Source organism: Shewanella inventionis, assembly GCF_014641855.1.
Classification (GTDB): Bacteria; Pseudomonadota; Gammaproteobacteria; order Enterobacterales; family Shewanellaceae; genus Shewanella; species Shewanella inventionis.
The window spans coordinates 57,672-108,677 of sequence record NZ_BMII01000019.1 but is presented as its reverse complement, the minus strand read 5'-3'; the positions used below and the strand labels follow the sequence as shown (position 1 = coordinate 108,677).

Here is a 51,006-nt window from a genome sequence, read left to right as displayed (position 1 = left end):
TGGGAAACAACCAGGAATAACGAGAAGGCTAGTATTAATTGGATGTTTGATGTAGATAACGCCCGGTCGAAACTCAACCGAGCTTATAAGTTTTTAAACAGTCAGAATTAAATGGAATTAGTACTAGTACCTATCCCCTAGGATCATTAAGCTTTTAAGCGTAGTGACAAGTCGAGCGCTTTAACGTGTTTAGTGAGTGCGCCTACTGATATATAGTCGACCCCGGTTTGGGCGAATGTGGCTAGGGTGTCTAGGGTTACATTGCCAGACACTTCCAGTTTTGCGCCTTGGCCTTTGTCTTTATAACGATGATTAATGCTGACAGCATCGACCATCATGGTGACGTCGAAATTATCGAGCATAATAATGTCGGCACCGCCGTCGAGCGCTTGGGTTAGCTCGTCGAGTGATTCAACTTCGACTTCTACTGGTTTGGTATTGTCTAGCACGCGGGCTGCGTTAATGGCTTGGGAAATACCGCCGCAGGCCATGATGTGGTTTTCTTTGATTAAAAACGCATCGAACAAGCCAATGCGATGGTTTTTGCCGCCGCCACAAGTTACCGCATATTTTTGCGCGGTACGTAAACCCGGAATGGTTTTGCGGGTGTCGAGTAAACGGGTGTGAGTGCCAGAGAGTTTGTCGACATAATGTTTGGTGAGTGTTGCCGTGCCAGACAAGGTTTGAATAAAGTTCATTGCGGTGCGCTCGCCGGTTAAAATGGCGCGAGCCGGGCCTGACAACTCACACAATACCTGGTTAGGTACAATTAGATCGCCGTCGTCTACGTGCCAGTGCAGCACCACTTCACCGCCGAGTTGGTTAAACACTTGTTCAGCCCAGGCTTTGCCACAAAATACGCCGTCTTCGCGGGTGATTAAGCTGCCTGATACGTGTTTGTCAGCAGGAATGAGTTGTGCGGTAATGTCTGCCGTTAGCATGTCGTTGATGGTGTTGTGAGCGCTGTGGCCTAAGTCTTCATCGAGTGCTGTTTTTACTGCGTGGCGGATGTCATTTTCTAACATAAGCAAAGTCCTTGCTAAAGAGCGTGATAGGGTAAAATGATGCCTCATTACTGGCGCGGTCAATTACCAAAAAACATTGATATAAGATTACCATATTTAGGTGTTAGACAGACACTCACTAATGGCATTTTTTAGCATTGGTATTGATGGGTATAAAATTGGTATAAGTGTTAAATTGAGTTTGTAGATTTTGAATTAAGGTTGCTATGGCTACTGAAGTATTAGTTAACGGTTGGCTTGACCGCGCGCGTAAGTGTGTGTCGCCCCATTTTAATCAACGGCCAGAGGGCGAAGTGAGCTTACTGGTGATCCATAACATAAGTTTGCCTGCAGGCTGCTTTGGTTTGCCGCACATTGATGGTTTGTTTCAGGGCTGTTTAGACATTGATGCTGATGAGAGCTTTGCTGAACTGGCTGGTTTGCAGGTGTCTGCTCATTTTTTGATACGCCGAGATGGTGAGGTGGTGCAATATGTCAGTTGTGATGACAGAGCCTGGCATGCTGGCGTGTCGACTTTTAATGGGCGCAGCGGTTGCAATGATTTTGCGATTGGGATTGAAATGGAAGGCACAGATACAAGCGGCTATACCGATGAGCAATATCAACAATTAACACTGTTAACATTGGCCTTAATGGCGCAGTATCCTATGATTACGTTAGCAAACATTGTGGGCCATTGTGACATCGCTCCCGGACGTAAAACCGACCCTGGTGTTAGCTTTGATTGGTTACGTTATCAAGCGGCCGTGTCTGCGGCGAGGGGTTAACTAACCTCAACTGGCGTGAATACGGTAGATATGGCTTTATTGAGTATGGGCAATTTACGGTCGACCATAGGTAAAAAAGGATATTCATGGCGTTATTTTCATTGTTAGTGGCGATTTTAGCAGAGCGACTTAAATTGTTGCCGCGTTCATTGCAGTTTGATTGTTTGATGGATCGCTACCATAAACAATTTTGGGATGCAGATTCTCTGGCGTCTGAGTTTGGCGTGGTGATGGCATTGCTGTTACCTGCGTTGGTTGTGTTTGTGGTGAGCCAACTGCTGCAAGGTATGTTGTTTGATTTACTTAGCTTGGCATTTTGGGTGTTAGTGTCGATGATTTGTTTTAGCCATCAACATTTGCGCGAGGTATTTAAACAGTACGTGCAGGCTGCTTGTCGTGGCGATGTGCAAGCGTGTTATCGCTATGCTGGGCAACTTGATTGCAGCGAATGTATCGATGTGGTTGATGAGCAGGACTTAGGCCAAAAAGTGGGTCAAACCGTGGCGTGGATTAATTACCGTTATTATGGTGCGGTTGCATTGTTTTTGATTTTTTTTGGTCCTGCAGGCGCCGTGTTGTATTGCACTGTGCGTTTTTTTAGCGACTTTAAGGCTAAACAGTGCATTGATATGCCATTAGTGAATGATTTACTTGCCTTGCTTGATTGGCTGCCAAGCCGGGTGTTTAGTTTTGGTTATGTATTAAGTGGCCAATTTAATTCGGGGTTGCGGATGTGGACCGCCTATGGATTGAGGCTTAAATGTGACGCCAAAACGATAGTGACTCAAACAGCGGTGGCGGCAGAGTCTTTACCGGAGGCGGGCAATGCACCGATAAGTGTGCAGTCTACTTTAGCCTTATTGGCATTAAGCAAGCGTAACTTTATTTTACTATTAACGTTAGTGTCGGTATTAACCATTTTTGGTTTTGTGAGTTAGTTGGGAGCGAGGTTCTAGGTGCGAGTGCGGACTGCGTCCTGCTAGGTTGCTGCGCTTCTAGGACAGCTTCGCTGCTGAGATTTTATCGTTCTAGCAGCGTAGCGCTCTAGTTTCTAGTTCCTAGATTCTAGCACTTTCGGGTAAATGGTCTGACCCCTTTTACGCAAATATCAGTTATGCTCGTTGATTAAGCGTTTTAAACAAAGTTGAGCTGTTTTGTCTATAAGCTGATAACTAGACACAGCCTGTATGATTTGATAAAGTGCGCTATCTCAAATTAATTGGTAAGACCAATTGACAATTGCTTGTTTAGGGAGCAGAGCGCCAGATGGCTTATAGTAAGATTACCCAGCCAAAAATTTCTGATGTGATCATGGAGCAGTTAGAGCGCATGATCCTTGAAGGCAGTTTGCAGCCAGGCCAGAAACTCCCTCCCGAACGTGAACTTGCGGTGCAATTTGAAGTGTCTCGTCCTTCATTGCGTGAGGCCATTCAAAAGTTAGAAGCCAAAGGCTTGCTTATGCGCCGTCAAGGCGGCGGCACCTATGTAAAAGAACAACTCTGGCAAAGTCTTGCCGATCCTATCGTTGAATTAATGCATAACGACTCTGAAAGCCAGTACGACTTGCTCGAGTTTCGTCACGCCACTGAAGGCATGATGGCGTATTTTGCTGCATTACGTGGTACCGATGCGGATATGCAAAACATTAATAACCGAATTATTGAAGTTGAGTCGGCAACTAATATAGAAGCCAAAGCGGATGCGATAGTGCGTTTTTATCGTGCGGTTGCTGAGGCATCACACAATGTTGCCATGCTTCATTTAGTATTAAGTTTAACCCCAGTGCTGCATAAAAATGTTGCACAAAATCTGGAGCTTTTAAGCAGACGCGAAGAGGCTTCAACCATGGCAAGTGATCACAGACGGGCATTATTGGCAGCGATTGTACGCCGAGACCCAGATGCTGCACGTGAAGCTTCGAACGAGCATTTAAGCTATATCGAAGAGGTCATGCTATCAGTAAGAGAAGAAGACAGTCGGTTGCAGCGTAGTTTGCGCCGCTTAAAGAGTGGTGGATAGGCCAAGCTCTTTTCGCGCCTAGCCTGACACTTTTCATTCAATTATAAAACCTACTCTACATACCCTTAACAGGCGAAGTAGATAAAACGTATAGGAAAGACTACCAATGTCTGAACATTTGCTAAAAGATATTGATCCACAAGAAACAAACGAGTGGTTGTCTGCTTTAGAATCAGTGGTACGTGAAGAAGGCGTTGAGCGCGCTCAGTACCTTCTTGAGCAAGTATTGGATAAAGCCCGTTTAGATGGCGTAGATATGCCAACGGGTGTAACCACTAACTATATCAATACCATTGCGACTAAAGACGAGCCTGCCTACCCAGGTGATACCACGCTTGAGCGTCGTATCCGCTCTATTATTCGTTGGAACGCAATTATGATTGTATTGCGTGCATCGAAAAAAGATTTAGAGCTTGGCGGCCATATGGCGTCTTACCAGTCTTCTGCGGCGTTTTACGAAACCTGTTTTAACCATTTCTTCCGCGCACCGAATGAAAAAGACGGCGGCGATTTAGTGTATTATCAAGGCCACATCTCTCCTGGTATTTATGCCCGTGCTTTTGTTGAAGGTCGTTTAACGGCTGAGCAACTTGATAACTTCCGTCAAGAAGTGGATGGTAACGGTATTCCATCGTACCCACACCCTAAATTAATGCCTGAGTTTTGGCAGTTCCCAACGGTATCTATGGGCTTAGGCCCAATGTCGGCTATCTATCAAGCGCGTTTTTTAAAGTACCTTGATGGTCGTGGCTTAAAAGACACCTCTGCTCAGCGTGTTTATGCCTTTTTAGGTGACGGTGAGATGGATGAGCCTGAATCACGCGGGGCAATTTCGTTTGCATCTCGTGAAAAGCTAGACAACTTATGTTTCCTTATTAACTGTAACCTACAGCGTCTAGACGGCCCAGTAATGGGTAACGGTAAAATCATTCAAGAGCTTGAAGGTTTATTCCGTGGTGCAGGTTGGAACGTAGTAAAAGTGATTTGGGGTAACAACTGGGATGCATTAATTGCTAAAGATACCTCAGGTAAGTTACTGCAACTGATGAACGAAACCGTTGACGGCGATTACCAGACCTTTAAGTCAAAAGATGGCGCTTATGTACGTGAGCACTTCTTTGGTAAGTACCCAGAAACTGCGGCATTAGTGTCTGACATGACCGATGCACAAATTTTCGCGCTTAAGCGTGGTGGTCATGAACCATCTAAGCTCTTTGCAGCTTATAAAAACGCCCAAGAAACCAAAGGTCGTCCAACGGTTATTTTAGCTAAAACCGTTAAAGGTTACGGCATGGGTGAAGCGGCAGAAGGCAAAAACATTGCTCACCAAGTGAAGAAAATGGACATGACTCACGTACTACAATTACGTGATCGTTTGGGCCTACAAGATTTATTAACTGATGATGCAGTTGAGTCGCTCACTTATTTAACCCTTGAAGAAGGCTCAAAAGAGCACGAGTATTTACATGCTCGTCGTAAAGCGCTTCATGGTTACACACCACAGCGTTTACCTAACTTTACTGAAGCGTTGACCCTGCCAGCACTTGAAGAGTTCACACCGCTGCTTGAAGAGCAAAAGCGTGAAATTTCGTCAACCATGGCGTTTGTACGTACTTTAAATATTTTGCTTAAAGACAAAGGCATTGGCAAAAACATTGTGCCAATTATTGCCGACGAAGCGCGTACTTTTGGTATGGAAGGCTTGTTCCGCCAAATTGGTATTTATAACCCATCAGGTCAAACTTATACCCCTGAAGATCGTGGCGTAGTGTCTTACTATAAAGAGGCGACTTCAGGCCAAGTATTGCAAGAGGGTATTAACGAGTTAGGTGCTATGTCTTCTTGGGTGGCTGCGGCAACCTCATACAGCACCAACAACTTACCGATGATCCCATTCTATATTTACTACTCTATGTTTGGTTTCCAACGTGTAGGTGATATGGCGTGGATGGCAGGCGATCAGCAAGCTCGTGGCTTCTTATTAGGTGCGACCGCTGGCCGTACTACTCTTAACGGTGAAGGTTTACAGCATGAAGATGGCCACAGCCATGTTCAAGCCAGCACGATTCCTAACTGTATCTCTTATGATCCAACGTTTGCTTATGAAGTTGCGGTGATCATTCAAGACGGTATTCGTCGCATGTATGGCGATCAGGAAAACGTGTTCTACTACTTAACCCTAATGAACGAAAACTACGCTATGCCAGCTATGCCAGCGGGTAGCGAAGAAGGTATTCGTAAAGGTATTTATAAGCTTGAGTCGCACAAAGGCAGCAAAAAAGTGCAGCTAATGAGCTCGGGCACCATTATGAATGAAGTACGTAAAGCGGCGCAGATTTTGAGTGAAGAATATGATGTGGCATCAGACGTATTCTCTGTAACGTCATTTAACGAGTTAGCTCGTGATGGCCAGGATGCTGAGCGTTACAACATGCTGCACCCTGAAGCGGCTGAAAAGCAAGCTTATATTTCTACCGTTATGGGCAGCGAGCCTGCGATTGCAGCAACCGACTACATGAAGAACTATGCTGAGCAAGTACGTGCTTACATGCCATCTGTTTCTTACAAAGTATTAGGTACTGATGGTTTTGGTCGTTCAGATAGTCGTGAAAACTTACGTCGTCACTTTGAAGTCAACGCAGGTTATGTGGTTGTGGCCGCATTAGCCGAGCTTGCTAAGCGTGGCGAAATCGAGAAGTCGGTTGTGACTCAAGCGATTGCTAAGTTTGGTATCGACACTGAAAAGACAAACCCGTTATACGCATAAGAGGCTAGATAAAATGGCAATTGAAATTAATGTTCCTGATATCGGTGCGGATGAGGTTGAAGTGACTGAGATCCTTGTTAGCGTAGGCGACAAGGTGGAAGTAGAGCAGTCTCTTATCAGCGTTGAAGGCGATAAAGCGGCAATGGAAGTTCCCGCTTCTGCTGCCGGTATCGTGAAAGAAATTAAAGTGAAAGTGGGCGATAAAGTGGCCACTGATTCGTTAATTATGATTTTTGAATCAGACGCTGCGCCTGCTGCAGCGCCACAAGTCGCAGCGGCAGCACCACAAGCGGCTGCGCCAGTTGCAGCCGCAGCTCCAACGCTTAAAGACGTTAACGTGCCAGATATTGGCGGCGATGAAGTGTCTGTGACTGAAATTTTAGTTAACGTGGGCGACAGTATTACTGAAGAGCAATCGCTATTAAGCGTTGAAGGCGATAAAGCAGCGATGGAAGTCCCTGCTCCGTTTGCTGGGGTGCTTAAAGAAATTAAAGTGGCCGTTGGCGATAAAGTTTCGACTGGCTCACTTGTAATGGTATTTGAAGTCGCGGGTAGTGCACCTGCTGCGGCTCCTGCAACACAAGCCGCTCCAGCGGTAGTACCTGCTGCAACCGCAGCCGCGGTTCAGGATATCAATGTACCTGATATCGGTGGCGACGAAGTAGTTGTGACCGAAGTAATGGTAAAAGTGGGTGACACAGTTGCCGAAGAGCAGTCTTTAATTAGCGTTGAAGGCGATAAAGCGGCGATGGAAGTACCAGCACCGTTTGCAGGTACCGTTAAGTCAATTATTGTTAGCCAAGGCGATAAAGTATCAACTGGCTCATTAATTATGACCTTTGAAGTTGCGGGTAGCGCGCCAGCTGCGGCTCCTGCTCCTGTGGCTAGCGCACCGGTTGCAGCAACCTCAGCGCCTGCGCAAACGGCGTCTGCAGCAAAAGAAGATTTTGTTGAAAACAGTGCTTATGCCCATGCATCACCTGTTATTCGCCGCATGGCTCGTGAGCTTGGTGTTAACCTCGCTAACGTTAAAGGCTCTGGCCGCAAAGGTCGTGTGGTTAAAGAAGACGTGCAAAACTACGTGAAAGCGGCAGTTAAGCAAGTTGAATCTGGTGCGGTTAAATCTGCCAGCAATGGCGGCGGTGAGCTAAATTTACTTGCATGGCCAAAAGTAGACTTTAACAAGTTTGGCGAAACTGAAGTTAAGCCATTATCACGTATCCAGAAGATTTCTGGTGCTAATCTACACCGTAACTGGGTGAAAATCCCGCATGTTACTCAGTGGGATGATGCTGATATTACTGAGCTTGAAGCGTTCCGTCAGGCGCAAAATGCTGCAGAAGCGAAGAAAGATTCTGGCATGAAGATCACGCCATTAGTGTTCATCATGAAAGCGGCTGCTAAAGCATTAGAAGCCTATCCAACGTTTAACTCTTCATTGTCAGAAGATGGCGAAAGCTTAATTTTGAAGAAGTACGTTAACATTGGTATTGCGGTTGATACGCCAAATGGTCTTGTGGTGCCTGTATTTAAAGACGTTAACAAAAAAGGCATTCATGAGCTGTCGAACGAGCTTAAAGTCGTTTCGAAAAAAGCCCGCGACGGTAAGCTAACTGCATCTGACATGCAAGGGGGCTGCTTCACCATTTCAAGCTTAGGTGGTATTGGTGGTACAGCATTTACACCAATCGTCAATGCGCCAGAAGTGGCCATTCTTGGTGTGTCTAAGTCTGACTTTAAGCCTGTGTGGAATGGTAAAGAATTTACCCCACGCTTAATGCTACCATTGTCGCTATCATACGATCACCGTGTGATAGATGGTGCAGATGGTGCAAGGTTCATTACTTATTTGAACCAGTGCTTATCAGATATTCGTACCTTAGTGCTTTAATACCAATAGGCTGCTTGATTATTCAAGCAGCCTTTTTTGTTTACAGCGTGATACCAATCAATCCGTCTTTCTAGGATTGTGATTCGTGTCAAACAAAGTGTAAAATGCGGTCAGCTTACACGATCTGGCCACGAGGCGGTATCACCGTCAATAGCAAAGGATAGAGGAAAACATGAGTAACGAAATTAAAACTCAGGTAGTTGTATTAGGCGCGGGCCCTGCAGGTTATTCAGCGGCTTTTCGTGCTGCGGACCTAGGCTTAGAAACCGTCATTATTGAACGTTACAGCACCTTAGGTGGCGTATGTTTAAATGTGGGGTGTATCCCATCTAAAGCATTATTACACGTATCTAAAGTCATCGAAGAAGCAAAAACTGTGGCAGCTCACGGTGTAAGCTTTGGCGAGCCACAAATTGATTTAGATAAATTACGCAGCTATAAAGAAAAAGTTATCGGCCAACTAACCGGTGGCTTAGGTGGCATGGCTAAAATGCGTAAAGTGACAGTGGTTAACGGCTTAGGTAAATTTACCGGCCCAAATACCATTGAAGTACAAGGTGAAGATGGCGTTAAAGTCGTTAACTTTGACAACGCGATTATTGCCGCAGGTTCTCGTCCTATTAAATTGCCATTTATTCCACACGAAGACCCACGCATTTGGGATTCTACCGATGCGCTAGAGTTGAAAGAAGTGCCTTGTAAGTTATTGGTAATGGGTGGTGGTATTATTGGTCTAGAAATGGGCACAGTTTACTCATCACTAGGTAGTGAAATTGACGTGGTTGAAATGTTCGACCAAGTTATTCCTGCTGCCGACAAAGACATTGTTCAAGTTTTCACTAAGAAGATTAAAAACAAGTTTAACCTAATGCTAGAAACCAAAGTGACTGCGGTTGAAGCTAAAGACGATGGCATTTATGTATCGATGGAAGGCAAAAAAGCACCTGCTGAGCCAGTTCGTTACGATGCAGTATTAGTGGCTATTGGCCGTGCGCCAAATGGTAAGTCTTTAGATGCTGAAAAAGCGGGCGTTAATGTAGATGAGCGCGGCTTTATCAATGTTGATAAGCAATTACGTACTAACGTACCGCACATTTATGCTATTGGTGACATCGTTGGTCAACCTATGCTTGCACACAAAGGCGTGCATGAAGGCCACGTAGCTGCTGAAGTGATTGCTGGTATGAAGCACTACTTTGACCCGAAAGTGATCCCATCGATTGCCTATACTGACCCAGAAGTTGCATGGGTTGGTGTAACAGAGAAAGAAGCGAAAGAGCAAGGTTTGTCTTACGAAGTTGCTAAGTTCCCATGGGCAGCCTCTGGCCGTGCAATCGCATCTGATGCAAGCGACGGTATGACTAAGTTAATTTTCGACAAAGACACTCACCGTGTGATTGGTGGTGCTATTGTTGGTGTTAACGGTGGTGAATTATTAGGTGAAATTGGCCTAGCGATTGAAATGGGTTGCGATGCTGAAGATTTAGCATTAACTATTCATGCTCACCCAACGTTACATGAGTCAGTAGGTTTAGCCGCAGAGTTATATGAAGGTTCAATTACTGATTTACCTAACCCAAAAGCGGTTAAGAAGAAGTAATACCGGTTAGTCGCTACACATTAAAGCACTCCTTATTTGGGGTGCTTTTTTTTGATATTTTTTTTAAGCTTCAGCCTAGGCAGCTCAATAATGACCTTTGCTTTGATAGGGTATTGTTGATGCGTTAATCCTCGTGAGTAATAGTATATTGTGTACTCAAAATCATTAAGTAAGCCTGCTACTTTTTAATAAACAAACGCTACTTTTTATTTTTGCGGACAATCAAGAAAATGGAGCCATGATTACGATGTGAAATAATACCAATTCCACTAATTATCTGGTCATTCAGCGGGAATTCTGTGCCTTCTAGGCAAGTAATAGGATTGTAGGCATAGTTGCTCTCGGCAACTGCTCCTGCGTTGCTCTACCTCCTGCATCCATGCAGTCGTACGTCAAAATACTATTAAGCAGCATAGAAGGCACAGAAACCCGCCTTGCAGGAGACGCTCAGACAGTCCATTTCTTTGTTGCATTGCCTTAGAAGGGAATAACCATTATTTCAACAATGCGCCTCAAACTGAACAGTCTGAGCGACTCTGATTGGTCACATAATTAATGGAAATGGTATAAGTTATTTTCTTCGAGCTAAATTGATGATGTAGTGAGGAGGATAAATCACCATCTATCATATACTTGCTTACAATATGGTATGCCAATTATAGATTCGTTTTGTTTATTACCGATAAAATATTACGCAGATATGCATCTGACTCATTAAACGGGTGACTTTGTTAAGCTATTAATGTTAAAACATTAAATGATTGTCTTGGTTTTGCTGCATTATCCTGGCTTCAATGAGTGATGCCTGTTTTGGATGTATTTTTTAGGCAAGTTGCCTGTGGTTATCATGTTAAGGTTAAGCGAATTTTATGATTAGAGCGGTTAGCTATTGTATAAGTTGTGTGATGCTATTTATTTTGGCCGCAATGCCTGTGCGCGGGGCCGATATCATTCAACGTGTCTTTAACGCAAAAGATGGTTTGGCAAACGCAAGAATTCAAGATATCAGCTTTGATCGTTATGGTTATGTATGGCTTGCGACTCAAGAGGGATTATATCGAGTCAGTAATAGCAAGGTTAGGCGTATCGATAAAGTGGGTTTTGATTCGGTACTCGACGATGAGCTAACCACCTCTGTCATCAACTCAGGCCCAGATCACTTACTTATTGGTACTCAATCGTCATTGTATTTGTACAGTATCATTGATAATCAATTTCGCTTATTGCTTAACCCTGAAGCCAATGAAGTAAGCAACTTGAATAAGAGTATTCGAGTTGTTGCTTACCAAAGACAATTAGATAACCAATTATTGTTACTCAGTTATTCTGGTCAAGTATACTATTTTGATGATGAAACTCAGTCATTAAGTGTATCGACCAAACACCATTTAAACCGCGATTTAGCCTGGATAAATGCCTTACAACTGCATAATGGCCAGTATGTGTTTACGACTAAAAGTGAGCTGCAAATTCATCATGCTGATGGCAGCTTTTTAGGGCGTTTTCCGTGGAGTGATAAAAACGGATTAATCAAAAAAATATTTCAAGACAAGCAACATCGAGTTTGGTTGCTCACCTCAAATGGTTTGTATCAAGTTTTTCCTGATTCTTTAACATTAAAAGCCATAAATGAAATCCCTTATTTTGTTGAGCAAATGACTGAGGATCTCAATGGCGATTTGTGGATTTCAAGTCGCAGCGGTTTAATCTTTTGGCAACAGCAAAATAATCAGATTTTGGTTTATAAAGATGAGTTAAAACAAAAAGCTAATATCGACTATATTCATGATATTGCTGTGGATGCAGATGGCTTAATATGGGTCGGTGGTTCTGGCGATGGCTTGGCAGTTGTGGCCGGAAAACCGGCTTTTCTCCTGGATAAGTACTCTAGTAAATCGTCTTACAAATTGGCAAATGAAATGGTTTGGTCAATTTACATCGAAGGCGACAAAATATGGTTTGGAGCTGATGGTCGTTTATCTGTTGTAGAGGGTAAAGGAGTGTCGACAACCGTAATCCCGGCAGGGCTCAAGATAAGCGACAGCATATACACGCTTGCCTCTTTGGATGAAAACCATATTGCATTAGGGACGACAAACGGCCTGTATGTGGTTAATAAAAATACCAACATAGGGACTGATTTTGCAACCTGGAGTGGGGGTAAAGAGTCGTTAAGCGGTAAAGTTATCGTTAAGCTGTACCGTGACAAGCTCATGCCGCAGCGGTTATGGATTGGCACTAATAAAGGGCTTTATTATTGGCAAGATGGCAATAAAGATCTTGTGCTTGAGCCGTTGGTTGGCGACGACACTCAATTTACTAATACCTGGTACAGTGACTTTTTACGGGATAGCCGTGGCCGATTATGGCTCTCTGGAGGAAAAGTTTTTGGTTATGTGGACGTTGATGGGGTTTTTCATTCGCAGTTAGGCTTATTTAGTGAATTAGAAAATAAGCCAATGATTAATTCTTTATTGCAAGTTGAACCCAACGTACTGTGGCTTGGCACAACGCAACAAGGGATTATTGAGCTCAACACCCAAACTAATGCAACTAAATCACTGGATCAGCAATGGAAAATCGATTGTAAGGTCGTGTACTTTTTACAAGACACTGCCACCGAGCATATTGTTGGGTGTGCAAGTGCACTGGTTAAAATTAACAAGACAACAGGAAAGGTTAGCTCATTTAGCCATAAAGATGGGTTTATTTCGGACGAATTTAATGAGTCGGCCAAGTTTTATGCCCCTGAAAAAGGCTTTTTTATTGGTACGCCAGACGGTGCCATGTTAATTGATTTAGATAAACTAGCGCCACGTACCGTTAACGATAAAGTGATTCTTGAATCTGTCTCGGTTTTTTATGAAGACAGCACTGCAGTGTATCTTATTCCTAGCCAATTAACTCAAGTTGAACCTGGTGCGAGCCTGATTAGCTTTCAGATTGCCATGTTAGATTATTTAGACGACACCCCAATGACATTGCAATATCGATTGGCAAAAGAGGGGGCTGATGCGGGCAATTATTTATTGCTCGAGGGGCAATCTCAAATAAACATTACCGGCTTAAGTGCGGGCGAATATAGCTTAGATCTCTTATACAAGCGTAATGGTGTTTGGACCAGTGAGCCATTTCAATATTCTTTTAAGGTAAAACAATTTTGGTGGAAGTCTCAACAGTTTAAAGGCGCGTTACTGTTTGCCTTATTATTATTAGCCGTGATGCTTTTGTTATATAGACAACGCCAAGTGAGTCGTTTTAAGCAAATAAATACCGCATTAATGCAAAGTGACGAGCGTTTACAGCAGGCATTAAAGGGCAGTGATTCTGATTTATGGGAGTGGCATAACGATTCTCAGATATTGTCACTCGATAATCGCGGTGGGGTGCTTGGTTCTACCCCATTTATACGGATTGCTCTGCAAGATATTCCTGTTCATCCAGATGATAAGTTTCGCCTTGATGCGGCCTGGGCTGATTTTGCCAAAGGTAAAACAGACTCGATCAATATTGAATATCGCTACCAAAATTCACATGACAACAAATGGCACTGGTTACGCATAAAGGGAAGGGCGATTGAGGTTGCTTCTAATGGCAAACAATTGCTCCATGCGGCGGGTATGTACACAGACATCACCCAGCAAAGAATGCTTGAAAGTGAGGCAAATTTACTTGCTCAAGCATTTGAAAACACCTCAGAAGGTATGCTGATTTTAGATGCCAATAAAGACATCAAAATTAGCAATGCCGCTGCAAGTTTAATTTTAGCCGCACATCAGCGTGATTTAGTGGGTAAACCATTTATTGACTTAGTGGCAACAACGGTAGAACCCTTTGATTTAGAAGACGTGTTTGATAAAGAGCGTTTTTGGACGGGTGAAAGTGAGTTTTACTGTATTGACGGCAGCCTCTGCCCGGTATGGATGAACGTATCGACCATGGCTAATAGTAGTGCCGAATCATTGCATTATGTTGTGGTGTTTTCTGATATTACTGAGCGTAAGCATAATGAGCAGCACTTACGTAGATTGGCAAATAATGACATGCTTACTGGTTTGGCTAATCGGTCAATGTTTTCTAGGCGATTAGGGCAAATTATTGAAACGGCAAAACAAAATAACGAAACATTGGCGTTATTATTTTTAGATCTTGACCGCTTTAAACATGTAAATGATTCCTATGGGCACAGCATGGGCGATGCATTACTGGTTGAGGCCGCCAATCGGCTGCAAGCTTGCTTATCTGAAGAGCATTTGCTGTGTCGTTTTGGCGGAGATGAATTTGTTATTTTATTACGCGACGCCAAAGATATCGATACGATTAACCACACCGCCCAACAGTTATTACAGCAAATAGAGATGCCTTTTAAACTTTATGGTAGAGAGTTTTTTATCTCAACCAGTATAGGCATTAGTATTTGGTCTGGTGATGAACAAACACCAGAAACGCTGATCAAAAATGCTGACTTGGCAATGTACCATGCAAAAGAAGAAGGTCGGGGGAATTTTCAATATTATTCAGCCGAGCGTAACGCCGAGGCTCTTTATCATTTACGTTTAGAAGCCGATCTGCACAAAGCCATTGCGTGTAATGAATTTGAACTGCACTACCAACCTCAGGTAAATGTTAGTACAAATCGACTCTCGGGCGTTGAGGCGCTTATTCGTTGGCGCCACCCTGTTGATGGCCTAGTGCGCCCTGACGTGTTTATTGGTATTGCAGAGTCATGCGGATTAATTGTCGAAATAGATCGTTGGGTACTCACCCAAGCCTGCATTGATGGGGCTAAGTGGTGTCGCGAAGTTCAACATGATCTCCTTGTGTCGGTTAACGTTTCAGCTATGCACTTTAGGCAACCAGACTTTATCGATTTTTTAACTGCAACGCTTCAAAAAACCGGTATGCCAGCCAAATGCCTGTCAGTTGAGATCACTGAAGGGGTGTTAATGAAAGAGATAGAAATTGCCACTCAACATTTATTAGCGCTTAAGCAACTTGGGGTAGATGTTGCCATTGATGACTTTGGTACGGGATATTCGTCGTTGGCATATTTGCGCTCGTTTAAAGTGAATACGCTTAAAATTGACAGGTCGTTTTTGATCCACATTGACCAAAATCAGGCCGATCAGGCAATTGTGAGTAGTATTATTGAATTAGCCCGAAATTTATCATTAGAGGTGATTGCGGAAGGGGTTGAAACGCCTGAGCAACTTGCGCAGCTGGTTCAGCGTGGCTGTCATATTATTCAAGGGTATTATTTCGCTAAACCTATGCCCAAAGTTGAACTTGAACAACATATGAAACAATACCAATAAATAAGCGCGGCGAATGGATTGTCGCCGAGCAATTTAAACAGCTTAAGCTTAGCCAAAGACTCGCCCAACAAAGCTAAATTGGTTTTTTAGCCGGACCCTTTATTTATCGATGATGTGTGCTCGGTGAACGGCCTTTTATGTAAAATCACTTAACCGGTAGGAATGATCACATTTTTGTGCTGCTTGGCATCATAGGCAAAACTGAGCTGACGATGATAGTAATAGGTTATACTTTGTTAGAATGCGTTGTTTTTACTTTATTGCGGGATATTTTATGCAAGCCATTTTGCGTCTTAATCAGCTAGGTTGTTTCTTGCTGAGCTTTATCTGTTTTAGTGTGGTGATCCAGCCCGCAATTGCAGCACCCAAAACAGTGAAAGAAAGACCGACTATTGGTCTTGTTCTCAGTGGTGGTGGCGCCAAAGGCACTGCGCACATTGGTGTGCTAAAAGTGCTTGAAAAACACAATATCCCTGTCGATTATATTGCCGGAACCAGTATTGGAGCCTACGTAGCAGGCATGTCTGCGCTGGGTTACAGTGCTGATCAAATTGAAAAAATCATGCTCAATGGTCAATGGGCTAAAGGGTATTCTGACACCATCCCCCGCGAGAGCTTAAGTTACCGTGATAAACAACAACGTGATCAATTCAATATTCCGCTAACTGTTGGCTATAACAACAATAGTTTAACCTCACCCAGTGGTTTGTTACGTGGGCAAACCATGTCGTTACTGCTTAGGCACTCAACCGATTTGGTTGAGCAGTTTGGCGACTTTGACGATTTAGCGATTCCATATCGAGCAGTTGCAACCGACCTTGCAACAAGTGAGGCTGTGGTGTTGTCTAGTGGTAGTGTTGTACAAGCTATGCAGGCCTCTGCAACCGTACCTGGTGCATTACAACCAGCCATCATTGACGGCCGTTTATTGGTAGATGGTGGCATAGCAAATAATATGCCTGTAGACGTGGTAAAAGCCATGGGCGCAGACATTGTTATTGCCGTGGATATAGGCTCACCGCTCGTTGGCCAAGACAGGCTAGACAGCACAGTGGCTGTGCTTGAGCAGCTTTCAACTATGTTGACTCAAGCTAGTACAGCAAGACAAAAAACCTTACTGACAGAAAGAGATATTTTAATTCGCCCTGCCATTGACGTATTAAGCACCACTGACTTTTCGATAATGCCGTTGGCGTTAAAGTTAGGGGAAGATGCAGCTAATATTCAATTAGAAAAACTTAAAAAATTGAGCATAAAAGAGCCTGCCTATTTAGCTTATCAAGCCGATAAAAAGCAGCAAAGTTTGCGCTGGATCGACCCACTTAAAAAGCCGATTTATAAAATTGCCTTTAATAACCAATCTAAAGTCAGTGAAAAGTTACTGCGTGAACGATTAGGCATTAACAAAGGTGATGTGCTAACTAAAGAAGAGTTAGCCGCTGCGTTAAAGCGGGTTTATGCATTAAACAAATTTGAGCGAGTCGATGCTGAGTTTGAAGATGTAGAGCAAGGCCGCATTATTACTGTTACTACTCGGGCTAAATCGTGGGGACCTAATTATTTTCAAGCGGGTTTTAACTGGGAAGATGACTTTAGTTTAGATTCTGCCATCACACTAAGTTTGGCATACACCATGACAGATTTAACCCAAATGGGGGGAGAGTGGCGTAATGAAGTTGAATTAGGGTACCGTAAATTAGTCGCGTCGGAGTTTTATCAACCGCTTGATCGCGACCAAACTTTTTACAGTTTAGCCCGAGTGCAATATCAAATGCGCAGTTGGGATTTACTCGACCAAGACAGTAGTTATTTATTGCTGGAAAATAACGCCGCCCAACTAGAGCTTGGTATTGGTTACAATTATGATTCTGACGGTTTAATAGAATTAGGCTTTATTGGTGAAGATGGCCAAGTGAAAAGTGAGGTCGACTCACAAGACTCAATTAATTACCATTCTACCGGCGCCTATTTAAAGCTGACCTATGACACCCTAAACAGCATTAGTTTTCCTACAGAAGGTAATCGCTTTACGTTTACCAGCTACTTAAGGGATGAATCTTATAGCGGCGTGACCAGTTCAGACAACCCATTTGGTGACGATTTAGCCTGGCAGTTTGAAGCCGACTGGAAAGGTGCGCTGCAGTTAGGAAATCACGCAATTGTGGGTAAAGTGGAACTGGCAACCACTCAAAATGACGGTAGCTTTACCTTACACGTAGCTGAATTAGGCGGTTTTTTGAATCTATCTGGCTACCGTAAAGATACGCTTGTAGGTGCGCATAAAATATTCAGTGCAGTGATTTACCAATACGATTTAGGCCGTGATGTACTCATTACCGATTTACCTTTGTATTTGGGGGTGAGTTTAGAGGGCGGCAATGTGTGGTTTGAGCGCAGTGAGATGGAGCTCGATGACTTAATTTACGCCAGTAGTTTATATTTGGGTACCGATACAGATTGGGGGCCAGCAGCATTGGGGCTAGGGGTAACAGACCGTGGCGATAAGGCATTTTATCTGTTTTTAGGTAAAAACTTTTAAAAATGTATGCAGTGCAACAAAATGGCAGCCTCGGCTGCCATTTTTGTTTAATTAAGCTTCACACTCAGCGCGAGAGGCTAAGTCAGCATAAAAATGATCACTGATTTATCCTGATTGGTACAAATTGTCGACTTTACGCGCTGACCGTTTGCAGTAAAGCGGGCAGTTGGCTTGCATCGGCAAGTTGGTGATGGGCTATTACCCACTTGGCTTGGTTGGCGGTATGCGGTGCAGGAATTGCAACGGTTTGCATCGTGGCAGCTCGGGCAGCAATTAAACCATTAAATGAGTCTTCAATTGCAATACATTGGCTTGGTGCAACGCCCAATGCTTTGGCGCAGTTTAAATACACCTCTGGATGCGGCTTGCCGTAAGCCAAATTCTCTGCCGACTCTAGCGCCTCAAAATAATGGCCAATATTGAGTTTGGAAAGCACAGCGTTAATTATCTTTGATGATGACGATGTCGCCAGACCAATTTTAAGGCCAAGTTGTTTGCAAGCTTCGAGTGAGTCAATCACCCCTAGCATTGGCTCACCCGTCGCGTTAATTTGTGCAATGACTTCATTAACGATTTTATTTGCGGTTGCACTGTTGTCATAATCCGGCCAAGGAAAACGCTGATACCAATAACTGACGACATGATCTATGCGCAGTCCAGTGGTTTGTTCTACTTCTTCAAGTGTCAGGTTGAGGCCAAAACTGTTTAATACGGTTTGTTCGGCTAACTGCCATGCGGGCTCAGAATCAATTAAAATTCCGTCCATATCGAAAATAACCGCTTCTATTTGGGTTGACACTGCTTTGACTCCTGAAAGGTATTTTATTTGCCGTAAATTATCACGTTGTTAGTGGTTAGGTGCAATTAAAATGGATTTTTTAAAAAAAAATTCATCATCAAAGCGGATATTTTTCGGTGCAGACTTTAATTGATGGGTGCCTGGTAAGTAAATGTATTTAAAAGGTTTTTAGGCTGTTTCAAACTATTGTCTAATTTTAATTAATAACGTAAGCCATTAAATTGATTATTAGCTTGATAAATCGAGTTGATTTCATGCCTCTAACAGTGTGAGCTGATTCATACTTTTATAAAGCTGTAGTATACTGAATGTCGGATTTCAAGCCCGAACCTGTGGAATTATCAGCACCTTGAAAAGCGTGCTGAGTTTCGCCGTTAGGCGTCAAACAAAGAGGAATGTTGCCGTGCTAGAAGCATATCGTAAACACGTCGAAGAGCGTGCTGCAGTGGGTATTGTCCCAAAGCCATTAGATGCACAACAAGTGGCTGAATTAGTAAAATTAGTTGAGACTCCACCGGCTGGTGAAGAAGCTGTGATCCTCGACTTATTAGAAAACCGTATTCCACCTGGTGTTGATGAAGCTGCCTACGTAAAAGCAGCATTCTTAGATGCAGTCGCCAAAGGCACTGTAAAATCACCGATATTATCAGCTGATCGTGCCGTTGAGCTGTTAGGCACTATGCAAGGTGGTTATAACATTGAGCCGTTAATCGCTCAGTTAGATAACCAAGCCTTAGCACCATTGGCTGTTAAAGCATTATCAAACACATTATTGATGTTTGATTCGTACCACGACGTGGTTGAAAAAATGCAAGCAGGTAACACTGCTGCAAAACAAGTCGTTGAGTCTTGGGCAAACGCAGATTGGTTCTTAAACCGTCCTAAACTTGCCGACAAAGTGACCTTGACTGTATTTAAAGTGTCGGGTGAAACCAACACTGATGACCTGTCTCCTGCACCTGATGCATGGTCACGTCCTGATATCCCGTTGCACGCACTTGCGATGCTGAAAAACGCCCGTGACGGTATTGTGCCTGACGTGTCTGGCGAAGTGGGCCCGATTAAAGAAATCGAAGCATTAAAAACCAAAGGCCACCCGCTTGTTTATGTTGGTGACGTAGTTGGTACGGGTTCATCACGTAAATCAGCAACTAACTCAGTATTGTGGTTCATGGGTGATGATATCCCATTTGTGCCAAACAAACGTGCTGGTGGTTTCTGTTTAGGCGGTAAAATTGCCCCGATTTTCTTCAATACTATGGAAGATGCTGGTGCATTACCGATTGAGCTTGACGTAAGCAATATGGAAATGGGCGATGTAATCGACATTTACCCATACGAAGGCGTTGTTAAGCGTGGCGGTACTGACGAAGTTATCTCTACATTTGAACTAAAAACTGACGTACTACTTGATGAAGTTCGTGCTGGTGGTCGTATTCCATTGATCATCGGTCGTGGTTTAACTGATCGCGCACGTGAAACATTAGGTTTACCAGCATCTGACGTTTTTGTACGTCCACAAGCTGTTGCTGCGTCAAACAAGGGCTTTACCCTTGCTCAAAAAATGGTTGGTAAAGCGTGTGGCGTAACGGGTATTCGTCCTGGCCAATACTGTGAACCTAAAATGACTTCAGTGGGTTCGCAAGACACGACCGGCCCAATGACTCGTGATGAGTTAAAAGACTTAGCCTGTTTAGGGTTTAGTGCTGATTTAACTATGCAGTCATTCTGTCACACTGCCGCATATCCAAAACCAGTTGACGTGAATACTCACCATACATTACCAGACTTCATCATGAACCGTGGTGGTGTATCATTACGCCCAGGTGATGGTGTTATTCACTCTTGGTTAAACCGTATGCTATTGCCTGATACCGTTGGTACTGGTGGTGACTCTCATACGCGTTTCCCAATTGGTATTTCTTTCCCAGCAGGTTCTGGTTTAGTGGCATTTGCTGCTGCAACAGGTGTAATGCCTCTTGATATGCCAGAGTCAATTTTAGTTCGTTTTAAAGGTGAAATGCAGCCAGGTATCACATTACGTGATCTTGTACATGCTATTCCATTAAAAGCGATTGAAATGGGTCTGCTAACGGTTGAGAAAAAAGGCAAAATCAATGCTTTCTCTGGCCGTGTATTAGAAATTGAAGGTCTTGAAAAACTAAAAGTTGAACAAGCATTCGAACTTTCTGACGCATCTGCAGAGCGTAGCGCGGCAGGCTGTACTATTAAGTTAGACAAAGAGCCAATCATTGAATACTTAAACTCTAACATCGTAATGTTAAAGTGGATGATCAGTGAAGGCTACGGCGATCGTCGTACTATTGAGCGTCGTATTAAAGCAATGGAAGAGTGGATTGCAAACCCAGAGTTGATGGAAGCTGATAAAGATGCAGAATATGCAGAAATTATCGAAATCGACTTAAACGACATTAAAGAGCCAATCCTTTGTGCACCAAACGATCCTGATGATGCTGTACTGTTATCAAGCGTTGCGCAAACTAAGATTGACGAAGTGTTTGTGGGTTCTTGTATGACAAACATCGGTCACTTCCGTGCTACCGGTAAGATGTTAGACAAGTTTGCTAAAACACTGCCAACACGTTTATGGATTGCACCACCAACTAAGATGGACCGCGATCAGTTAACCGAAGAAGGTTACTACTCAATCTTTGGCCGTGTCGGTGCTCGCATCGAGATCCCAGGTTGTTCGCTATGTATGGGTAACCAGGCTCGTGTTGCTGAAAACTCGACTGTTGTTTCAACATCAACGCGTAACTTCCCTAACCGTTTAGGTACTGGTGCAAACGTATACTTAGCGTCTGCTGAGTTAGCGGCTGTAGCGGCATTATTAGGCCGTTTACCGTCTCCAGAAGAGTATCAAGAATACGCTAAAGAGTTAGATGCTACAGCAGCTGACACTTACCGTTACTTGAACTTCGATCAAATCGACTCTTACACTAAGAAAGCCGACAGCGTGATTTTCCAATCAGCGGTTTAAGTTTGTATTAGTTAATTGTTGAACCCAAAATGCCAGCAGAAATGCTGGCATTTTTGTTTGGTTAAATTTTATATTGGTAACGCATTTTTTGACAAAGGCTTGTTAGCTACTGTCTCATCGTTCTAACTCTAACTCTAACTCTAACTCTAACTCTAACTCTAACTCTAACTCTAACGTCCTAGCGTCGTCCCGGTAATGCTTTTGAGCCGGGATCGAGGTGTTTGTGCTTTGAACTTTTGTGCAGAATTTGCTGTGGGTGGCTCTGTTTTACCATTTCTGGATAGGAAGGTTTTATACCATTTAACTCAAAAAAACTAAGCTGCTAAGTAGCGATACTTAATGAAATCACTTCTATGACACGCGGTGAACCCATCCATGGGCGCTCTGCGAAAACATCCATGTTTTCGAAGGTCATAGCCGCGATTACATCCGCCGTATGGGTATCTTCGATTTAACCTTATTTGTTATTTAAAGATTTAACGTATTTCTGGATAAAGCCTGATAACTACAGTCTCATCGTCCTAACTCTGACGTCCTAGCGTCGTCCCGGTAATGCTTTTGAGCCGGGACCCAGGTGTTATTTGTGCTTTGAACTTTTGTGCAGGATTTGCTGTGAGTGACTCTGTTTTACTGCTTTATTGTCACACTAGGCAACGATACTCAATGAAATCACTTCTATGACACGCGGTGAATCCATCCATGGACGCTCTGCGAAAACATCCATGTTTTCGAAGGTCATAGCCGCGATTACATCCGCCGTTTGGGTATCTTCGACTTAACCTTGTTTGTAGTTGAACGATTTAACGCAACGCTTGATAACTACATTCTCGTCGTCCCGGCAATGCTTTTGAGCCGGGATCCAGGTGTTTGCTTGTACTTTTATACTTATGGCCGCAGGCCATACCCAAACAAACTTTGCCGCAAAAATGTGTTGGTATATTGACGTTAAAATGGAGAAATCAACTCTGGACTTAAAGTTGATTTAGCAATATTGGCCATGGCTAAAAAGCAAAGGCTCAGTAAAACCTTTGCAGATAAGAATAATTTCGCTGCTTCTCGATAGAGTAGGTTGTGGCATGTTATCGTTGAACATGAACTAAACAGTAAGTCACTTATTAAAGTGATGTCCGAGCAGTATTTTACTGACATTCCCTTTTGCTTTGTATGACGCAATCAGTATGTATATAAAGCCGAACATGCCGCCCATGATAATGCTCAAAAATCCATATATTGCGCCTTTCAGTTTTGATTCTTCACGCCAAAACACCCATGAACATAAAATCAACAAATGAATTAAAAAGTCGGTATTAAACTGCTGACGCCAAGGGTGACCAACAAATAAATCACCAAAATAGATGGCGGGCCAATTCATTCCAGCTTTTACGACGGCATAAGCCGTTATGCTCATAATAAGTACCCATGATAATAATAATGCAGCCCTAAAATACGTCATCGCTTTTACTCTTTAGTGTGTGTTGTCACTATAATGATACCGTGAGGTAATAAAATCCATTACCTCTGTGGTAATGGTTCTCGCGACAAATCGAGTTAATATGATTGGATACAAGATGAATAAGGATCAGTATGAATACGTTTGGTGAGCAGTTACGTTTTTGGCGTAAGGGTCGTCATTTGAGTCAACTGGATTTAGCTCTTGAGGCGAATGTGAGCAGCAAACATATTAGCTTTATTGAAACGGGCCGTGCTAAACCAAGCAAAGAAATGGTGCTTAACTTGTGTGAAGTGTTGAATTTGCCCTTTAGAAACCGTAATGAATTAATGACATTAGCAGGCTTTGCTGAACACTATGTACGCACTCCATTAAGCGATACTGAAAGGGTGGAGGTTGCGCGCATTCTTGAGTTTATTGTTGCTAGGCATGAACCATTTCCTGCGATAGTGGTGGATTGGAACTGGAATGTGGTTATTCGCAATAAAGGCTTTGAAAAATTAATCGGCTTAATCACGGCAGAGCACAAGCAATTTATTTTGCACGACAATATTGCTCATTGGTTAATGCACCCTAATGGTCTGCGTCTTGTGATGAGTAATTGGCAGGAAGTGGCTAGCACGACGCTACAACGCCTGAGTATCGAGGATCAGCACGCCCCAAAACGCCATGACGAATTGATTCAGTCCTTATCTCAATATCCTGACGTGGCTAACTTATTGGAAGATAAAACGCATATTGTGTCTACTGAGCCTTTTATTTATGTCGATTTTGTTATTAATGGCACAGCGCTGCGCTTTTTAACCACATTAACCTCATTCGGCACACCGTTAGACATCACAGCATCTGAATTGTTAATGGAGCATTACTATCCCGCTAATGCCCAAACCGAACTATTTTTAGACAATTTATAAGTAGTGATTTTAGTAAATCAACTGAATAAATGTGTCTACAGTATTCATGACTACCTTAATCTGTAGTGGGTGAGGCGTCACGATTTTATTCGCCGTAATCATTAGCGCAAAGCGTTAACGCGACTACTGCTACGAATACTTTATATTCATATTAATCAGTGGCTCGCGCGAACCTTTTTCTGCCCGCAATCTGGCTAAATATTGCTGCCATAGCTCGGCTTGATTACTGCATAAATTGTATAGCACTTGCCAAGAATACAAACCGGTATCGTGGCCATCATCAAACACAATTTTAACCGCATAATGGCCTACAGGCTCAATCGCGGTGATGTTTACGGCTTTTTTGTGAGTCACTAATATAGGGTCGCCATGACGCTGTACCTCAGCCGATGGGGAGAATACTCGCAGCATTTCACAGCTAATGCTGTGGGTTTGTCCGTTATCGAATGTGACTTCAAGTAACTTGGATTGACGCTTAAGCTTAATGCCTGTAACGGTTGGCGTTGATTGAGTCATGAGAATACCTGTGAAAAAAAGGATTAACGCTAAATCGCAGATTATCATCATACGCGACTTTGCAGTTAATCCTATTGTTGTCATTTGCATTCGTGATGTCGGTTTAAATCGATTTTCACACTCGCCTTTAGGCCGTATACCAGTAAAGGCGATTTAGCTTAAATCACTTATAAAATAAAGCGGCTTAAATCTTCATCTTGTACCAAGGTATCAAGATGATCGTCTACGTATTTCGCGTCAATCACATACGTGGAACCTGACTTTTCAGAGGCGTCATACGAGATCTCTTCCATCAGCTTTTCCATTACGGTGTGCAAACGGCGTGCGCCGATATTTTCAGTGCGCTCGTTTACTTGCCATGCGGCTTCTGCGATGCGCTCAATACCCGACTCGGTAAACTCAATTGTCACACCTTCTGTGGCCATTAACGCAATAATTTGCTCTGTTAATGAGGCGTTAGGTTCGGTGAGAATACGTTTAAAATCACTGGCGGTTAGGGCGTCTAATTCAACCCGAATAGGTAAACGTCCTTGCAACTCTGGGATTAAATCCGATGGTTTTGACATCTGGAATGCGCCCGAGGCAATAAACAGAATATGATCTGTTTTCACCATGCCGTGTTTTGTGGTTACCGTGCAGCCTTCTACTAACGGCAATAGATCGCGCTGTACGCCTTCGCGTGACACATCTGGGCCTGAGCTTTCACCACGCTTACAAATTTTGTCGATTTCGTCTAAAAATACAATGCCATTTTGTTCAACAAGTTCAATAGCCTGCTCTTTAAGATCTTCTTGATTAACCAGCTTTGCTGCTTCGTCTTCGACTAATTGTTTGTAGGCATCTTTAATTTTAAGCTTTTTGCGTTTTGAGGTGCTTTGGCCAAGATTTTGGAATAACCCTTGTAACTGATTGGTCATTTCTTCCATGCCTGGTGGTGCCATGATTTCAACACCAATTTGCGGCGCGGCTATATCGATTTCGATTTCTTTGTCGTCTAATTGGCCTTCGCGCAGCTTTTTGCGAAATATTTGACGAGTATTCGAGTCATCTTTCTTTTCTGTGTCCCAGTCATCTTTAGGTGCTGGCAATAACGCATCCAAAATACGCTCTTCTGCCATTTCTTCAGCGCGATGACGGCACTTTTTCATTTGTTGCTCGCGGGTCATTTTCACCGCTGAGTCGGTTAAATCACGGATGATTTGCTCAACTTCTTTACCAACATAACCTACCTCGGTAAATTTTGTCGCTTCGACTTTAATAAAGGGCGCATTAGCTAATTTGGCAAGACGACGGGCGATTTCGGTTTTACCCACACCTGTAGGGCCAATCATTAAGATGTTTTTGGGGGTGACTTCATGGCGCAACGTTGGCTCAAGTTGCATTCTGCGCCAGCGATTACGAAGGGCTACCGCTACCGAGCGTTTGGCATTTTTTTGGCCGATGATATGTGAATCTAGTTCGTGAACAATTTCACGAGGAGTCATTTCAGACATAACTGTTCCTTTATTAACGCTCGAATTAGTAATCTAACTTTTCGATAGTTTTAAATTGGTTAGTAAATACACAAATGTCGCCAGCAATTGTTAAAGACTTTTCTGCAATGTCTTGGGCGCTGAGTTCGGTATTTTGTAAAAGTGCAAGTGCGGCTGCTTGGGCATAGTTGCCACCTGAGCCAATGGCAATAAGGTCGTGCTCTGGCTGCACCACATCGCCGTTTCCGGTAATAATTAATGAGGCTTCTGCGTCGGCCACCACGAGCATGGCTTCGAGTTTGCGCAGCATTCTGTCGGTGCGCCAATCTTTGGCGAGCTCAACAGCTGACTTTAATAAATGGCCTTGATGCATTTCTAGCTTGGCTTCAAAGCGCTCAAAAAGAGTAAAAGCATCGGCAGTACCGCCTGCAAAACCAGCTAACACCTTATTATGATACAAGCGACGCACTTTTCGAGCGTTGCCTTTCATGACGGTATTGCCTAAAGATACTTGGCCATCACCAGCGATGACAACTTGGTTATTGCGACGAACAGATACGATAGTAGTCACGGAAAATCCTCTTTTAATGCATCAACGAATGCAATTGTTGATTCATGATTAAAATGGATATGGGGCCAAAAGAAGAGATATCAAGGACACAATAAAAAAAGCCCCGTTCAAGTGAACAGGGCTGATGAAAGTTTACCGCGTTAGTCGATTGAAAAGCGTTATTGCCATAACCAAATTTGACAGGTGTTGATACCTGCTTTTTGCATTTTATGGCGATTGGTTTCCGCTTCGCGTTTGCTCGGGAAGGGGCCAAGCACGACACGATACCAAATACCGTTGGCGCCTTCGCTGCGACGTACCTGTGCTTCCATACCTTGAAATGCAATGCGGGCTTTCATTTCATTGGCTTGTGACTCTTGCCTAAACGAGCCACACTGCATTTGATAAATGCCGCTAGAAACTACGCCCGTTGCGGGTAAATCAATTTCAACTTCTTTGTTTTCTAGCTCTTCAAGGTAGGTCCATTCTTCTTGAGGCATTGGTGGCAACTCATTTGGATCGGGTTTAGCTACTTTTTTCACTTCGGCTTTTGGCTCTGCTTCAGCTTTTACCGTTTTCTTTTTGGGTTGCTGCACGGGCTCTGTTACTTGGGTTTCAGAGCTACCGTTGATCGACCATAAAAAGTAACCAAAGCCTGCAACAAGCGCTAACACAACAAATACAGGCAGATACGGAAAACCGCCCGTGGGCGCTTTTTTACGCTGTGGCGCACGGCTTTTACGTGGTTTGCTTGTATTAGGTTTGCGGTTTGCGTAGTCACGACTCATGATTACATCCGCTCTAACGTGTCAATGCCAAGCAATGACAAGCCTGTTTTTAGTGTTTTAGCGGTTAATTGCGATAGCAGTAAACGGCTTTGCTTTTGTTCTTCGGTGTCAGCGGCTAATACTGGACATGCCTCGTAAAAGCTTGAAAACTCACTGGCCAACTCGTATAGGTAGCCACACAGTACATGAGGCAAACCTTTGTCGGTCATGCGGGTTAACACTTCACCAAATTGGGCTAGTTTAGTGCCTAAATCTTTTTCTTTTTCGTGCTCAAGTGTAATTTTTGCCTGGCTTAAGTCGATGTCTTCAACACGTTTAAAAATACCGGCTACACGGGTGTAGGCATATAGCAAGTATGGTGCGGTGTTGCCTTCAAAACTTAACATTTGCTCAAAGCTGAAAATATAATCGCTAGTGCGGTTTTTCGATAAGTCAGCGTATTTTACTGCGCTAATACCCACGACACGTGCGATTTCAGTGATTGTTGCCTCGTCCATGTCTGGATTTTTGCTGCGAACCAGTTCAAGCGCGCGCACGTTGGCTTCGTCTAGTAGGTCGACGAGTTTAACCACACCGCCTGAGCGGGTTTTAAAGGGGCGGCCATCTTCGCCGTTCATGGTGCCAAAGCCTGTGTGCTCTAAAGACATGTCTTCACGAACAAATTTTGCCAGTTTAGCTAGGCTAAATACCTGTTGAAAGTGCAGTGCTTGGCGTAAGTCAACAAAGTACATGGCACGGTCGGCTTTGAGTACGTTTGAGCGGTAACGCATGGCGGCTAAATCGGATGTGGCATATAGGTAACCGCCATCAGCTTTTTGAATAATAACCGGTAATGGCTCGCCTTCTTTAGTGCGAAACTCTTCTTGGAACACCACTTTAGCGCCATTACTTTCGCTTAGTAAACCTTGGGCGTCTAAATCGTTAACCACTTGGGCAAGGTCTGCGTTGTATGCGCTTTCGCCGTGAACATCAGCACGGGTTAAGCTCACACCAAGACGCTGATAAACTTCATGGCAGTGACTGAGTGAGATGTCGTTAAACTCACGCCACAGTTTATTGCAGTATTCGTCGCCCGATTGTAAGGCAACCACTAGCTGGCGTGCACGAGTGGCAAACTCACTTGACTCATCAAAACGGACTTTGGCTGCACGGTAAAACGTTTCTAAGTCTGACAATTCCATTTGCGCTTGTTCGCCATTGGCGGCACGTAATTCTTCCATGTATGCCAATAACATACCAAATTGCGTGCCCCAGTCTCCCACGTGGTTTTGGCGAATCACGTTATGACCTAAAAACTCAAGCGCACGGACAACGCTGTCACCAATGATGGTTGAGCGTAAATGGCCAACGTGCATTTCTTTGGCGAGGTTTGGCGATGAATAGTCGACAACGATAGTTTGTTTAGCCGGTAAGGCTACGCCTAAGTGTTCATCGTTTAAGGCGTGTTGTAGTTGATTGGCTAATGCATTGTCGTCGATAAAAAAGTTAATAAAACCTGGGCCTGCAATTTCAACTTTAGCAACGTGCGATGACGTCGGTAAATTGTCGATAATCAATTGGGCAAGTTCGCGCGGGTTCTTTTGGGCTACTTTGGTCAGCATCATTGCCAGGTTAGTCGCTAAGTCTCCATGACTTTTATCTTTAGTGCGATCGACCTGAATGCGTGCTTGAAAATCAGCTGGCACAATACCTTGCTGTTTAAAAGATTCGAGGGTTTGTTCTAGTAAAGATTCAATATGTGATTTCATGGGCGTTTGCTTGCACTAACTCGTTAAATGAATGACATGACGGAACCGCGTATTTTAGCCGTTTATGGGGTACGATTGCTATCTGCTTTGGCGGAAATATTGGTTTTTTTATCATAAACCTGAATAACAATCTAAATGAACGGTATTACAGAGGTTATAAGTAATGATGACACTGTGGTATTACATTAAATCTTGTGGGTCGCGATCAATCGTCCAGCGGCATCGTTTCGCTTCTGGGAGTTGTTCCATTTGGCTAAGGACCTGTTCAAAGACGCTCTGAAGTTGTTGGCGACTTTTGGCTTGCAGCATTAACTGGCGGCGGTATTTTCCGGCTTTGCGGTCTAATGGCGCTGGAATGGGCCCAATAACCTCAAGCTCGTTATCCTGAGGAATGAGTTGGCTTATTTGGGCTAAAAAGGCATCGGCATCTTGAGCTAAATGCGCCTCTGCACGAATTAACACCATGTGCCAAGCGGGGGGCAATAATGCTTGTTGGCGTTCAGACAGCTGGCTGCGGGCAAATTCGCCATAACCTCGTTGCAGCAAGTCGCGCAAAATAGGGTTATCACTTTGGTGGGTTTGCAGTAGCACTTTACCGGGTTTGTCGGCCCGCCCTGCACGGCCAGATACTTGAGTATAGAGCTGGCCAAATCGCTCAGGCGCACGAAAATCGGCACTAAATAATGCACCGTCAACATCAAGTAAACCCACTAATGTTACATCGGGAAAATGATGCCCTTTGGCCAGCATTTGAGTACCCACCAAAATTTTATATTTACCCATGTAAATCCCTTGTAACTGTTGCTCAAGGGAGCCTTTTCGGCGCGTTGTGTCGCGGTCAATACGCACAACCGGATGCTGCGGAAACAGCTTAACCAGCTCTTGCTCGAGCTGTTCTGTGCCTAAACCGTGCCCCATTAACATGGTGCTTCCGCATTGGTGGCATTGCTTAGGAATAGCATATTGATTGCCGCAGTGATGACAGCAAATTTCGTTTAAGCCTTGATGCACAGTAAAAAAAGCATCGCAGCGATCGCACTCGTGTAAATGGCCACATTCGTGGCACAACAAGGCTGGGGCAAATCCTCTACGGTTTAAAAACAACAACACTTGGTTGCCAGCATCAAGGTGCATGCGCATTTCGTTAATTAATGATGCTGACATGCCGGCTTTTAAGGGCTGTGAGGTAATATCGATGGTGCCTTGTTTTACTTTTTGTGCCACCCCCGCACGTTCACTTAACTCAAGGTGATGATAACGGCCCGATATCGCATTTTGTAGAGTTTCAAGCGAGGGTGTTGCTGATCCAAGTACCACTTGAACGTCTTCTAAATGGCCACGCATAACGGCTAAGTCGCGCGCATGGTAGCGCACCCCTTCTTGTTGTTTAAAGCTACTGTCGTGTTCTTCATCTAAAATGATAAGACCAGGAAACGCCATTGGGGTGAACAGCGCTGAACGGGTGCCAATAATAATGGCCGCTTCGCCCACGCGAGCTTGTCGCCAGGCCTCCAGGCGTTGATTGTCGGTGAGCCCTGAATGAATCACCGCGACGTTTACCTCAAAGCGGCGTTTAAAGCGATTTATGGTTTGTGGGGTTAAGCCTATTTCTGGCACCAAAATCAGTGCCTGTTTGCCTTGTTTTAAAATGGTTTCGAGCAAGGTTAAATAGACTTCGGTTTTCCCCGAGCCAGTAACGCCTTCTAGTAAGGTGCAATGAAACCCTTTTTGTTGTGTTAGCACAGAAACCGCTACAGCTTGCTGTTTATTTAACTTGTGTGGCGACTCGTTCATTTGCAGCTTGTGACGCCAGCTTAAATCGTGAGTGATGTGCGCACTTTTTTGTTCTATCCAGCCTTTGTCTTGTAATGCTTTAAGGGCTGATTTACTTAAGGCTTGAGTGGTCAGCTCATCTTGGGTTAGCGGATTTGCTAGCAATAACTCAAAGAGTTTTTTTTGGGCTGGCGCTCGGTTAAGTACGCTTGGCTCTGCCTGGCGACCTTGTTCGGTTAAGTGATATTCCACTATGGCTTGTGGTGTTGCATCTAATCCTTTACGCAGTGCCACAGGAAGTGCTTGGCTGAGCATTTGTCCTTGGGAGGTAAAATAATATCGTGCCGCCCAAAGCGTTAATTTATATAGCGACTCTGGCAGTATTGGGGCATCATCTAGCAAAGCGGTGACAGATTTAACTTGCTGCGGTGCTAAATCACAAGTATCGGTAATGGCGGTGATTAAACCAATCAGTTGTTGACGGCCAAAAGGTACTTTTACTCGCAGTCCTACTTGCACTATTGTTTGTTGCTCGTCTTTTACGCGGTAACTAAAATTTTGGCGTAAGGGCACAGGTAAGGCGACTTCAACAAACATTGGCATAGGGCTTCACATTATCTGATTTATTAGGGATTGTTATCAGTTTACCTCTAAGTGTCATCAAAGAGATAGGGCAGTGTTATGTGTAAAAGACTCATTATGGTCTTGTGTGTTAGCTTTGGTTTATGGGCAAATGCTCAACCAGTATTGGCACAGGTTAATCACGTTAGCATTAATAGTCGGCAATCTGAGCTGGACCAGCCCCCTTTGTTAAAAGTTAATCTAGTGGCCCAAAATGATGATTGGTCACAGTTGAGTTTTTATCTTCGCCAAAAAGTCGATGGCGCGATGCAACAACAAGAGTTAACGGTTGAGCCTATTAATCGTTTTTTGTTACAAATCACAGGTGCTAAAACGGTTACCGACCCAAATGCCCAGGTAATTATTATGGAGCGCCATGCGAGTAACACAGTGGTATTAGCCGTTATTGCCCTGTTTGACGCCCCGTTGTCTTTTGCTAGTGCCGTGCGGGTTGAGAGTAAAGCGTTTGGTAGTACTCAGTTAGTCACGGCAGCTGACGACGCGCCGCAAAACACGCAGCAGACTGCAATAGCAGCTAAAACGACAACCGATGATAATGCAGTTGCACGCCAGAATACATCGGGTCATTGCCAGATAATTAAAGATAATTCGGATACGTTGTGGCGAATTGCTGAACGCTATAAAAATGAGTGGAATACCAGTGTATACGGTGCGATGTTAGCAATATTTGAGGCAAATTTACTCTCTTTTTCAAAGCAAAAAATTCATTTATTATTGAAAAACGCCCCTTTGGTGTGTCCGTCTTCAGCAATATTGGCTCAATATGACAATAAAGCAGTAGATAGAGAAGTGTTTGAAGTGATAGAGGCTAAACATGCTGCGAAATAACGTTTAAAGCACAATGTGCCTAAATTAACGAGTTAACTGTGATTAGTTGAACAAAGTATTGAGTAATTACTCTGTAGTGTCAGTAATTGGTTGCAGCAGTGAATGTTAATTTATATAGTTGCTAGCATTAATACAGGTTATTTAAACAAAATAAGACGATGTGTAAATAATTTAACAATATTATCGTGATGATGATAAAACAATAATAAAGTCTGTATTCACTGAAATTACAGCGTCAGTTGCGCTGTCTTGAGGCCGGTTTTAAGTAAAGGATTGATTTGATGAAAGGCGCAAAGGTGTTAGCCATAATGGCATTATTCGCTGTGGGGTATGTTCCAGCGGTAATTGCAGAAGTCAGTCATATTAGTATTGAGACAGCCGCTTTTAAACAAGGTCAATTACCCACATTAACCGTTAATGTTGTTACTGAACACCATGATTTATCTCGATTGACCTTTTATTTACGTCAGATTTACCAAGATAGTATTGTGCTAGAAAAGCTTGATGTTGAAAGGCAAGGTAGTGATGTGTTCACTTTGTCTGGCAAAGAGCAGTTGCGCGATCCGGATGCGGCATTAATTGTCTCAGAATACCGTAACGCGAAATGGCAGCAATATTCTCCAGTCCCATTGTTTAATCCAGTTTCTCCAATTAGCGATCATCAGCCTGTTGCGATAAAAAAAATGAAGTCTCCGGCGTCATCGCCAATAGTCGCACAAGCCGCACCAGCCAAGGTTGCTGTGCAAACTACGCCAATAAATGCCTCAGTACCAACCACAACCACCAAAGTCGTTGCTCAAACCCCAATGCTCGCGGCAACGCAGGAGTTATTAGAAGGGTGTAATATTCTTAAGCAGCCTAATGACTCATTGTGGAAAATTGCGGTGAGATACCGTAAACAATGGGGTTCAAATATCTATGGCGCAATGTTGGCGTTATATGAAGCTAACCCACAAGCTTTTTATCAAAATAAAATCAGCATGTTACAAATGGAAAGCTCGTTGCGTTGTCCGCCTGCCAGCATCCTTGTAAAGTACCAAAATGTTGCAGTCGATAGAGCCACATTCGATAATCTTGTGGCGAGTCAGCAAGGCCGAGGTCCAATAGTGGTCAAAGCCGCTACTCAAGTCATTGCTGAAGAGCCACTTATCGTTGAAAAACCAGTAGAAAATTTAGTAGACCACAGCAGAATTAGCACTGACATTCCAGTAAGCGATGGCGTCAATGTTGTTAAATCGCAAATTGTTGAACCGCAAAATGTGCAGCTGTGTTCAATAGATAAATTGCCAAAAGATAACCTGTGGCGTGTTGCTGTGCGTAACCACCAACAACTCAACACGAATGTTTATGGGGCAATGTTGGCGATATTCGATGCTAACCCTGATGCATTTTATAAACAGAAAATTTATCTATTAATGGCAGATAGCCACTTAGATTGCCCATCAAATACGGTGTTATTAAAGTACCAAGATGCGGCTAAAGATAAACTGACTTATGAAGCGCTTGAACGCAAACAAAGGCAATCATAATGTTCTGAGTGGCGAGTGTTTATAAATTCTACTTGTTTGTGCTTGTTAGACACTGTATTATCTCGCGCCTAAAACATATTGTTATTAACTTCATGTGGTGTCCAACTTCGGGTTGTGATAGCGACATGGCCTTCAATTTAAGGTACTCCAATGAAAACTGGTATTCACCCAAATTACGCTGAAATCACTGCAACTTGTACTTGTGGTAACGTCATTAAAGTAAACTCTACTGTTGGTAAAGATTTACACTTAGACGTTTGTGGTGCATGTCACCCATTCTACACTGGTACTCAGAAAGTTGTTGACACTGGTGGTCGTATCGACAAGTTCAACAAGCGTTTTGGTGTGCTTGGTAAAAAGTAATTGCCTAGCAATTAACGTTAAAAGGCGCCTTGGGCGCCTTTTTTGTTTTTACATGCCGATGCAGACATTGTGCTGTCGTGGAAACTTATTTTTTGGTGATAAACAATACAAAAAAGCTTAAAAGTCCTTTTATTGTTATTTAAGCAAAATAAATAACAAATAATGCCGCTTAAAAGCGTTTATTCTCTTAAATCTTGTTATTTTCCTACATTTTTAACTCTTTGATTTATATATATTCATGTTCGTTTAGTTTGATTAACAAAACCTAAGCTAAATTTTGCTCGGCAACACATCCTATCACTTACTTTTTGATTTATATCAACACTGCAATAGCGTATCGTTACAAAATGTTTCGACGGTTAGCATTATCAGTACTATTTGAGATGCTAGTCACAATTTTACTCAATCGCGCATTTCAGGATGTATACAATGTCAGATATTCGTCAACAAGCACTCGATTATCATGAATTCCCCGTACCAGGCAAAACGGCAGTATGTTTAACTAAACCGGCTCAATCTAGTCATGATCTTGCATTAGCATACAGCCCAGGAGTTGCAGAGCCTGTTAGAGAGATAGCCTCTAATCCTGAAAATGCTTACCGCTACACCAATAAAGGCAATACGGTTGCTGTTATTTCTAATGGCACAGCTATTTTAGGCCTTGGTAATTTAGGCCCATTAGCTTCAAAACCTGTAATGGAAGGTAAATCGCTTTTATTTAAGCGTTTTGCCAACATTGACTCAATCGATATTGAAGTGAAACATCGCACCACTGAAGACTTTATCAATACTGTCGAGTCAATCGCCGACACTTTTGGTGGCATTAATTTAGAAGACATTAAAGCGCCAGAATGTTTTGAAATTGAACAAGAGTTAATTAAGCGCTGTAATATTCCTGTGTTTCATGATGATCAGCACGGTACGGCTATTGTTACCGCTGCGGGGATGTTGAATGCGTTAGAAATTCAAGGAAAAAAAATTGATGATGCAATATTTGTCTGTTTAGGGGCTGGTGCTGCCGCTATCGCATGTATGAGCATGATAGTAAAGTGTGGAGCGCTGCGCGAAAATGTTTACATGCTCGACAGACAAGGGGTTATTCATACTCGTCGTGAAGATTTAAACGAATATAAAGCACTGTTTGCTAATAATACTGACAAGCGCACCTTACAAGATGTGATTAAAGACGCAGATGTATTTTTAGGGTTGTCGGGCGCTGATTTGTTAACCGCTGAAGATATCGCCCTTATGGCACCTAATCCGGTTATTTTTGCCTGTTCTAATCCTGACCCTGAAATTAAGCCTGAGCTGGCTCATGCCATTCGTCAGGATTTAATTATGGGTACAGGACGTAGTGACTACCCTAATCAGGTTAATAATGTATTGTGTTTCCCGTTTATTTTTAGAGGCGCATTAGATGTACGCGCATCGGTAATAAACGACGAAATGAAATTAGCGGCAGTGTACGCAATCGCTAATTTAGCTAAAGAACCTGTCCCCGCAGACGTACTCGCCGCTTACCCTAAAGTGACGTCATTAAGCTTTGGTGCTGATTATGTTTTGCCAAAACCAATGGACCCGCGATTGCTTCCGATTGTAGCTCGCGCCGTTTCTCAAGCCGCAATCGATTCTGGCGTAGCAAAAATCACCACATTGCCGAGCGAATATAACGTCTAAAGAATTATGCGAACTAGACGATAAGTAAACAGGGGCGAAAGCCCCTTTTTTATTACATGGGCTTAAACGAACAGTGAACTTCTGTAGCGCAATCGTTATACTGATGCGGATTTGAGTTAGGGGGTGTTGATTTTTCAAGGTGTTTTTACCGCGAAAGATAGGGCTAAAAAGGGATCCGAGGTTGTTAAGCGGCAATTTACTCGCCGCGTTTAATCCGTTTTGTCTCGAACAACATTCAACCTGCAACGATCAACATGCTCTAGACCATAAAAATAAATCCAGCAGGATAGCGGATAAATGAAACTCACCAAGATCCTTACAAAAAAAATAACCAGTTTTTGGTTACTTTCATTAGCAGCTGTCGCGTTTGTGTTTCTTCTTTGCGCAGTAATGAGTTTTATACAGCTCACGTATGCTTTTCAGCAACAAAAAGTGACTGAGTTAGAAACCATATTGGTTGAACACAGTAAACAGTCGACAAATAGTCAATTTGCAACTTGGTTACCTCCGGTGCTGTCCGCGTATAATGCTGTTGATTTTACGCTGAGCCAGGGCGGGGAGATACTTTATGAATATCATCAAGAAACCCCCAGTGTGGCCAGAAATCGTCTCACCTTATACCAGAACCAACTTGAAAATGGCTTACTGTTAACACTTACCATGCCACCGCCTTTTGCACTTCACCACCTTGGTTGGTCTGAGTGGCTAGCGCTGATTGTGGGGTTTATTGCGATTGGTATTTTTGTCCGTTTTGGTCATGGTTGGTATTCCCGCGAGCTTGATGGTATTGAGCAACTTGCTTTACGCAGCAAGCTCATTTTAGAGGGTAATTTAGCGCAAGCCACGCAACAGTCGACAAATGGCAAACCCAGAATAATTAATCGAGCGATAACAAAGCTGTTGAGCGATTTAGATGATGCTCATAAAGAGCGTGGGCGTTTAGATCAGTTTATTCGTAAAGACACTTTTTTAGACAAACAAACGCAAATTGGTAATGCAATCTTTTTTCAAAACCGCCTGGATGCATTAAGTCATAATCAAAAAATGATTGCTCATGGCGTGCTGATGTTGATTGAATTTGACGACATGGATCTTGTTGAAGAAGAGTTAGGCGAAAGCGGTTTAAAAGCAATGTTTACCTTAACGACTGAGGCAATCACCTCGGTGTTAGCACAATATGAAGACAGTATTTTTGCCCGCCGTAGTTATCAACAATTAGTTATTGTGATCCCACAATTATCGCTGGCAGAAGCAGATCAATTGGCTCAGCGAGTGCTTAAAACCTGCCTGGCCTTACCTTTTTATGGTTTGGGCAACCCTGATAACTTTTTGCATTTAGGTAGCGCGTTTTTTAAAGCTGGTGATTTACAAGTTCAACTCATTGAAGAAGCTGAAATGGCACTGCGTGCGGCTCAGCTACAGCGTGTGAATAACTGGTTTATGTATGACAAAGGCGCAGTTGATGAAGAAATTGCCAAGGGCTCGGTTAGGTGGCGCAGTTTTCTTGAAAATGCATTAGTAGCAAAACGTTTCTTTACCCTGCAACAAGCCGTTGTCGATAGCGATAATCGGGTATTGCATTATGAGGTATTTAGCCGGGCGCGCGATAACCAAGGTAATGACGTACGTGCGACTTTATTTATTCCTATGGCCAACAAGTGTGGCTTAATGCCGCAAATTGAACGGCAGATAATCGAGCAAGTATTGTTTAGATTAATGCCTAACAATGAGGCGACTTACTGTATCAATTTGAGTTTAGATACCTTGGTGAGCCGGGCATTTGTGCGTTGGATACAATCTACTTTGCTTGAGCATCGACCTCTAGCCGCTAGGCTTATCTTTGAAATATCAGAAGACATTATTGTTAAACATCAAAGCAATCCTGCGTTGGTTAAGGCCTTAGATATGCTGAAAAAAATGGGAGCAAAATTGGCGGTAGATCATGTTGGGCAGCATGTTGTTGGCACTCATTATATCCAAGAGTATCACTTTGATTTGGTTAAGTTGCATCGTTCAATTGTGAGGCAGGTGCATCAACGGTCTGAAAATCAGCTTTTTATTCGTAGTTTGATTGGTGGTTTATATCGCGCAGAAGTTAAAGTGATTGCAGAAGGGGTTGAGTGCTTTGAAGAATGGCAAACATTGAAAATTTTAGGTGTAAGTGCAGCTCAGGGTGAGTATTTAGAGCAAATTGTTGACCGTTAGTTTGAGAAATAATCAAACCTTGGTCTGTACATGTAAAAAGTCTTGTTTATGTTGCGATTGCGCTCTACTTTAGAAAGGTATGCTATATTGCTATTATTATAACAAAATTAAAACATTATATTGCTGGTTAGCTTAAGTGTCGGTCATTTTATTGGGTGTCACTTAAAGATTAAATGCACAACAAATGCGGCCTGAAGGGGCGGTTAAAACGGATTTAGCTTTATTGAGCAAATGTTACTTAGATTGCAAGGCTGCATCCACCGGTCACGCTTAATCCGTTTTTATCTTGAACAGCATTCACCTGCAAAGATAAACACGCCCTAGTCATCATTTCTTCAGTATTTTGGGCTTAGACTAGGTTTTTGTTAGTTTTTCATCGTATAGTAAACCAATAATCTAGAATAATTATCACGTTAGTGAGTATGGGATGCGTAATGAAAAGTGGTTTGTTGAGTAAATTGGCCTTCTGGAAGTCATCCAACGCAACGGGTGATATCGGTGTTTTTGTCGCCGACAGTTCATTGTGGGTCTGTAAGCCCCAAAAAGGTACATCTACTCATGTAATCACGCAAATTCCCGTCACAAAACATAACTGGAACCAGGCCTTTGAAAAGGTAAAAGATCAATTTGGCCATGTGCGGATGCAATTGGTCTTGTCTTATGCTCATTACCAACTTTTACAAGCAGATAAACCCAATGTGGAGCCAGCAGAAATTGCGCAAGCATTAATTTGGGCGGTGAAAGACATGGTGTCTGAACCGGTAGGCAATATACATTTAGATTATTTTGAGTCCAGCATTATTCCTAGCGCTAAAGTGAATGTCGTTGTGACGAGTCGTGAATTAATGATGCAGATAGTGTCGGCTTGTGAGGTAAACGGCTTAACGATTGCTGGCATTAGCATTGAAGAGTTAGTCCTCAGGCACATATTGCCCAATGACAATATGGCGCACATGATGGTTGCGCATTTGCCGCAGCAGGAATTACTGCTTATGGTGGTCAAGGCTGATGAAGTGTTAATGCAACGACGAGTGCGGGGATTTAATCAGCTAAACAATGCGACATATCAAGAGTTACAACAGCAAATTGCTGATAATTTAAGCTTAGAAGTCCAGCGGTCTATGGATTATTTCGAAAGCCAACTTCGCCAAGCTCCCGTGGCCTCAATTACCATTGCCGCAGATGGTGACAGCAGTGCGCTAGCCAATTTATTAGGCGCTAATTTTAACCAAAAAGTACATGCCGCAAACCATGATGGTATTAGTGGCTTATTGGCTCTGTTAGCGTTACAAGAGTTAACTCGAGGTGATGTGTGATAAAAACCAGCGTTAATTTATACAGTGACAATTTATTACCTATACAGCAACGATTAACTTTAACGCGTCTTATGTCGGTGTTGGGGTTGTTTGTTGTGATTTTTATTGTGTTGTATGGAGTAGTGATGTGGCAGCAACAACAACTACAGGCCAAACAACAGCAAGCTAGCCATGACAACGTGCAATTAAATGATCAAAAAATTGCTCTAGAAGCACAAATCGCCGCAAGAAAACCCGATAGCGCATTAGTGGCGCAAGTTGAGTTAGAAGAGCAACGCCTTGAGCTTAAAATACGCTTAAAAGATGAGTTGAGCCAGCGTCAAAACCTAATCAGTAAAGGGTATTCGCCAATGCTGACCGACTTGGCCAGCGTTGCTGATGCAAATGTGTGGCTGAGCCATATTAGTATTGTGCAGCAAGATAATGGGCCGCAACGGGTAGAGTTTGAAGGTTACGGTCGTAATCCTCAGAGTGTGCCATTGTGGATTGATAAATTGAAAAACACTGAGACATTAAAGGGTTATGCATTTTCTGCCATGACGATGGACAGAGGTGACGATCAGCCGCTAATGTTCAAATTAACCAGCCAAATCTCTGACAAGGAGCCCTCACAATGAAGCAACAATGGGCAACTTGGTGTGAAAAATTTAATCAGCTCAGTCAGCGTGAACGTATTTTAATTGCGCTAGCAAGTGTGGTTGTCGTTGGTATGTTGTTGTTTTTACCTTTGGAATCTCTTTGGAAACAACATCAGACTACCCAAAAACAGTTAACAGCATTACATCAAGAAAATGACATATCACGCCAACAAATCGCCTTGTATGAAGCGCGTTTGCAGTTAGACCCTAACAAGGATTACCAGCAACGTTTGCAACTGGTAAACGAAAAAATGCAAGCGGTTGACGCCGAACTAGACGCTCAAATGGTTGATATGGTGCCTGCGGATTATATGCCAAGGGTACTAGCGAACTTATTGGGCAATGTGAAAGGAGTCACGCTGAAATCCTTTGCTTCTATTGCACCAACGCCGTTATTAGATATGGGCGATAACAGTTCGGTTAATTTGTTCAGCCATGGCATCAAGCTGAGTCTTTAAGGTGATTTTTTCGCGATTTTAGCGTTTGTCTCCGCAGTGGAAAATATGCCCGACAAACTTTATTGGAAACGCCTGGATTATCGTGTTGAAGCACATCCAAATGCGTTGGTTCAATTAGAACTTTACACACTGAGTGTGAATAAGGACTTTATCAGTGTTGCGAAACAACATTAGTGTTACCACTTTGGCTGTTGCTGCAAGTAGTTTGATAATACTGCTTGTGAGCCAGGCTGAAGCACAAACCTTGCGCGATCCCACGTTACCTAGCCAAGGTTATACCGCACCCCAGGCCAGCCATGTTTCCCAGCAAGCCTTGGTACTGAATAGCATTGTAAATGGGCAGCGTGCATATGCTGTCATTAATAATAATATTCTCTCCGTGGGTGACAGTATAAGTGGTATTGGCCTGCGTATTACCGCTATAGGTCAGGACAGTGTTACCTTGTCAGATGGTAGAAAACTTCAGTTATTTCAGTCGATAACAGAGCGATAGGATAAGAATAAAAATGAAAGTAATTAAATATGTTACCCCTCTGATGTCGCTGTGTTTGATTGCTTGTCAAACGACAGACAGGCCAGATCCTAAGACAGTAAAATCAGCGTTGTCTGAGTCAAGAGCGCAGGCGCAAGCTAATGCTGCCGTTACGCCGCCACCGGCAACAATGCCTGCTGAAGTTCAGCGAGAATTAAATGGCAGTGATGTACTTGCATCGGCAAAGGCATTACCTGCTGAGCGCCGTTTTGACGTGTCGGCTAACAATGTTGATGCCCGTGTGTTTTTCCCAAGTTTAGTTAAAGACACACCTTTGAGTGTTGCTGTACACCCTGATGTGCAAGGTAGCATTTCGTTATCACTAAAAGCGGTTACCTTGTCTGAAGCCTTGCAAGTAGTTGAAGATATTTACGGTTATGAAGTAAGCCGTCAGGGGCGTATTTTGCGGGTGTTTCCGTCAGGGATGAGAACCGAAACATATCCGCTTAATTACCTGTATATGCAGCGTGAAGGTTTGTCGCTGACGTCTGTGAGTTCAGGGCGCATTTCAGACGATAACGATAACTCAAGTAGTAGCAATAATAACAATAACAACTCCAACTCTAGTTCGAGCAGTAACAGTAATTCTAGTAGCAATGAAAGCAGCAATGGCACTTTTATCAGTTCTAAAACTAAAACTGACTTTTGGGGTGAGCTGCAAGCAACGGTAGTGTCGATTATTGGCGAAACCGGTGGAGGTCGACAAGTGGTTGTAACCCCTCAGGCTGGCCTTGTGACGATCCGAGCGTACCCAAATGAATTAAGACAGGTTCGTACATTTTTAAACAAAGCAGAAAGCCATTTGCAGCGCCAAGTGATTTTAGAGGCTAAAATTTTAGAAGTGACCTTGTCTGATGATTTTCAGCAAGGAATTCAATGGGATAATGTGCTTGGTCACGTTGGTAATACAAACGTTGATTTTAGTACCTCAGCCGGTGAAGGCTTAGGCAATACGATTTCATCAATCATCGGCGGTGTGACAACCATTAATGTGCAAGGTACTGACTTTAGCACCATGATCAATTTGCTCGACACTCAAGGTGATGTCGATGTGCTTTCAAGCCCTCGTGTTACGGCCTCAAATAACCAAAAAGCAGTTATTAAAGTGGGTAATGATGAATATTTCGTGACCGATGTGTCGACTACCACAGTGTCGTCTACAACCACAGTAACCACTCCCGAGGTTGAACTTACTCCGTTTTTTTCTGGTATTGCGTTAGATGTTACCCCGCAAATTGATGAAAACGGTAACGTGTTATTGCATGTTCACCCTTCGGTGATTGATGTACAAGAGCAAACCAAAGTTATCCAAATTAGCGACTCAACCTTAGAGTTACCATTGGCACAAAGTGAGATCCGTGAGTCAGACACTGTTATCAGGGCGGCATCAGGCGATGTGGTTGTGATAGGTGGTTTAATGAAGAGTGAAAACATTGAAACCGTGTCGAAAGTGCCTGTATTAGGAGATATTCCATTTTTGGGCGAAGCGTTTACTAGCCGCAGTCGTTCTAAACAAAAAACGGAGCTAATTATTTTACTTAAGCCCACAGTGGTAGGGCTCGACACTTGGAAAGATGAGTTAAAGCGTTCGCAAGATTTGATTGAGCGCTGGTATCCTTCTAAGTAACCTTGGAACCTAATTAATTATGTATTTGCAACACTTTGGTATGGCGCAACTTCCCTTTACGTTGACGCCAAACACCGGGTTCTTTTTTGGTTTAGCGCCCCATGTTGAAGCGCTACAAGTGTTGCAAACAGCATTAGAGACCGGTGAGGGCTTTATCAAAGTCACTGGTGAAGTCGGAACCGGTAAAACACTCGTTTGCCGTAAATTATTGAATGACCTGCCGACTCAATACCATTGCGCTTATTTGCCTAATCCATACCTAAGCCCAAAAGAATTACGCTTTGCCGTAGCGGCCGAGTTAGGGCTCTCGTTACCCAATAAACTAGACCAACAGCAACTTACCCGTTTGATCCACGAACGCTTACTTGAGCTAAATCATCAGGGCTATCATGTGGTGTTAGTGCTAGACGAGGCTCAAGCGTTGCCCGACGACAGTATTGAGGCGTTACGCTTATTTACTAATTTAGAAACCGAGAGCCGTAAGTTATTGCAGGTGGTGTTGTTTGGTCAGCCGGAGTTGGATAATCGTCTAGCACAAGCTAAATTTAGGCAATTGCGCCAACGTATTACTTTTAGTTACCACTTGCGCCCGTTAAGTTGGGATGAAATACAGGCCTATATTCAGTATCGACTGAGTATTGCCGGCTATCAAGGGCCAAATTTGTTTGGCGTAAGTGATATTAAATTATTAGCCAAAGCAGCACGTGGTATCCCTAGATTAGTGAATATATTGGCTCATAAAAGTTTATTGTTATGTTATGGAGAGGGCCGCCAGCAGGTGTTAACCAAGCATTGCCGTGCAGCAATAAGAGACACCGAAGACATTAATTTAACTGAGCGAACAGGTTTTTCGCGCGCGAGCATGTTAGCGATTATTTTATTGTTGACACTGATGCTAACGCTGGGATTGACAGAGGTAGGCGCAGAGTGGTTGACACGGATAAGTGAGCATTAATGAGTGTGATAATAAAAATGCTGCGAGATTTAGAGCAGCGTCAAAAACCAGAATCTGAGCAATCAACACCGACATCTTCCCAGTCAGCGGGGGAGTTTGTACGCCCGCAAGTTCAATATTATCAAGCCGAGCCATCGCGTTTTCCTTTGATTGCCATTGGTCTTGGTTTGTTGCTGCTAGTTCCGGCGCTTTGGTTTGGTTTTTCAGCGTATCAACAGGCTGAGACACCTTATGAACCTCAGTTGGCCAAAGCAGAGTTAGCGCCTCAATCAATACCGCAAGCACCTATTAATGACGTTAATAAGCTAAGCGGCGCAGCTACAGATACGGTAGCGGCTGAGCCTGAGGCCGATGTAGCAATCAATGAAACGGCAATGCCAAGCCAATTGGTTAATGAACAAGCCTCATCGATTGTGGCTCAGGCTGATATGACTCAACATCAGTCAACTAGCATGGTCGATGAAACGCTTGCTAAGCCGGCAGATAAACTTGATAGCAATGCACAAAATACCGTTCCAGCAATAAGTACGGCGGCGCAAGCGTCAACCAAGGGCGCGGCAGATACCACAACAGTAGAGTTAACGGCTCAAAGTACGCCTAAAGGGCAAGCTGTTGCGTCAACAAAAAATGAGATAGAGCCTCCTGTAGAAAAGCCCGTATTGGTATCGACGCCAAGTAATATGACAGTTAAAGAGGTGGTTCTCACGAAAGCACAAATGGCGCAATTGCAATATCGAAAAGCGCTAGAGGCTGAAAAAGCACAAGAGCTAGATGACGCAGCAAGCTTTTATTTAGAGGCCATTATTTTACAGCCAAATTTACACAAGGCGCGTAAGCAACTAGTGGCAATTTATTATGCGCAAAATAACCCAACAACCGCGATGCGCTTATTAGAAAGTGGCATAAGTATGTTTCCGCGAGAGTGGGAGTTTTATGTGATTTTGTCGCGGATCCAGGCAGAAGAAAAGGCTTATGACAGCGCGTTAACAACATTGGCGAGTATTCCTGATGATTCAAGCTGGGCAAGAGATAAATGGGTAGCTCAAACTGAATTGGCTCAAAGCACTCAACATTTTGTGTTAGCAGAGCAGGCTTATCGCAGCTTGTTACTTGTCGAGTCAACGCAAGCTCGCTGGTGGATGGGGCTTGGTTACGCATTAGATTCTCAGCAAAAATATATCCCCGCAGCTCAAGCTTATCGTTCTGCTTTAAGTTATGAAGGATTATCGACAACCGCCATGAATTTTATTGAAACCCGATTAGCTCAACTAGGAGAAAACCGATGAAACCAAAGTTAAAGATGCGCTTAGGTGATCTTTTGGTACAAGAGCTAATCATTACCGAAGCACAATTACAGCAAGCGTTGACAGAGCAACGTAACAGCGGGAAAAAACTAGGTCGCACTCTCATTGATTTAAATTGCATCACTGAAGACCAATTGCTTCAGTTTTTATCTCAGCAACTTAATTTGCCTTATCTTGATATTAGCCGCAAACCCATCGCAGCTGAAGTGGTTAATATTCTGCCTGAAGTACAGGCCAGACGTTACCGTGCGTTAGTGGTTGAAAATGCAGTAGATCATGTTTTGGTTGCCATGAGCGATCCAGCCGACTTGCAAGCTATTGATAATTTAGAACTGTTAGTTGCCCCAAAACAATTGATGCTTGCGGTGGCGCCTGAGCAACAATTGCTCGATGCATTTGACAATTTATATCGCCGAACGGGTCAGATAGCTGAGATTGCAGGCAAGCTTGAAGAAGAATATGCCGCAGATGATATGTTTGATCTCAGCAGCTTAACTGAAGGTGATGCCGACAATGAAACCACAGTGGTTAAATTGTTACAGTCGATATTTGAAGATGCCGTGCAAATGCGCGCGTCGGATATTCATATCGAACCGGGTGAAAAGGTGTTACGTATTCGCCAACGTATTGATGGTCAGTTACATGAAAATAGCCTCAGTGAAGTCAATATTGCCTCGGCCTTGGTGCTGCGCCTTAAGTTAATGGCTGGTCTGGATATTTCAGAAAAACGTATGCCCCAAGATGGCCGTTTTCATATCGAAATTAAAGGTCATAAAATTGATGTGCGTATGTCGACCATGCCGATTTATCATGGCGAATCAGTGGTGATGCGTTTGTTAGATCAAACCACAGGCTTACGCACCTTAGATGAAACTGGGATGCCGCCAAATATTGTGGCGCGCATTCGCAAACAAATTAAACGTCCTCATGGCATGTTACTTGTTACCGGACCAACGGGTAGCGGTAAAACAACCACCTTATACGGTATTTTAAGCGAGTTAAATACGCCAGATAGAAAGATTATCACCGTAGAAGATCCTGTTGAATACCAGTTACCGCGAATTAACCAAGTGCAGGTTAACCATAAAATTGGTTTAAACTTTTCAAATGTGCTGCGTACTACGCTTCGTCAAGACCCCGATATCATCATGGTGGGCGAAATGCGTGATCAAGAAACCGTTGAAATTGGCTTGCGAGGCGCATTAACCGGTCACTTTGTATTATCAACTTTACATACCAATGACGCGGTAACCAGCGCACTGCGCTTACTCGATATGGGGGCGGCAAGTTATTTGGTGGCTAGCGCACTGAGAGTGATTATTGCGCAGCGTTTAGTTAGACGAGTTTGCCATAATTGTGCTGTTGATTATCACCCCTCCGCTGCTGAACGAAGCTGGCTGTCTAGTGTGACTAAACAAGACATTAACCGTGCTACGTTTAAGGTAGGTAGTGGTTGTCAAACCTGTAATGGGTCGGGGTATCGTGGTCGAATTGGTATTTTTGAAATTCTAGAACTTGATGAAAATATGATTGATGCGATGCGCACTGGTAACCCACAAGATTTTGCTAGAGCCGCCGTTCGAAGCCCCAATTTTATTCCATTAGCGGATTCAGCGATGGAGTATTTATTTCAAGGGACAACCACCTTAGAAGAAGTGGCTAAGTTGTTTGAGGATGTCAGCGAGTCAAATATGGCGTTATCAACTGATCTTGTTAACCAGCCAGACATTGGGGCCTAGTTATGCCAACGTATCAATATCGTGGACGTAATGCACAAGGTAAATCTGTTACGGCGCAGCTGGAGTCTGCCAATGAAAGCGCCGCAGCAGATGTGTTGCTTTCTCGGGGCATAATTCCCCTAGAGCTCACAGAGGTTAAGCCTAAACAGTCGTTTTCGGTAGCGTTATTTCAAAGCAAAGTCTCGCTAGAAGAGCTGCAAATTTTTACTCGGCAAATGTACTCACTAACACGTTCGGGTATTCCGATATTGCGAGCGATTGCAGGTTTGTCTGAAACGACTCATTCAGCGCGAATGAAATTAGCACTGGATGATATTTCTGAGCAATTAACCTCTGGTCGTCCGCTATCTTCTGCAATGAACCAGCACCCAGATGTATTTGATTCGCTATTTGTATCGATGATCCACGTTGGAGAAAATACAGGTAAATTAGAGGATGCATTTATTCAATTGTCGCATTACATAGAGCGTGAGCAAGAAACCCGCCGACGTATCAAGGCGGCCATGCGTTATCCTATTTTTGTACTCATTGCGATTACAGTTGCCATGGTTATTTTAAATATTATGGTCATTCCCAAATTTGCCGATATGTTTTCGCGTTTTGGCGCCGATTTACCTTGGGCAACAAAGATACTTATCGCAACCTCAAACCTATTTGTGAATTATTGGGCGTTAATGCTGGTGACCATCGTTGGGGTTATTGTTGGGATCCGCTATTGGCATCATACTAAAAAAGGCGAAAAACAATGGGATTTGTGGAAACTGCATATTCCGGTTGTTGGCTCCATTATTGAGCGCTCTACCTTGTCGCGGTATTGCCGCAGTTTTTCGATGATGCTAAGTGCCGGCGTACCCATGACCCAGGCTCTCAGTCTGGTTGCGGATGCGGTAGACAATGCGTATATGCATGACAAGATTGTAGGAATGCGCCGTGGTATTGAGTCTGGTGATTCTATGCTCAGAGTGTCTAATGCTAGCCATTTGTTTACTCCGTTAGTGCTGCAAATGGTGGCAGTGGGTGAAGAAACCGGCCAAATTGATCAACTATTAAATGATGCAGCAGACTTTTATGAGGGTGAGGTAGATTACGATTTAAAAAATTTAACCGCGAAATTAGAACCCATTTTAATTGGTTTTGTGGCAGGTATTGTGCTGATCCTTGCGCTGGGTATCTATTTACCGATGTGGGATATGCTAAAAGTAGTGAAAGGTGGTTAACACGCTATGTTCATTACACTTTGGGTAACATTATGCTAAGTCAGCAAAAAGCCGATGATGATTTGCTTAAAGTGTATGGCAAAATGATCGCCATTGTGGTGTTACTCATTATATTGGCAATATTAGGGGCGCGTTATGTTAAAACTGAACCTAATTTAACCAGCCAAGGTTTAGCATTTGAACATAATCGGCTTTTGAATGTCTTAGCTATGGTACGAAGCCAATGGTTGACATCAGGAAGACCCAATAAAATGTTATTGTCTTGGTATGATGTGGCACCAAATGTGCTTAAAAGTACTGAGGGTGATGCTACATCACAAACGTCAAAAAATGGACAGCTAACGGCGCCACTTGATAGCGGCGAAGCAGAGTTAATTGGCACAGATAATTGGATTAAATTATCTGCTAAAGGATGGCCAATCGTCGATACTTTTGATGACGAGGGTTGCAGACGGCTATGGCAACAGTTATTAGCAACCCAAACCAGTGAGTTAGCGTTATCTGTGGTTTACCATGACCAAGACAAGGTGTGTCGGTATGCCTCTCCTAATCAAGCAAGTTTAAGTTATCAATTGCTAACAGGACGGGTGATATTTTTATCAGCAGATAAGTAAAAAAACTATCGCTGGTGTTAAAATTTTAATAAGCTGCTAATATTGTGGAAGTTATAACTGTATTAGTATGCTTGCCTGTTATTAGAGCATTTAAAAAGAGTGAGGTAGTATGAAATTAAAACAACAAGGTTTTTCATTAATCGAGTTGGTTATTGTGATTGTCATTTTGGGTTTATTAGCTGCGACAGCCATTCCACGCTTTTTAAATGTGACCGACGATGCAGAAGATGCGAGCGTTGATGGTGTTGCTGGTGGCTTAGCTACTGCGGTGAGCTTTGTGCGTGCTCAATGGGAAGTTGATGGCCGTAGCAATACGAGTGTCGTGCTCGATGGAACGACCGTATCACTTGATACGCGTTTTGGTTTCCCAACAGGCACAACCAATACCAGTGCAACAGCGATGACAAATGCTACTTGCCAAGAGGTGTTTGATTCTGTGTTGCAAAACGCACCTCGTAACGTGTTATTTAACCAAGATGCAAGCGACCAACGTTACACTGTACGTGTTCAAAATGCGGTGGGTGGTTCATCTACCAGCATTGATGGCGCAACAGTGAACAACCTTGATTTATGCGTTTATCATCAAGTAGCTTCGTTAACGTTAAATCAAACAAGCGGTGTGCCAACGCCAACGCCAGATTTATCAACTTCTGGTGCTAAAGGTGTGACATATAATCCTGGTACTGGGCAAGTTGTTGCCTTTAGTAACAATTAATCATTAACAACCAAGTCGATTACGCCATGTTCGCATGGACAAAGATTTATTTTTAAAGAGGTTATTTTATATGCAAAAACAACAAGGTTTTACATTAATCGAGTTAGTCGTTGTGATTATTATTCTCGGTATTTTAGCGGTCACTGCAGCGCCTAAGTTTATTAACTTGCAAGGCGATGCACGTGTTTCTGCTTTGAATGGCTTAAAAGCGTCTATTCAGGGTGCTAATACTTTGGTTTATTCTAAGGCTGCACTAGCTGGAAAAGAAAAGTCTGCTTCAGAAACAGTTGATATTAATGGAACAACAGCAACCACTGATGATGTCAGTACCGTTTATGGTTATTTAAGTTCAACCGGTACAAACTTTACTCGTGCGTTAGAGATCAGTGCGCAAGTGCTTACTGCTGATGTCACAACAGGTAATGTTACATCTACAGGTGATTGGGCTATTTTTGTTGGCACTACAAATGTTAAGTTTTGGCAAAATGGTGCGCCATCAACTTGCTTCTTCTCGTATACGCCAGCGACATCGACAGCCGTACCTGTTTTTTCTGCGATTCCTGCGGCAACGAGTTGTTAATATAAGCAATCAATAAAACCTGCTTCGGCAGGTTTTTTTTTGAGTTTTTTATCAACTAAAAAAACCACCATTGTAGCCACAGCTTATCAAGTCAATTCACAAATAAGCAGACAATGTTGGCTGTTTTTGCCATACTGGATCGGCTAGTATAAGTCTCTGACACTGTTGCGGTTTAATCTTTTAACGTGTTGGAATATTGATAGGTAGCAAAAGGGGGCGTCATCAATTTGAGTCAACAGCGTAATGTGCAGCTAGGGTTTACCTTGGTTGAATTGGTCACCACCATTATTGTAATCGCAATTATTGCTGTTGCAGTGTTGCCACGCCTGTTGTCGAGTGCATCTTTTAGTGCTTACACCTTACGAAATGAGTTTATTAGCGAACTTAGATACGTGCAGCTTAAAGCCATTCAAAATACCGACCAGTGTTATCAAATTGATGTGGATGCCAACGGGTATACCTTGCGATATTTTAGTGACCGAACAGGCAATAGCTGCGCTAATCAATATCGCGTTGAACCATTACAAGCCTATAGTGCCGATGCTTATATTAGTTTATCGAGCAATACTAGCAAGGTGTTTTCAATTACCTTTGATAGCCTTGGGCGAATGATTTCCCCTGCATGTTCTGGCCATTGCTTTAATGCAGTGGCTGATGAAACCCTTGCCATTGCGGTGGAGTCAGAGGGGTATGTTTATGCCCAATAAACTCGGATTTCGTCGCCCCGTAAGGCTTAATGGATTTACCTTAATTGAATTAGTTATTGGCATGATGGTTATAGGTATTGGTATTGTTATGTTAACCAGTATGTTATTTCCTCAAGCGGATAGAGCAGCGGCAACCTTACAACGAGTGCGTTCAGCTGAACTTGCCCATTCGGTAATGAATGAAATTTGGGGCAAGCGTTATGATCAAAATACCAATGCCAATGGTGGCTCGCCTGCCTGTAATGCGGCCACGGGTCTCAGTTGCTCAGCCACATCGGTATTAGGGCCTGACGGTGAAAGCCGCGACACATTTAATGATGTTGACGATTATCACGGTCTAAGCGAATCCAGTAGCATGCTCGACTCAAGTCAAACCTATGCGCAAGCCTACCCCGGTTTTAACGTGTCGGTTAATGTGAGTTACCT

37 protein-coding genes and 1 pseudogene (1 of these 38 cut by a window edge) are annotated in these 51,006 nt (G+C 43.3%); 29 read left to right on the top strand and 9 right to left on the bottom strand.

Annotated elements, in window-relative coordinates; genetic code table 11:
• Positions 1 to 146: 146 nt before the first annotated feature.
• Positions 147 to 1,025 carry a carboxylating nicotinate-nucleotide diphosphorylase gene (gene nadC / locus IEW93_RS12515; RefSeq protein WP_188739664.1) on the bottom strand — a complete coding sequence of 293 codons (879 nt, stop codon included), beginning with the start codon at positions 1,023 to 1,025 and terminating at the stop codon, positions 147 to 149.
• Between the two features lie 206 nt (positions 1,026 to 1,231).
• Here nadC and ampD point away from each other — a divergent pair, with 206 nt between their 5' ends.
• The 8 genes from ampD (at position 1,232) to IEW93_RS12475 (ending at position 17,923) form a co-directional block, all read left to right on the top strand.
• Positions 1,232 to 1,792 (top strand): 1,6-anhydro-N-acetylmuramyl-L-alanine amidase AmpD, encoded by a 561-nt coding sequence (gene ampD / locus IEW93_RS12510; protein ID WP_188739663.1) that lies wholly within the window; start codon positions 1,232 to 1,234, stop codon positions 1,790 to 1,792.
• A gap of 86 nt (positions 1,793 to 1,878) precedes the next feature.
• Positions 1,879 to 2,730, top strand: a complete 852-nt coding sequence (gene ampE, locus IEW93_RS12505) for a beta-lactamase regulator AmpE (protein ID WP_188739662.1) — start codon at positions 1,879 to 1,881, stop codon at positions 2,728 to 2,730.
• Between the two features lie 328 nt (positions 2,731 to 3,058).
• A complete protein-coding gene (gene pdhR, locus IEW93_RS12500; protein WP_188739661.1) occupies positions 3,059 to 3,811 on the top strand; it encodes a pyruvate dehydrogenase complex transcriptional repressor PdhR in 753 nt (250 codons plus the stop codon).
• A 106-nt stretch (positions 3,812 to 3,917) separates the two neighbouring features.
• Positions 3,918 to 6,578 (top strand): pyruvate dehydrogenase (acetyl-transferring), homodimeric type, encoded by a 2,661-nt coding sequence (gene aceE / locus IEW93_RS12495; RefSeq protein ID WP_188739660.1) that lies wholly within the window; start codon positions 3,918 to 3,920, stop codon positions 6,576 to 6,578.
• A gap of 13 nt (positions 6,579 to 6,591) precedes the next feature.
• Positions 6,592 to 8,469, top strand: coding sequence for a pyruvate dehydrogenase complex dihydrolipoyllysine-residue acetyltransferase (gene aceF, locus IEW93_RS12490; protein ID WP_188739659.1), 1,878 nt, complete (start codon positions 6,592 to 6,594; stop codon positions 8,467 to 8,469).
• A 172-nt stretch (positions 8,470 to 8,641) separates the two neighbouring features.
• Positions 8,642 to 10,069, top strand: a complete 1,428-nt coding sequence (gene lpdA / locus IEW93_RS12485; RefSeq protein ID WP_188739658.1) for a dihydrolipoyl dehydrogenase — start codon at positions 8,642 to 8,644, stop codon at positions 10,067 to 10,069.
• A gap of 905 nt (positions 10,070 to 10,974) precedes the next feature.
• Positions 10,975 to 15,384 carry an EAL domain-containing protein gene (locus IEW93_RS12480; RefSeq protein ID WP_223419208.1) on the top strand — a complete coding sequence of 1,470 codons (4,410 nt, stop codon included), beginning with the start codon at positions 10,975 to 10,977 and terminating at the stop codon, positions 15,382 to 15,384.
• 274 nt (positions 15,385 to 15,658) lie between these two features.
• Positions 15,659 to 17,923, top strand: a complete 2,265-nt coding sequence (locus IEW93_RS12475) for a patatin-like phospholipase family protein (protein WP_188739656.1) — start codon at positions 15,659 to 15,661, stop codon at positions 17,921 to 17,923.
• Positions 17,924 to 18,056: 133 nt separating this feature from the next.
• Here IEW93_RS12475 and hxpB read toward each other — a convergent pair whose 3' ends face one another.
• A complete protein-coding gene (gene hxpB, locus IEW93_RS12470) occupies positions 18,057 to 18,722 on the bottom strand; it encodes a hexitol phosphatase HxpB (protein WP_188739655.1) in 666 nt (221 codons plus the stop codon).
• Between the two features lie 403 nt (positions 18,723 to 19,125).
• Here hxpB and acnB point away from each other — a divergent pair, with 403 nt between their 5' ends.
• Positions 19,126 to 21,723 (top strand): bifunctional aconitate hydratase 2/2-methylisocitrate dehydratase, encoded by a 2,598-nt coding sequence (gene acnB / locus IEW93_RS12465; protein ID WP_188739654.1) that lies wholly within the window; start codon positions 19,126 to 19,128, stop codon positions 21,721 to 21,723.
• 1,108 nt (positions 21,724 to 22,831) lie between these two features.
• Here the strand turns inward: acnB and IEW93_RS12460 are convergent.
• Positions 22,832 to 23,176, bottom strand: coding sequence for a hypothetical protein (locus IEW93_RS12460; RefSeq protein ID WP_188739653.1), 345 nt, complete (start codon positions 23,174 to 23,176; stop codon positions 22,832 to 22,834).
• A 131-nt stretch (positions 23,177 to 23,307) separates the two neighbouring features.
• Between IEW93_RS12460 and IEW93_RS12455 the strand changes: the two genes are divergently transcribed.
• A complete protein-coding gene (locus tag IEW93_RS12455; RefSeq protein WP_188739652.1) occupies positions 23,308 to 24,087 on the top strand; it encodes a helix-turn-helix domain-containing protein in 780 nt (259 codons plus the stop codon).
• 129 nt (positions 24,088 to 24,216) lie between these two features.
• Here IEW93_RS12455 and IEW93_RS12450 read toward each other — a convergent pair whose 3' ends face one another.
• The 6 genes from IEW93_RS12450 to priA form a co-directional block, all read right to left on the bottom strand.
• Positions 24,217 to 24,603: a gamma-butyrobetaine hydroxylase family protein gene (locus IEW93_RS12450; RefSeq protein ID WP_188739651.1), complete on the bottom strand. Its 387-nt coding sequence runs from the start codon at positions 24,601 to 24,603 to the stop codon at positions 24,217 to 24,219.
• Between the two features lie 167 nt (positions 24,604 to 24,770).
• Positions 24,771 to 26,096: an ATP-dependent protease ATPase subunit HslU gene (hslU, locus tag IEW93_RS12445; protein WP_188739650.1), complete on the bottom strand. Its 1,326-nt coding sequence runs from the start codon at positions 26,094 to 26,096 to the stop codon at positions 24,771 to 24,773.
• A gap of 25 nt (positions 26,097 to 26,121) precedes the next feature.
• Entirely contained in the window at positions 26,122 to 26,646 is a 525-nt protein-coding gene (gene hslV / locus IEW93_RS12440; protein WP_188739649.1) for an ATP-dependent protease subunit HslV, read from the bottom strand.
• Positions 26,647 to 26,804: 158 nt separating this feature from the next.
• Entirely contained in the window at positions 26,805 to 27,416 is a 612-nt protein-coding gene (locus tag IEW93_RS12435) for an SPOR domain-containing protein (RefSeq protein WP_188739669.1), read from the bottom strand.
• Positions 27,416 to 29,161, bottom strand: coding sequence for an arginine--tRNA ligase (gene argS / locus IEW93_RS12430; protein ID WP_188739648.1), 1,746 nt, complete (start codon positions 29,159 to 29,161; stop codon positions 27,416 to 27,418). Before argS ends, IEW93_RS12435 begins: the two co-directional genes overlap by 1 nt.
• Positions 29,162 to 29,341: 180 nt before the next feature.
• On the bottom strand, positions 29,342 to 31,537 hold the full coding sequence (gene priA / locus IEW93_RS12425) for a primosomal protein N' (protein WP_188739647.1): 2,196 nt from the start codon (positions 31,535 to 31,537) through the stop codon (positions 29,342 to 29,344).
• 78 nt (positions 31,538 to 31,615) lie between these two features.
• Here priA and IEW93_RS12420 point away from each other — a divergent pair, with 78 nt between their 5' ends.
• The 19 genes and pseudogenes from IEW93_RS12420 to IEW93_RS12330 form a co-directional block, all read left to right on the top strand.
• Positions 31,616 to 32,404, top strand: a complete 789-nt coding sequence (locus IEW93_RS12420; protein WP_188739646.1) for a FimV/HubP family polar landmark protein — start codon at positions 31,616 to 31,618, stop codon at positions 32,402 to 32,404.
• A gap of 281 nt (positions 32,405 to 32,685) precedes the next feature.
• A complete protein-coding gene (locus tag IEW93_RS12415; protein WP_188739645.1) occupies positions 32,686 to 33,933 on the top strand; it encodes a hypothetical protein in 1,248 nt (415 codons plus the stop codon).
• A gap of 150 nt (positions 33,934 to 34,083) precedes the next feature.
• Positions 34,084 to 34,296: a 50S ribosomal protein L31 gene (rpmE, locus tag IEW93_RS12410; RefSeq protein ID WP_188739644.1), complete on the top strand. Its 213-nt coding sequence runs from the start codon at positions 34,084 to 34,086 to the stop codon at positions 34,294 to 34,296.
• 429 nt (positions 34,297 to 34,725) lie between these two features.
• On the top strand, positions 34,726 to 35,973 hold the full coding sequence (locus tag IEW93_RS12405) for a malic enzyme-like NAD(P)-binding protein (protein WP_188739643.1): 1,248 nt from the start codon (positions 34,726 to 34,728) through the stop codon (positions 35,971 to 35,973).
• Between the two features lie 297 nt (positions 35,974 to 36,270).
• Complete coding sequence (csrD, locus tag IEW93_RS12400) at positions 36,271 to 38,178, top strand: RNase E specificity factor CsrD (RefSeq protein ID WP_188739642.1); 1,908 nt, start codon at positions 36,271 to 36,273, stop codon at positions 38,176 to 38,178.
• Positions 38,179 to 38,612: 434 nt separating this feature from the next.
• Positions 38,613 to 39,494: a biogenesis protein MshI gene (locus IEW93_RS12395; protein ID WP_223419213.1), complete on the top strand. Its 882-nt coding sequence runs from the start codon at positions 38,613 to 38,615 to the stop codon at positions 39,492 to 39,494.
• Positions 39,491 to 40,111, top strand: a complete 621-nt coding sequence (locus IEW93_RS12390; RefSeq protein ID WP_188739640.1) for a PilN domain-containing protein — start codon at positions 39,491 to 39,493, stop codon at positions 40,109 to 40,111. The genes IEW93_RS12395 and IEW93_RS12390 overlap by 4 nt, the downstream gene beginning before the upstream one ends.
• Positions 40,108 to 40,764: pseudogene (locus IEW93_RS12385) on the top strand (MSHA biogenesis protein MshJ). The gene IEW93_RS12390 and the pseudogene IEW93_RS12385 overlap by 4 nt, the downstream one beginning before the upstream one ends.
• Positions 40,748 to 41,083 carry an MSHA biogenesis protein MshK gene (locus tag IEW93_RS12380; RefSeq protein ID WP_373284922.1) on the top strand — a complete coding sequence of 112 codons (336 nt, stop codon included), beginning with the start codon at positions 40,748 to 40,750 and terminating at the stop codon, positions 41,081 to 41,083. The pseudogene IEW93_RS12385 and the gene IEW93_RS12380 overlap by 17 nt, the downstream one beginning before the upstream one ends.
• Before the next feature lie 13 nt (positions 41,084 to 41,096).
• Complete coding sequence (gene mshL / locus IEW93_RS12375; RefSeq protein WP_188739639.1) at positions 41,097 to 42,749, top strand: pilus (MSHA type) biogenesis protein MshL; 1,653 nt, start codon at positions 41,097 to 41,099, stop codon at positions 42,747 to 42,749.
• A gap of 19 nt (positions 42,750 to 42,768) precedes the next feature.
• The gene (locus tag IEW93_RS12370; RefSeq protein ID WP_188739638.1) at positions 42,769 to 43,704 is read left to right on the top strand and encodes an ExeA family protein; all 936 of its coding nucleotides are present in this window, start codon (positions 42,769 to 42,771) and stop codon (positions 43,702 to 43,704) included.
• Complete coding sequence (locus IEW93_RS12365) at positions 43,704 to 44,990, top strand: tetratricopeptide repeat protein (RefSeq protein ID WP_188739637.1); 1,287 nt, start codon at positions 43,704 to 43,706, stop codon at positions 44,988 to 44,990. The genes IEW93_RS12370 and IEW93_RS12365 overlap by 1 nt, the downstream gene beginning before the upstream one ends.
• Positions 44,987 to 46,747: a GspE/PulE family protein gene (locus tag IEW93_RS12360; protein ID WP_188739636.1), complete on the top strand. Its 1,761-nt coding sequence runs from the start codon at positions 44,987 to 44,989 to the stop codon at positions 46,745 to 46,747. The genes IEW93_RS12365 and IEW93_RS12360 overlap by 4 nt, the downstream gene beginning before the upstream one ends.
• 2 nt (positions 46,748 to 46,749) lie before the next feature.
• Positions 46,750 to 47,964, top strand: a complete 1,215-nt coding sequence (locus tag IEW93_RS12355) for a type II secretion system F family protein (protein ID WP_188739635.1) — start codon at positions 46,750 to 46,752, stop codon at positions 47,962 to 47,964.
• 32 nt (positions 47,965 to 47,996) lie between these two features.
• Positions 47,997 to 48,578, top strand: coding sequence for an MSHA biogenesis protein MshF (locus IEW93_RS12350; RefSeq protein WP_188739634.1), 582 nt, complete (start codon positions 47,997 to 47,999; stop codon positions 48,576 to 48,578).
• Positions 48,579 to 48,687: 109 nt separating this feature from the next.
• Positions 48,688 to 49,293 (top strand): pilin, encoded by a 606-nt coding sequence (locus tag IEW93_RS12345; protein ID WP_188739633.1) that lies wholly within the window; start codon positions 48,688 to 48,690, stop codon positions 49,291 to 49,293.
• Between the two features lie 70 nt (positions 49,294 to 49,363).
• The gene (locus IEW93_RS12340; protein WP_188739632.1) at positions 49,364 to 49,873 is read left to right on the top strand and encodes a type II secretion system protein; all 510 of its coding nucleotides are present in this window, start codon (positions 49,364 to 49,366) and stop codon (positions 49,871 to 49,873) included.
• Between the two features lie 227 nt (positions 49,874 to 50,100).
• Entirely contained in the window at positions 50,101 to 50,580 is a 480-nt protein-coding gene (locus tag IEW93_RS12335; protein WP_188739631.1) for a prepilin-type N-terminal cleavage/methylation domain-containing protein, read from the top strand.
• On the top strand, positions 50,570 to 51,006 hold the 5' portion of the coding sequence (locus IEW93_RS12330) for a type IV pilus modification PilV family protein (RefSeq protein WP_223419216.1). Its footprint extends 97 nt past the window's final position; only the first 437 of its 534 coding nucleotides appear in the window; its start codon is at positions 50,570 to 50,572; its stop codon lies beyond the right edge, outside the window. The genes IEW93_RS12335 and IEW93_RS12330 overlap by 11 nt, the downstream gene beginning before the upstream one ends.

What these genes read in the sequence shown, in the direction of transcription:
- nadC (WP_188739664.1), bottom strand. Translation starts at nt 1,025, where the DNA reads ATGTTAGAAAATGACATCCGCCACGCAGTAAAAACAGCACTCGATGAA.
- ampD (WP_188739663.1), top strand. Translation starts at nt 1,232, where the DNA reads ATGGCTACTGAAGTATTAGTTAACGGTTGGCTTGACCGCGCGCGTAAG.
- ampE (WP_188739662.1), top strand. Translation starts at nt 1,879, where the DNA reads ATGGCGTTATTTTCATTGTTAGTGGCGATTTTAGCAGAGCGACTTAAA.
- pdhR (WP_188739661.1), top strand. Translation starts at nt 3,059, where the DNA reads ATGGCTTATAGTAAGATTACCCAGCCAAAAATTTCTGATGTGATCATG.
- aceE (WP_188739660.1), top strand. Translation starts at nt 3,918, where the DNA reads ATGTCTGAACATTTGCTAAAAGATATTGATCCACAAGAAACAAACGAG.
- aceF (WP_188739659.1), top strand. Translation starts at nt 6,592, where the DNA reads ATGGCAATTGAAATTAATGTTCCTGATATCGGTGCGGATGAGGTTGAA.
- lpdA (WP_188739658.1), top strand. Translation starts at nt 8,642, where the DNA reads ATGAGTAACGAAATTAAAACTCAGGTAGTTGTATTAGGCGCGGGCCCT.
- IEW93_RS12480 (WP_223419208.1), top strand. Translation starts at nt 10,975, where the DNA reads ATGCTATTTATTTTGGCCGCAATGCCTGTGCGCGGGGCCGATATCATT.
- IEW93_RS12475 (WP_188739656.1), top strand. Translation starts at nt 15,659, where the DNA reads ATGCAAGCCATTTTGCGTCTTAATCAGCTAGGTTGTTTCTTGCTGAGC.
- IEW93_RS12460 (WP_188739653.1), bottom strand. Translation starts at nt 23,176, where the DNA reads ATGACGTATTTTAGGGCTGCATTATTATTATCATGGGTACTTATTATG.
- IEW93_RS12455 (WP_188739652.1), top strand. Translation starts at nt 23,308, where the DNA reads ATGAATACGTTTGGTGAGCAGTTACGTTTTTGGCGTAAGGGTCGTCAT.
- IEW93_RS12450 (WP_188739651.1), bottom strand. Translation starts at nt 24,603, where the DNA reads ATGACTCAATCAACGCCAACCGTTACAGGCATTAAGCTTAAGCGTCAA.
- hslU (WP_188739650.1), bottom strand. Translation starts at nt 26,096, where the DNA reads ATGTCTGAAATGACTCCTCGTGAAATTGTTCACGAACTAGATTCACAT.
- argS (WP_188739648.1), bottom strand. Translation starts at nt 29,161, where the DNA reads ATGAAATCACATATTGAATCTTTACTAGAACAAACCCTCGAATCTTTT.
- priA (WP_188739647.1), bottom strand. Translation starts at nt 31,537, where the DNA reads ATGCCAATGTTTGTTGAAGTCGCCTTACCTGTGCCCTTACGCCAAAAT.
- IEW93_RS12420 (WP_188739646.1), top strand. Translation starts at nt 31,616, where the DNA reads ATGTGTAAAAGACTCATTATGGTCTTGTGTGTTAGCTTTGGTTTATGG.
- IEW93_RS12415 (WP_188739645.1), top strand. Translation starts at nt 32,686, where the DNA reads ATGAAAGGCGCAAAGGTGTTAGCCATAATGGCATTATTCGCTGTGGGG.
- rpmE (WP_188739644.1), top strand. Translation starts at nt 34,084, where the DNA reads ATGAAAACTGGTATTCACCCAAATTACGCTGAAATCACTGCAACTTGT.
- IEW93_RS12405 (WP_188739643.1), top strand. Translation starts at nt 34,726, where the DNA reads ATGTCAGATATTCGTCAACAAGCACTCGATTATCATGAATTCCCCGTA.
- csrD (WP_188739642.1), top strand. Translation starts at nt 36,271, where the DNA reads ATGAAACTCACCAAGATCCTTACAAAAAAAATAACCAGTTTTTGGTTA.
- IEW93_RS12395 (WP_223419213.1), top strand. Translation starts at nt 38,613, where the DNA reads ATGAAAAGTGGTTTGTTGAGTAAATTGGCCTTCTGGAAGTCATCCAAC.
- mshL (WP_188739639.1), top strand. Translation starts at nt 41,097, where the DNA reads ATGAAAGTAATTAAATATGTTACCCCTCTGATGTCGCTGTGTTTGATT.
- IEW93_RS12370 (WP_188739638.1), top strand. Translation starts at nt 42,769, where the DNA reads ATGTATTTGCAACACTTTGGTATGGCGCAACTTCCCTTTACGTTGACG.
- IEW93_RS12365 (WP_188739637.1), top strand. Translation starts at nt 43,704, where the DNA reads ATGAGTGTGATAATAAAAATGCTGCGAGATTTAGAGCAGCGTCAAAAA.
- IEW93_RS12360 (WP_188739636.1), top strand. Translation starts at nt 44,987, where the DNA reads ATGAAACCAAAGTTAAAGATGCGCTTAGGTGATCTTTTGGTACAAGAG.
- IEW93_RS12355 (WP_188739635.1), top strand. Translation starts at nt 46,750, where the DNA reads ATGCCAACGTATCAATATCGTGGACGTAATGCACAAGGTAAATCTGTT.
- IEW93_RS12350 (WP_188739634.1), top strand. Translation starts at nt 47,997, where the DNA reads ATGCTAAGTCAGCAAAAAGCCGATGATGATTTGCTTAAAGTGTATGGC.
- IEW93_RS12345 (WP_188739633.1), top strand. Translation starts at nt 48,688, where the DNA reads ATGAAATTAAAACAACAAGGTTTTTCATTAATCGAGTTGGTTATTGTG.
- IEW93_RS12340 (WP_188739632.1), top strand. Translation starts at nt 49,364, where the DNA reads ATGCAAAAACAACAAGGTTTTACATTAATCGAGTTAGTCGTTGTGATT.